This window comes from Acidihalobacter prosperus (assembly GCF_000754095.2).
GTDB classification, from domain to species: Bacteria; Pseudomonadota; Gammaproteobacteria; order DSM-5130; family Acidihalobacteraceae; genus Acidihalobacter; species Acidihalobacter prosperus.
Genome location: NZ_JQSG02000001.1, coordinates 457,493 through 513,975, shown reverse-complemented (window position 1 = coordinate 513,975; position 56,483 = coordinate 457,493). Strand labels below are relative to the sequence as shown.

Annotated in this window: 55 protein-coding genes and 1 pseudogene (2 of these 56 running past the window's edge); 24 read left to right on the top strand and 32 right to left on the bottom strand. The window is 64.6% G+C overall.

The window, feature by feature from the left end:
* On the top strand, positions 1-778 hold the 3' portion of the coding sequence (locus THPRO_RS02495; protein ID WP_161489919.1) for a class I SAM-dependent methyltransferase. 8 nt of this gene lie to the left of the window's left edge; only the last 778 of its 786 coding nucleotides appear in the window; its start codon lies off the left edge, out of view; it ends in the stop codon at positions 776-778.
* 76 nt (positions 779-854) lie between these two features.
* Here THPRO_RS02495 and THPRO_RS02490 read toward each other — a convergent pair whose 3' ends face one another.
* A complete protein-coding gene (locus THPRO_RS02490) occupies positions 855-1,415 on the bottom strand; it encodes a Rieske (2Fe-2S) protein (protein ID WP_052063966.1) in 561 nt (186 codons plus the stop codon).
* Between the two features lie 17 nt (positions 1,416-1,432).
* Between THPRO_RS02490 and THPRO_RS02485 the strand changes: the two genes are divergently transcribed.
* Positions 1,433-1,756, top strand: a complete 324-nt coding sequence (locus THPRO_RS02485) for a hypothetical protein (protein WP_038086419.1) — start codon at positions 1,433-1,435, stop codon at positions 1,754-1,756.
* A 5-nt stretch (positions 1,757-1,761) separates the two neighbouring features.
* Here THPRO_RS02485 and THPRO_RS02480 read toward each other — a convergent pair whose 3' ends face one another.
* A complete protein-coding gene (locus tag THPRO_RS02480; protein ID WP_038086415.1) occupies positions 1,762-2,247 on the bottom strand; it encodes a YajQ family cyclic di-GMP-binding protein in 486 nt (161 codons plus the stop codon).
* 59 nt (positions 2,248-2,306) lie between these two features.
* Here THPRO_RS02480 and THPRO_RS02475 point away from each other — a divergent pair, with 59 nt between their 5' ends.
* From THPRO_RS02475 to THPRO_RS02465, 3 genes are all read left to right on the top strand, one after another.
* On the top strand, positions 2,307-2,690 hold the full coding sequence (locus THPRO_RS02475) for a DUF423 domain-containing protein (protein ID WP_065089159.1): 384 nt from the start codon (positions 2,307-2,309) through the stop codon (positions 2,688-2,690).
* Between the two features lie 32 nt (positions 2,691-2,722).
* The gene (gene cyaY / locus THPRO_RS02470) at positions 2,723-3,058 is read left to right on the top strand and encodes an iron donor protein CyaY (RefSeq protein WP_038086411.1); all 336 of its coding nucleotides are present in this window, start codon (positions 2,723-2,725) and stop codon (positions 3,056-3,058) included.
* 271 nt (positions 3,059-3,329) lie between these two features.
* Complete coding sequence (locus tag THPRO_RS02465) at positions 3,330-4,082, top strand: metallophosphoesterase (protein WP_052063964.1); 753 nt, start codon at positions 3,330-3,332, stop codon at positions 4,080-4,082.
* On the opposite strand, the gene dusA is transcribed toward THPRO_RS02465, so the two are convergent.
* Positions 4,046-5,074, bottom strand: a complete 1,029-nt coding sequence (gene dusA / locus THPRO_RS02460; RefSeq protein WP_065089158.1) for a tRNA dihydrouridine(20/20a) synthase DusA — start codon at positions 5,072-5,074, stop codon at positions 4,046-4,048. The two genes, THPRO_RS02465 and dusA, sit on opposite strands and share 37 nt — an antisense overlap.
* Positions 5,067-6,464, bottom strand: a complete 1,398-nt coding sequence (locus THPRO_RS02455) for a leucyl aminopeptidase family protein (RefSeq protein ID WP_236717232.1) — start codon at positions 6,462-6,464, stop codon at positions 5,067-5,069. Before THPRO_RS02455 ends, dusA begins: the two co-directional genes overlap by 8 nt.
* Before the next feature lie 88 nt (positions 6,465-6,552).
* Here THPRO_RS02455 and THPRO_RS02450 point away from each other — a divergent pair, with 88 nt between their 5' ends.
* Together THPRO_RS02450 and THPRO_RS02445 are read left to right on the top strand one after the other, a co-directional pair.
* Positions 6,553-7,497: an ABC transporter ATP-binding protein gene (locus THPRO_RS02450; protein WP_038086407.1), complete on the top strand. Its 945-nt coding sequence runs from the start codon at positions 6,553-6,555 to the stop codon at positions 7,495-7,497.
* Positions 7,498-7,508: 11 nt separating this feature from the next.
* Positions 7,509-8,282, top strand: coding sequence for an ABC transporter permease (locus THPRO_RS02445; RefSeq protein WP_038086821.1), 774 nt, complete (start codon positions 7,509-7,511; stop codon positions 8,280-8,282).
* 33 nt (positions 8,283-8,315) lie between these two features.
* Here the strand turns inward: THPRO_RS02445 and THPRO_RS02440 are convergent, their stop codons facing one another.
* The 10 genes from THPRO_RS02440 to fabD all read right to left on the bottom strand — a co-directional run bounded on the left by THPRO_RS02440 (position 8,316) and on the right by fabD (position 16,858).
* Positions 8,316-8,657, bottom strand: coding sequence for a PilZ domain-containing protein (locus THPRO_RS02440; RefSeq protein WP_038086404.1), 342 nt, complete (start codon positions 8,655-8,657; stop codon positions 8,316-8,318).
* Positions 8,658-8,686: 29 nt separating this feature from the next.
* On the bottom strand, positions 8,687-9,664 hold the full coding sequence (gene holB / locus THPRO_RS02435) for a DNA polymerase III subunit delta' (protein ID WP_038086401.1): 978 nt from the start codon (positions 9,662-9,664) through the stop codon (positions 8,687-8,689).
* The gene (gene tmk, locus THPRO_RS02430; protein WP_052064040.1) at positions 9,661-10,323 is read right to left on the bottom strand and encodes a dTMP kinase; all 663 of its coding nucleotides are present in this window, start codon (positions 10,321-10,323) and stop codon (positions 9,661-9,663) included. Before tmk ends, holB begins: the two co-directional genes overlap by 4 nt.
* Positions 10,324-10,325: 2 nt before the next feature.
* On the bottom strand, positions 10,326-11,369 hold the full coding sequence (gene mltG / locus THPRO_RS02425; protein ID WP_065089157.1) for an endolytic transglycosylase MltG: 1,044 nt from the start codon (positions 11,367-11,369) through the stop codon (positions 10,326-10,328).
* On the bottom strand, positions 11,369-12,178 hold the full coding sequence (gene pabC, locus THPRO_RS02420) for an aminodeoxychorismate lyase (RefSeq protein WP_038086818.1): 810 nt from the start codon (positions 12,176-12,178) through the stop codon (positions 11,369-11,371). Before pabC ends, mltG begins: the two co-directional genes overlap by 1 nt.
* 8 nt (positions 12,179-12,186) lie before the next feature.
* A complete protein-coding gene (locus THPRO_RS02415) occupies positions 12,187-13,506 on the bottom strand; it encodes an aminodeoxychorismate synthase component I (RefSeq protein WP_065089156.1) in 1,320 nt (439 codons plus the stop codon).
* Positions 13,507-13,508: 2 nt separating this feature from the next.
* Entirely contained in the window at positions 13,509-14,747 is a 1,239-nt protein-coding gene (gene fabF, locus THPRO_RS02410) for a beta-ketoacyl-ACP synthase II (protein WP_038086398.1), read from the bottom strand.
* 91 nt (positions 14,748-14,838) lie between these two features.
* Complete coding sequence (gene acpP / locus THPRO_RS02405; protein WP_038086394.1) at positions 14,839-15,075, bottom strand: acyl carrier protein; 237 nt, start codon at positions 15,073-15,075, stop codon at positions 14,839-14,841.
* Between the two features lie 98 nt (positions 15,076-15,173).
* Positions 15,174-15,917, bottom strand: a complete 744-nt coding sequence (gene fabG / locus THPRO_RS02400; protein WP_038086391.1) for a 3-oxoacyl-ACP reductase FabG — start codon at positions 15,915-15,917, stop codon at positions 15,174-15,176.
* On the bottom strand, positions 15,914-16,858 hold the full coding sequence (gene fabD, locus THPRO_RS02395; protein ID WP_038086388.1) for an ACP S-malonyltransferase: 945 nt from the start codon (positions 16,856-16,858) through the stop codon (positions 15,914-15,916). The genes fabG and fabD overlap by 4 nt, the downstream gene beginning before the upstream one ends.
* A 246-nt stretch (positions 16,859-17,104) precedes the next feature.
* Between fabD and infA the strand changes: the two genes are divergently transcribed.
* Positions 17,105-17,323 carry a translation initiation factor IF-1 gene (gene infA / locus THPRO_RS02390; protein ID WP_038086386.1) on the top strand — a complete coding sequence of 73 codons (219 nt, stop codon included), beginning with the start codon at positions 17,105-17,107 and terminating at the stop codon, positions 17,321-17,323.
* A gap of 21 nt (positions 17,324-17,344) precedes the next feature.
* Here the strand turns inward: infA and clpA are convergent, their stop codons facing one another.
* The 3 genes from clpA to icd all read right to left on the bottom strand — a co-directional run bounded on the left by clpA (position 17,345) and on the right by icd (position 21,326).
* Positions 17,345-19,606, bottom strand: coding sequence for an ATP-dependent Clp protease ATP-binding subunit ClpA (gene clpA / locus THPRO_RS02385; protein ID WP_038086384.1), 2,262 nt, complete (start codon positions 19,604-19,606; stop codon positions 17,345-17,347).
* A gap of 60 nt (positions 19,607-19,666) precedes the next feature.
* Complete coding sequence (clpS, locus tag THPRO_RS02380; RefSeq protein WP_038086380.1) at positions 19,667-19,984, bottom strand: ATP-dependent Clp protease adapter ClpS; 318 nt, start codon at positions 19,982-19,984, stop codon at positions 19,667-19,669.
* Positions 19,985-20,069: 85 nt separating this feature from the next.
* Positions 20,070-21,326 (bottom strand): NADP-dependent isocitrate dehydrogenase, encoded by a 1,257-nt coding sequence (icd, locus tag THPRO_RS02375; RefSeq protein WP_065089155.1) that lies wholly within the window; start codon positions 21,324-21,326, stop codon positions 20,070-20,072.
* Between the two features lie 84 nt (positions 21,327-21,410).
* Between icd and THPRO_RS02370 the strand changes: the two genes are divergently transcribed.
* The 8 genes from THPRO_RS02370 (at position 21,411) to THPRO_RS02335 (ending at position 32,762) form a co-directional block, all read left to right on the top strand.
* Positions 21,411-21,854 (top strand): NUDIX hydrolase, encoded by a 444-nt coding sequence (locus THPRO_RS02370; protein ID WP_038086375.1) that lies wholly within the window; start codon positions 21,411-21,413, stop codon positions 21,852-21,854.
* Between the two features lie 5 nt (positions 21,855-21,859).
* Entirely contained in the window at positions 21,860-22,993 is a 1,134-nt protein-coding gene (gene mnmA, locus THPRO_RS02365; protein WP_038086812.1) for a tRNA 2-thiouridine(34) synthase MnmA, read from the top strand.
* 11 nt (positions 22,994-23,004) lie between these two features.
* Complete coding sequence (gene hflD / locus THPRO_RS02360) at positions 23,005-23,622, top strand: high frequency lysogenization protein HflD (protein WP_038086372.1); 618 nt, start codon at positions 23,005-23,007, stop codon at positions 23,620-23,622.
* A gap of 150 nt (positions 23,623-23,772) precedes the next feature.
* On the top strand, positions 23,773-26,505 hold the full coding sequence (gene acnA / locus THPRO_RS02355) for an aconitate hydratase AcnA (protein WP_038086370.1): 2,733 nt from the start codon (positions 23,773-23,775) through the stop codon (positions 26,503-26,505).
* 40 nt (positions 26,506-26,545) lie between these two features.
* A complete protein-coding gene (locus THPRO_RS02350; protein ID WP_038086366.1) occupies positions 26,546-27,295 on the top strand; it encodes a VIT1/CCC1 transporter family protein in 750 nt (249 codons plus the stop codon).
* Between the two features lie 70 nt (positions 27,296-27,365).
* Positions 27,366-28,322, top strand: a complete 957-nt coding sequence (locus THPRO_RS02345; protein WP_038086363.1) for a D-2-hydroxyacid dehydrogenase — start codon at positions 27,366-27,368, stop codon at positions 28,320-28,322.
* Between the two features lie 103 nt (positions 28,323-28,425).
* Complete coding sequence (gene putA / locus THPRO_RS02340; protein ID WP_038086359.1) at positions 28,426-31,581, top strand: bifunctional proline dehydrogenase/L-glutamate gamma-semialdehyde dehydrogenase PutA; 3,156 nt, start codon at positions 28,426-28,428, stop codon at positions 31,579-31,581.
* 182 nt (positions 31,582-31,763) lie between these two features.
* Positions 31,764-32,762 carry an aldo/keto reductase gene (locus tag THPRO_RS02335; protein ID WP_038086356.1) on the top strand — a complete coding sequence of 333 codons (999 nt, stop codon included), beginning with the start codon at positions 31,764-31,766 and terminating at the stop codon, positions 32,760-32,762.
* A gap of 25 nt (positions 32,763-32,787) precedes the next feature.
* Here THPRO_RS02335 and corA read toward each other — a convergent pair whose 3' ends face one another.
* From corA to THPRO_RS02320, 3 genes are read right to left on the bottom strand one after another with little or no spacing between them, the layout of a single operon-like run.
* Complete coding sequence (gene corA, locus THPRO_RS02330; protein WP_038086351.1) at positions 32,788-33,882, bottom strand: magnesium/cobalt transporter CorA; 1,095 nt, start codon at positions 33,880-33,882, stop codon at positions 32,788-32,790.
* A gap of 30 nt (positions 33,883-33,912) precedes the next feature.
* Entirely contained in the window at positions 33,913-35,145 is a 1,233-nt protein-coding gene (gene kch / locus THPRO_RS02325) for a voltage-gated potassium channel protein (protein ID WP_082954377.1), read from the bottom strand.
* 57 nt (positions 35,146-35,202) lie between these two features.
* Entirely contained in the window at positions 35,203-36,585 is a 1,383-nt protein-coding gene (locus tag THPRO_RS02320) for a class II fumarate hydratase (RefSeq protein ID WP_038086344.1), read from the bottom strand.
* Between the two features lie 81 nt (positions 36,586-36,666).
* On the opposite strand from THPRO_RS02320, the gene purB reads away from it, so the two are divergent.
* The 6 genes from purB to THPRO_RS02290 all read left to right on the top strand — a co-directional run bounded on the left by purB (position 36,667) and on the right by THPRO_RS02290 (position 43,884).
* On the top strand, positions 36,667-38,037 hold the full coding sequence (purB, locus tag THPRO_RS02315; protein ID WP_065089154.1) for an adenylosuccinate lyase: 1,371 nt from the start codon (positions 36,667-36,669) through the stop codon (positions 38,035-38,037).
* Entirely contained in the window at positions 38,034-39,200 is a 1,167-nt protein-coding gene (locus tag THPRO_RS02310) for a cupin domain-containing protein (RefSeq protein ID WP_065089153.1), read from the top strand. The genes purB and THPRO_RS02310 overlap by 4 nt, the downstream gene beginning before the upstream one ends.
* Before the next feature lie 43 nt (positions 39,201-39,243).
* A complete protein-coding gene (locus THPRO_RS02305) occupies positions 39,244-39,795 on the top strand; it encodes a hypothetical protein (RefSeq protein WP_038086333.1) in 552 nt (183 codons plus the stop codon).
* A 101-nt stretch (positions 39,796-39,896) separates the two neighbouring features.
* Positions 39,897-40,829, top strand: a complete 933-nt coding sequence (locus THPRO_RS02300; protein WP_065089152.1) for an AAA family ATPase — start codon at positions 39,897-39,899, stop codon at positions 40,827-40,829.
* The gene (locus THPRO_RS02295; protein WP_082954376.1) at positions 40,799-41,806 is read left to right on the top strand and encodes a DUF58 domain-containing protein; all 1,008 of its coding nucleotides are present in this window, start codon (positions 40,799-40,801) and stop codon (positions 41,804-41,806) included. The genes THPRO_RS02300 and THPRO_RS02295 overlap by 31 nt, the downstream gene beginning before the upstream one ends.
* A complete protein-coding gene (locus THPRO_RS02290; RefSeq protein ID WP_065089151.1) occupies positions 41,803-43,884 on the top strand; it encodes a DUF3488 and transglutaminase-like domain-containing protein in 2,082 nt (693 codons plus the stop codon). The genes THPRO_RS02295 and THPRO_RS02290 overlap by 4 nt, the downstream gene beginning before the upstream one ends.
* Here THPRO_RS02290 and iscU read toward each other — a convergent pair whose 3' ends face one another.
* From iscU to THPRO_RS02270, 4 genes are all read right to left on the bottom strand, one after another.
* Positions 43,885-44,292, bottom strand: a complete 408-nt coding sequence (gene iscU / locus THPRO_RS02285; RefSeq protein WP_038094189.1) for a Fe-S cluster assembly scaffold IscU — start codon at positions 44,290-44,292, stop codon at positions 43,885-43,887. It abuts the gene before it with no gap.
* 34 nt (positions 44,293-44,326) lie between these two features.
* Positions 44,327-45,550, bottom strand: a complete 1,224-nt coding sequence (locus tag THPRO_RS02280) for an IscS subfamily cysteine desulfurase (protein ID WP_065089121.1) — start codon at positions 45,548-45,550, stop codon at positions 44,327-44,329.
* Between the two features lie 14 nt (positions 45,551-45,564).
* A complete protein-coding gene (locus THPRO_RS02275; RefSeq protein ID WP_038092081.1) occupies positions 45,565-46,044 on the bottom strand; it encodes a Fe-S cluster assembly transcription factor in 480 nt (159 codons plus the stop codon).
* Between the two features lie 121 nt (positions 46,045-46,165).
* Positions 46,166-46,666 carry a DUF1249 domain-containing protein gene (locus THPRO_RS02270; RefSeq protein ID WP_038092079.1) on the bottom strand — a complete coding sequence of 167 codons (501 nt, stop codon included), beginning with the start codon at positions 46,664-46,666 and terminating at the stop codon, positions 46,166-46,168.
* An 82-nt stretch (positions 46,667-46,748) separates the two neighbouring features.
* Here THPRO_RS02270 and THPRO_RS02265 point away from each other — a divergent pair, with 82 nt between their 5' ends.
* The gene (locus tag THPRO_RS02265) at positions 46,749-48,377 is read left to right on the top strand and encodes an alpha-D-glucose phosphate-specific phosphoglucomutase (protein WP_065089150.1); all 1,629 of its coding nucleotides are present in this window, start codon (positions 46,749-46,751) and stop codon (positions 48,375-48,377) included.
* Positions 48,378-48,406: 29 nt separating this feature from the next.
* Here the strand turns inward: THPRO_RS02265 and THPRO_RS17420 are convergent.
* The 6 genes and pseudogenes from THPRO_RS17420 to sdhC form a co-directional block, all read right to left on the bottom strand.
* Positions 48,407-49,298, bottom strand: a pseudogene (locus tag THPRO_RS17420) (protein YgfX).
* Positions 49,255-49,461, bottom strand: coding sequence for an FAD assembly factor SdhE (locus THPRO_RS02255; RefSeq protein WP_407922435.1), 207 nt, complete (start codon positions 49,459-49,461; stop codon positions 49,255-49,257). The pseudogene THPRO_RS17420 and the gene THPRO_RS02255 overlap by 44 nt, the downstream one beginning before the upstream one ends.
* 43 nt (positions 49,462-49,504) lie before the next feature.
* A complete protein-coding gene (locus THPRO_RS02250) occupies positions 49,505-50,206 on the bottom strand; it encodes a succinate dehydrogenase iron-sulfur subunit (protein ID WP_038092076.1) in 702 nt (233 codons plus the stop codon).
* The gene (gene sdhA / locus THPRO_RS02245) at positions 50,206-51,969 is read right to left on the bottom strand and encodes a succinate dehydrogenase flavoprotein subunit (protein ID WP_065089149.1); all 1,764 of its coding nucleotides are present in this window, start codon (positions 51,967-51,969) and stop codon (positions 50,206-50,208) included. Before sdhA ends, THPRO_RS02250 begins: the two co-directional genes overlap by 1 nt.
* Positions 51,966-52,307 carry a succinate dehydrogenase, hydrophobic membrane anchor protein gene (gene sdhD / locus THPRO_RS02240; protein WP_052064561.1) on the bottom strand — a complete coding sequence of 114 codons (342 nt, stop codon included), beginning with the start codon at positions 52,305-52,307 and terminating at the stop codon, positions 51,966-51,968. The genes sdhA and sdhD overlap by 4 nt, the downstream gene beginning before the upstream one ends.
* Positions 52,304-52,678, bottom strand: coding sequence for a succinate dehydrogenase, cytochrome b556 subunit (gene sdhC / locus THPRO_RS02235; protein ID WP_038092071.1), 375 nt, complete (start codon positions 52,676-52,678; stop codon positions 52,304-52,306). The genes sdhD and sdhC overlap by 4 nt, the downstream gene beginning before the upstream one ends.
* A 168-nt stretch (positions 52,679-52,846) precedes the next feature.
* Here sdhC and ygfZ point away from each other — a divergent pair, with 168 nt between their 5' ends.
* Positions 52,847-53,905: a CAF17-like 4Fe-4S cluster assembly/insertion protein YgfZ gene (gene ygfZ / locus THPRO_RS02230; RefSeq protein WP_038092069.1), complete on the top strand. Its 1,059-nt coding sequence runs from the start codon at positions 52,847-52,849 to the stop codon at positions 53,903-53,905.
* Positions 53,906-53,926: 21 nt separating this feature from the next.
* Here ygfZ and lysS read toward each other — a convergent pair whose 3' ends face one another.
* Both lysS and prfB read right to left on the bottom strand, forming a co-directional pair.
* Entirely contained in the window at positions 53,927-55,417 is a 1,491-nt protein-coding gene (gene lysS / locus THPRO_RS02225; RefSeq protein ID WP_065089148.1) for a lysine--tRNA ligase, read from the bottom strand.
* 28 nt (positions 55,418-55,445) lie between these two features.
* A protein-coding gene (gene prfB, locus THPRO_RS02220) for a peptide chain release factor 2 (RefSeq protein WP_145930664.1) occupies positions 55,446-56,483 on the bottom strand; the annotation gives its coding sequence in 2 pieces (ribosomal slippage) (positions 55,446-56,468 and positions 56,470-56,483; 1,095 coding nt in all); it runs 58 nt beyond the window's last position.

Here is a 56,483-nt window from a genome sequence, read left to right as displayed (position 1 = left end):
GCCCTCGCTCCTGGTGCCTCCCGATGCTGCTGCTTCCCTGCCGAGTGGTTTCTGGGTGGGTGGCGCCGAGGACGCCGAGTCCACCGAACTGCGGCGTGTCGCCGTGCGGTTCGGTGTCGATCCCGTGCCCGCGCCGCGGCCGGACGGCTACGGACTCTGGCTGGATGCGCATGGCTGGTCGCTGCACGCGCCGGCAACCCAGCGCTTTGCGCCGTTGCGGCTGGATTTTTCGGCCGGCGCGACCGGCCTGCGTCTGCGCCAGGCCGGCCGCCGCCAGCCACTGGCGCGGGCGGTCGGCCTCAAACCCGGCATCGCGTTACGCGTGATCGACGCAACCGCCGGTCTTGGGCGCGACGGCGCGGTGCTCGCGCAGCTCGGATGCGAGGTTACGATGATCGAGCGTTCGCCGTTGATGGCCTTGCTGCTCGAGGATGGCTGGCTGCGCACGGCCCCGCCGGCGGCACGCGCGCGCGTGCGTCTGCATTGCGCCGATGCGCGCGAGGCGCTGGTGCGGCTCGCCGCGCCGGATGTGGTCTATCTCGACCCGATGTATCCCCATCGCGGGAAATCGGCGCTGGTCAAGAAGGAGATGCGCGTGATCCGCGAGTTGGTCGGCGACGATCCCGATGCCGGCGAGCTGCTGCGCGTCGCCCTGTCCAGCGGCGCGCGCAGGGTGGTGGTCAAGCGTCCGCGCGGCGCACTGCCGCTGGACGGCTCCCCACCGCTGCGGCAGGTGGAGGGTCCGAACACACGATACGACCTCTACGGCACACCCTGACGGTAGTGCGACGGACCCTGTGCGCGGACCCGACCGAGGGCATGGGGCATGCCCGTGTCGCATGGCGACGCTGGCTTTACTCTCCGATCACCAGGGTGTCCGGACCCTCGAAACGGTACGGCGGTATGGACAGATTGCGCTGCGCATCCTGCCCCGCGTACACGCGGCCGGCGGTATCGTAGCGCGTGCCGCCGCAGCGGTCGCGCAGACCGCCGGCCGCGGTCGCCGGATCGAGCGTCAGCGCGCAGCCGTAGGTGGTGCCGTAGTCGTAGGCCACGAACCACGCGGGACGCCGGCTACGCAGCGGGTTGCGCAGCGCAGCCGGCAATCCGTCCCGAGCCGAATCCGCATCGTAAAGCCGCGCGCGCGGCACAGCACGCAGCGTCGCGATCATCGTCCGGGTGCGGTGCAGCACCAGAATGCGCCGATGATCCCACTCGACGACGCGCAGGGTGCCCGGCGCAATGCCGGTCAGATCGACGCGGGTAGCGGGCATGGCGGCATGGTGCGCCACGAACAGCGAAGCGCTCATCACGTAGAGGCCGGCGGCGAGCAGGAGGGCGAACAGCAGCTTGACGGTCAGGCGCAGATACAAGCGTCGCCGCGGATTGGTGTAGGATCGCTCCCATTCATTCATCAGGCAGGATCTCAAGCATGTCAGGACGCCCGCAGAAACGCACCTACGTCGGCATCGACCAGGACGAATACGGCGGCATGACGCCGACCGGCGCCATCGTCAAGGACGCCTGGATCTTCGGCCTGCTGCCGGAAACCGAAACCTGCGCAGGCTGGGATGCCGGACGGATGCAGATGCTGTACGACAAGACCAGCGAGCTGTGGGCGCAGTACCATTACCGCGCCGACGCGCTGCCAGAGGATATTCGCGCGCGCCACGAACGCATCCATCGGGAGGCGATGGCGCGCGCCCGCGAGCTGGGCTGGTCGCCCGATGCCATGGTCGGGGAGGACGAGTCCTAGACGCTTCAGTCGCGCAGATTCTCGAACTGCAGCGGACGTCCCCAGTCACCGCCGCGCAGCAAGGCCATGACCTGCTGCAGATCGTCCCGACTCTTGCCGGTAACGCGCAGCTTTTCGCCCTGGATCGAGGCCTGCACCTTGAGCTTGCTGTCCTTGACGGTCTTGACCATGCGCTTGGCGCTGTCGCTGTCGATACCCTGCTTGACCTCGACGTCGAGCGTGGCGCGCCGGCCGCTTTCGGCCAGCTTGCCGCGCTCAAGGCAGCGCACGTCGATACCGCGCTTGGCGATTTTCTTGAGCAGGATATCCATCATCTGCTCGATCTGGAATTCGCTTTGCGCCTCGAGTTGCAGGCCGCTCTCGCCGGACTGCCCGATGCGCGCATCGGCGCCCTTGAAGTCGTAGCGGGTGTCGATTTCGCGATTGGCCTGGTCGAGCGCATTGGCAAGCTCGTGCTGATCGACTTCGGAGACCACATCAAAGCTGGGCATGTCGTTTCACCTGGATGGACCAAATCCGTACTATACGAAAATCGTCAGGAGTCCTCACAATGAACCGAAGCTTCGTCGCACTGGGCGCGATCCTGGGCATGTTGTACGTCATCATGGGCGCGGTCAGCGATCACGTCGTCCACGCCGAGGTCGATGCCCATTTGTTTCGCATTTTCAACATTGCCCTGCGCTTCCAGATCGACCATGCGCTCGGCTTGATCGCGATCGGTTTGAGCGCTGCGCATATCGGCCGCAGCCGCTGGCTGAGTGCCGCCGGCTGGCTGATGTTCGCAGGTACCGCGATGTTCAGCGGCAGCCTGTACCTGATCGTGCTGACCGGATTCAACGGATTGGCGGTGATCACGCCCTTCGGTGGCAGTGCCCTGATCCTGTCCTGGTTGCTGTTCGTGATCGCGATCGTCAAGGGTCCCGCGAAGGCCTGATATTTCACTACCCAGCGAGCGAAGACGACAACATGACCGAACTCTCTTTTGCGCTACGCGCCGAGCAGGCGATGGAAACGCTTTTGCAATACGTCAGCGATCACGACGCGCTCGCCGATCTCGACGCGGATTTGATCGACGGCGTGCTGCGCATCGATTTCGACAGCGGCGCTGTGCTGATTCTCAATCGTCAGGAGCCGGTGCGGCAATTATGGCTGGCCTCCCCCGAGGGCCCCGCGCATTTCGGCCTGGACGAAGCCAGCGGAGAATGGCGCAACGACCGCACCGGCGAATCGCTGACCGCTGCCCTCGGCCGGGTCTTCAGCCAGCAGGTCGGCGAGCCGGTGACGATCGACACGGCACTCTAGCCCTCGGCTCAGCCGGCCGCGCGCAGGCGCCGCGCGGCCCGGCGATATGCCCATGGATCCGCCAACCGTAATGTCAGATAACCGCTTGTCGCCACGAGCAGCGCGGGCAGGCGCGCATCGGGGTACCATAGCCACAGCGCCAGTCCATAAGCACAAAACGCCAGGGTGGCAAGCGTAGTCGTGCACGACGCACCCGCAGTCGGTCGGCATGACATTGCAGCTCGCTGTCGTTCACACGCGCATCATAACAAGGGCCACAAGGAGTCGAACGATGGCGATGACCCAGACAGCGCAATGGTTTCAACGCCTGCCCCGCAACGATCTCGGACGCGATTATTGCGTGGGCGACCTGCATGGCATGTTCCCGCTGCTGGAGCATGCCCTCGCGCAGCTCGCGTTCGATCCTGCCTGCGACCGCCTGATCTCCGTCGGCGACCTGATCGACCGCGGGCCCGAATCCGCGAAGGTCGGAGACTTCCTCGCCCTGCCCTGGGTGCATGCCGTGCGCGGCAATCACGAACAGATGCTGCTCGACAGCGAAACCGATGCCGCACTGGAGGCGGATTGGGTCATGGGTTGCGGCGGCGAATGGTGGCCGATGCTGCCGGCTGCGCGCCGGGAGCGCTGCCGGCGCGCGATAGCGGCACTCCCCTACGCCCTCGAGATCGAAACACGGCGGGGGCGGGTGGGCGTCGTGCATGCGGACGTCCCGCACGACCTGAGTTGGTCGCAGTTCCTGACGTGTCTGGCGCGCGACGAGGACGTGCGCGATCACGCGCTATGGTCGCGCACGCGCATCGGTCGCGTGCGGCGCGGCGAGCAGGTGCCCGCCGTGCCCGGCATCGACCTGCTCGTCTGCGGGCACACGCCGCTGAGCGAGCCGCGCCAGGCCGCCAATGTGCATTTCATCGACACCGGCGCGGTCTACGCCATGCGTTTCAAGCAGGCGAGCTTGACCTTACTGGAACTGCAGCCAGACTGGCGCGTTCACAGCTTTCCCGCTGCTCCGGCCGGCATGGATTGACTGCCGAGCGGCCCGACGGCCGCCCAGGCTTCGTCGATGAGCGCCGCCGTTGCCCGGGGGCGGCGCACGCCTTCGCTGAGCGTGCGCCGGAACCGCCGCGCACCCGGCAGCCCCTGCGCCAAGCCCATCAGATGCCGCGTCATGTGTGCGAGCGGCACGCCGCCGGCCTGTTGACGCGCGCAATATTCTGCATAGGCGGCCAGCGTTTCGCTTCGCGTCGGCGCGACCGCGTGGGGGCGAGCGAAAACGCGTGCATCGGCTTCGGCCAGCAGCCAGGGGTTGTGATAGGCGGCGCGCCCGATCATCACGCCATCGACGTGGCGAAGCTGTTCGCAGGCCTGCCCGAGGTCCGTCACTCCGCCGTTGAGCACGATCTGGAGTTGCGGATAGTCGCGCTTGAGGCGATGGGCGCGAGCGTAGTCCAGCGGCGGTACTTCGCGATTTTCCCGCGGGCTCAGACCCTTGAGCCAGGCCTTGCGAGCGTGGATCGTGAAGCTGTTGCAGCCTGCCGCAGATACCTGCTCGACAAAATCGCACAAGCTCTCGTAGCTGTCGTGCTCATCGACCCCGATGCGGGTTTTTACCGTCACTGGCAACGGTGCGGCGGCGCGCATGGCATCCACGCACTCGGCCACGGTCTCGGGCTCGCGCATCAGGCAGGCGCCGAAGCGTCCGGCCTGGACGCGGTCGCTGGGGCAACCGACGTTGATATTGATCTCGTCATAGCCGTAGGCCGCCGCCAGGCGTGCCGCCACGGCCATTTCGGCCGGATCGCTGCCGCCGACCTGCAACGCCAGCGGGTGCTCTTCACGATTGTATTCAAGCAGGCGTGAGACCTCGCCGTGCAGCAACGCCGCGCTGGTGACCATTTCCGTATACAGCAGCGTGTGCCGGGAAATCAGCCGCAGCAGATAGCGCGCATGGCGGTCCGTATAGTCCATCATCGGCGCCACGCTGAGTCGACGGTTCGGCCCGCCGATGGATTCAGCCATCATCGTTGCCATAGCGAGACTTGAGATAGGCGAAAACGGCGCGCAAGCCCATGGCCTCGCCGCCACGCGGACGTCCCGGACGGGCGCGCTGGTTCCAGGCCATCAGGTCGATGTGAACCCAATCGATCGTTCTCGGCACGAAGGCATCGAGAAACAGAGCCGCGGTGATGGCGCCGCCGAAGGGCGAGGTGCTGCAATTGAGCAGATCGGCGATGCCGCTGTCGAGCTGGGCGCGGTAGTCCTCGAACAACGGCAGGCGCCAGAGCGGATCCTGAACCCGCTTGCCGGCATCCGCCAACGCGCTTGCGAGCGCGTCGTGATGGGTGAAGAAGGCCGGCAACTCGGTGCCCAGAGCCACGCGCGCGGCGCCGGTCAGGGTTGCGAAATCCACGATCAGGGCGGGCGTACCCTCTGACGCGTCGGCCAGCGCGTCGCACAATACCAGCCGCCCCTCGGCATCGGTATTGTCGACCTCGACGCTCAAGCCCTTGCGCGTACGCAAGACGTCGCCGGGTCGGAAGGCGTCGCCGGAAACGGCGTTTTCGACTGCCGGGATGAGCACCCGCAGCCTGACCGGTAGGCCTTCCTCCATGATCATGCGCGCCAGCCCGAGAACGTGGGCAGCGCCGCCCATGTCCTTTTTCATCTGGCGCATGCCGCTGGCATTTTTCAGGTCGAGTCCGCCCGTATCGAAGCAGACGCCCTTGCCCACGAGCACGATCTCGGGGTTGCCGGTTTCGCCCCAGCGCAGATCGATGAGGCGCGGCGGGTGTACGCTCGCGCGTCCCACCGCATGGATGGCGGGATAACCCTGGCTGAGCAGCGTATCGCCGACGACGACCCTGCACTCGGCGGCATGTGCCTCGGCCAGCGCGCGTGCGGTTGCCGCGAGTTGCGCCGGTCCCATGTTTTCGGCCGGCGTGTTCACCAGATCCCGGACCAGCGTGCAGGCGGCCACGGTGCGCATGACGCGCGCGAAGATGGACGTATCCTCGACGCACAGCCGTGCGGGTGCCCGCTGGGCGGATTTGTAGCGCTGGAAACGGTAGGCGCCGAGTCCCCATCCCGTGGCCAGACGCATCAGCGTATCGCCGGCCACGCCTTCGAGCCGGTAATCGCCTTCGGGCAGGCGGTAGGGCAAATCGCCCAATCCCCAGTAATCGTCCATGTCGTCGAGCGTCACCAGCACGGCGATGCTGCCGTCGCGCCCAGGCAGCAGGCTGAAGGCGCGGTGTTTCGCTTTGAAGCCGCTTGCGGCCAACCAGCCTGCCGTTTCGGCGGTCTGTGAAGTCAGCCAACCTTCGTAGGCTTCCGTGCCAACCGCATGAATCGCTGCGCTCGGGCCGCTCTCGGGCGTCGGCCGGACCAGCCCGGGCAGGGTCATTTCCATACGCGCTCCTTGGGAATCTGTGGTCGAAAAGCGTCTATGTTAGACTGCCCGCCCTTCGGTTTCACCTGCCCCGAGAATTGCCGCTTCCATGACAAAGGCACTATCAATCCGCAATTTACGCAAGGTATACGGCCAGGATATCGTTGCGCTCAAAGGTATCGACCTCGACGTGGACGAAGGCGATTTCTTCGCCCTGCTCGGTCCCAACGGGGCCGGCAAGTCGACCACGATCGGCATCATCAGTTCGCTGGTCAACAAAACCTCCGGCGAGGTGAGCATTTTCGGCTGCGACCTCGATACGCAGAAATCCGAGGCCAAGACCCACATTGGCCTCGTGCCTCAGGAATTCAATTTCAACCAGTTCGAGCCGGTCGAAGAGGTGCTGATCAACCAGGCCGGGTATTACGGTATCGACCGCCGCAACGCCCGCACGCGCGCGGAACGCTATCTCAAGCAGCTCGGCCTGTGGGAAAAGCGTCGCCAGATGGCGCGCAGCCTCTCCGGCGGCCAGAAACGGCGGCTGATGATCGCGCGTGCGCTGGTTCACGAGCCCCGGCTGCTGATTCTCGACGAACCGACCGCCGGCGTCGATATCGAGATCCGCCGCTCGATGTGGTCTTTCCTGCGCGAGATTAACGCGCAGGGCACGACCATCATCCTGACCACGCATTATCTGGAAGAGGCCGAAAACCTGTGCCGCAACATCGCCATCATCGATCACGGCGAGATCGTCGAAAACACCAGCATGAAGCGGCTTCTCGCCAAGATGGTCCATGAAACCGTGATTCTCGATGTGGCCGCTCCGCTGCACACGACACCGCAGGTGACCGGCTACCGCCTGCGCATGCTCGACAGCCAGACCCTGGAGGCCGAGATCACGCGCGAGCATGGTCTGACCGAGCTGTTCGCCAATCTCGGTGAACAGGGCGTGCGCGTGACCAGCATGCGCAACAAGAGCAATCGTCTGGAGGAGCTGTTTCTCGCACTGGTTGGCGAAGGCGCAGCCTCCGAACATCCGCGCAAGGCCGGTTGAGGAAGATCAACGTGCAATTCAGCAGTCAGTACATCGCGCTCAAGACCATCGTGGTCAAGGAAGTGCTGCGCTTCAGCCGCATCTGGGTGCAGACCATTGTCCCGCCGGTGGTCACAACGACCTTGTATTTCATCATTTTCGGACAGCTCATCGGTCACCGCATCGGTGAAATGGACGGTTACAGCTATATCCAGTACATCGTCCCGGGCCTGGTGATGATGGCCATCATCACCAACTCCTATTCGAACGTGGTGTCGTCATTCTTCGGAGCCAAGTTTGGACATTACGTGGAGGAAATGCTGGTATCGCCCATCCCGAACTATCTGATCCTGCTCGGCTACGTGCTCGGCGGCGTGGCGCGCGGGCTCATCGTGGGCCTCTCGGTGACGCTGGTATCGCTGGCCTTCACGCATCTGCACGTGGAAAATCTGCTGGTGACCGTCAGCGTGGCGTTGCTGACCTCGACGCTGTTCGCGCTGGCCGGATTCATCAATGCGGTTTTCGCCAAGAGTTTCGACGATATATCGATCGTCCCGACCTTCGTGCTCACGCCGCTGACCTATCTCGGCGGCGTGTTCTATTCGATCGACCTGCTCCCCAGTTTCTGGCACCACGCTTCGATGGCCAATCCGGTGCTGTACATGGTCAACGCCTTCCGTGACGGCATCCTCGGCACCTCGGACATTCCCTTGTGGGTGTCCTATCTGGTGATCGTGGGTTTCATCGCACTGCTGGCCACGGTGGCCATGACGCTGCTCAACCGGGGTGTCGGCATCCGCCACTGAACCCGTCGCCGGCGGCAGGCGCAGACAGACCGCTCAGAGTGTGTGCGTCGGCCGGTCTGATTTGAGCATGCCGGCCAGGGCATTTTCGATCCGGTTGCGGACCTTGCCGTTGTCCTGGTCGCTGAACTGCACGCCGATACCGGAAAGCCGCCCGCCCTGCGATCCCTTGGGCGTGATCCAGATGATGCGCCCGGCCACCGGCAGTTTCTCGCCATCGTCAAGCAGGGTGATGAGCATGAACACCTCGTCGCCGAGCTGATATTGGCGCTGGGTGGGAATGAACAGACCGCCATTTTTCACGAATGGCATATAGGCCTGGTATAGCGCGCTCTTCTCGCGGATGGAGAGCGTCAGAATGCCTTGTCCGACGGACATTGTGTGGGTTCTCCTTGGGCTCCGATCTGCTACTTGAGGGCCGCGCGGTAGCGGATGAGAAGCGCCTCGAACTGCAACGCGGCATTCAACCCGTTGCCGAGCGACTCGCGCAGACGCATTGCTTGATCGAGGCATTCGAACAGCCTTGCTAAGTCTAACCCTTCCCGGCGAGCAAGCAACTCCCGTTGGTAATCGGGGTACTCCCGCGCCGAGGCGCCGGTGCCGACGCGAATCAGGTCCCGCAGCCAGGCGACGAACATATCCAGGAGCGGGCCTCCGAGTCCGTCGGCCAGTTCATCCGCCAGACTGCCGGCGTCGGTCTGTCCGCTGGCGAGCCGGCTCAAGGCGCCGATCAGCCGAGTGCGGCCGGCCAGAGCCGTCTCGTCCGCAAGCTCGAGCGCGCGCAGCGGAGCCCCACCTGCCCGCGCCAGCGCTATCGTGGCGCGGGCGTCGTCGCCCAGCCGGCCGTGCAGCCAGGCATGCGCCTCGGCGGTATCCGGCGCGCCGAAGCGCAGCAACTGGCAGCGGCTGCGCACGGTGGCCGGCAGGCTGGCGGGACGGTCGCTCACGAGTATCAGCAAAGCCGAAGGCGCCGGTTCCTCGAGGGTTTTGAGCAGGCTGTTGGCGGCGAACACATTGAGTGCATCGGCCGGCTGGACGACCACCACTCGACGTCCGTGCAGACTGGGACTCAGGGTCAGGAAGTCGATCAGTTCGCGGACGGCATCGATGCGGATGGGTTTCTCGGGCGACTCTGGCTGTACCAGCATGCGGTCGGGGTGCGTGCCGGCGACGTATAGCGCGCAACTCCTGCAGCCGCCGCAGGCATACCCCTCTGCCGTCGGTCGCTCGCACAGCACCGCCTTCGCGAGCGCCAGCGCGAATGCCGCCTTGCCAAGACCGGGTACGCCGCATATCAGCAATGCGTGCGGCAGGCGCCCCTGCCCGATCTGGGATTTGAGCTGCGCCCATTGCCGGGTCTGCCAAGGATAGGGGGCTTCGGTCATGCGTCCGCGTCCTCGGCGTCGGAGCGACTCGATGCAGCGGGCAGCAATCCGAGCAGGGCATCGCGCACATCACGGCTGACATCGGCCTGAGGGCGGGCCGCATCGATCACCCGGAAGCGTTCGGGAAATTCGCCGGCTCGCTCGCGGTAGGCTGCCCGCACCCGTTCGAAGAAATTCCGTGCCTCGCGTTCGAAGCGGTCGAAGGCTTCCCCGCGTTTGGCCACGCGCGCGAAGCCGAGTTCGACCGGCGCATCAAGTAGCAGGGTCATGTCCGGCCGCAAATCGCCCTGCACCCAGTGCTCGAGCGCCTCGATACGGTTCGCGGGCAGGCCTCGCCCCAGGCCCTGGTAGGCGTAGGTCGCATCCGTGAAACGGTCGCACAGCACCCAGTCGCCGCGCTGCAGGGCGGGCCGGATGACCTTTGCGAGGTGTTCGTTGCGTGCCGCGAACACCAGTAGCAGCTCGGTATCCGCGTCCATGCCCTCGCCCGTTTCGCCCTTGAGCAGGGCGCGAATGGCTTCGGCAAGTGGCGTGCCGCCCGGCTCGCGCGTGGCCACGACCCGTTGCCCCAATGCTTCCAGTAACGAGCGCGCATAGGCTATCTGAGTGGACTTGCCGACACCCTCGCCACCCTCCAGCGTGATGAATCGCCCGCGCAAACTCAACCGCCCCCGGAGGTCTTGGGCGCATCCGCACGATAACGCGCCGCGTTGCCGCCCAATTGGTATTTGATCACGGCCTTTTGTTGTTCGGCGTAGGTTTTGGAAAACACATGGGTACCCTTGCCTGTCGCCACAAAGTACAGGTATTGGGTGTTGGCCGGATGCATCACCGCATCGATCGCGGCACCGCTGGGTAGAGCGATCGGGGTCGGCGGCAACCCCTTGTGAACATAGGTATTGTAAGGCGTGTCGCTGCGTAGGCCCTTGAAGGTGAGGTCGCCATGGTAGCGCTTGCCGAGCCCGTAGATTACCGTCGGGTCGCTCTGCAGGCGCATGCCGAGCCGCAGGCGGTTGACGAATACGCTGGCCACCAACGGCCGCTCCTTTGGCGAGCCGGTTTCCTTCTCCACGATCGAAGCCAGGATCAGGGCGTCATAGGGAGTCTTGATCGGCAAATCCGGTGCGCGATCTGCCCAGGCGCGGGCGAGATGGCGTCGCATGGCCCGATAGGCTCGCTGCAGGATCGAGACGTCCGTTGCGCCGTTGCTGAAAAAATAGGTATTCGGGTAGAACCAGCCTTCTGGCGACATACCCTTGGGCCCGCCCAGGCGATGGATCAGATCCTTGTAATCGTCGGGCTTGAGGGTGTGTTTGATATGCGGGTCGGCATCGATCACCTTCATTACTTGGGCGAAGCTCCAGCCGTCGATCAGGGTGACGCCATACTGCACGGTGCGGCCGGCGACCAGATCGTCGAGCAGCTGCAGTGGCGTCATGCCTGTGCGCAGCATGTAGTCGCCGCTCTGAATGTGTGCCGCCTGCCGGCTCAGCCGTGCGTACAGCAGCCACCATGTGGGATGCCGCAGAATCTGCCGGGCGTGGAGTCGCTCCGCTACCTGCCGGGCGGTGCTGCCGGCGGGCACGTCGAACTCGGCCTGGCCGGTGGGCAGCGACATCGGCGTATGCAGATGTCGCCAGGCCATCGTGGCCGGCAGTGCCAGTATCAGGGCAAGCCATAACAACGCCCAAATCGATTTGCGCATCAGCAGGCTCGCTCACGCACGGCCTGCAACAGCTCGCGCATCAGTGACGGTATCCGCATTTCATGGTTGTCCAGGCGGCGTACAGGCCAGAGGCCGATCACGCTGTTGCATATGAAAAGACCATCCGCCTGGCGCAGACGGTCTGGCGCCAGCGGCTCGATCAGGGTTTCGATGCCCGTGGCCGACGCCCAATCGAGGATACGCTCGCGCATGATGCCCGCCACGCCGCAACGGCCGAGATCGGGCGTGAGCAGTGTACCATCTTCGATCCAGAACACATTGCTCATGGTGCCCTCGATCACCTGGCCATCGGCGTCGGACATCAAGCCTTCGGCGATGCCCTCGTCCTGCCATTCGGCACGCGCGAGCACCTGGTGCAGCCGGTTGAGATGCTTGAGTCCGGCGAGCAGCGGATCGACGGGCAATCGCGTGCGGCAATGCCGCACGATCACCCCGTGTTCCGTATGGCTCTCGGGGTAGATCGGCCAGGGATGCCGGGAAACGACTCGCACCGGTTCGATAACGGGGGGCGGTCGGTAGCCTCGCCCACCCGTGCCTGCGGTCAGGATCAGCTTGAGGACATGTCGGCCCGACGCCGGGCCTTCGGCGAGCAGCGCTCCTCCCAGCGCGTCCCTATCGGGCACCGGCAAGCCAAGACGGCGGCAGCCCTCGGCAAGGCGGCGCCAGTGCCGCGGCCAATGCGGCAGCTGTCCCTCGCGCAGTTCCAGCGTTTCGAATAAACCATGGCCGTAGGCAAGACCGCGATCATTTGCAGACAGTCGCGGCAAGGTGTCCGTTTCGTCGTGCATCGCCATGGCTAGCCGAGCGCCCTGATCAGGCCTTCCGCCTTGTGGCGGGTTTCCGCCAGCTCGGCCTCGGGCCGGGAGTCGGCCACGATGCCGCCACCGGTACGGAAGCGAAGCGCACCGTCATCCCATTCCAGCGTGCGAATCAGAATATTGAGGTCCATGCGGCCATGCTCGCTCAGGTAACCCACTGCGCCGGTGTAAGCTCCGCGCGCCTCGCGTTCCAGTTCGCGCAGTATCTGCATGCAGCGGATCTTGGGGCAGCCGGTGATGGTGCCGCCCGGAAATACCGCGCGGACCAGCTCGCCGGCACGCAAGCCGGGACGCGGTCGCGCGCGCACATTGGAAACGATATGGTGGACGTGCGCGTAGCTTTCGATCGCCATCAGTTCATCGACCTCGACCGTGCCCGTTTGCGCGACTCTGCCGAGGTCATTGCGCTCCAGATCGATCAGCATCACGTGTTCGGCGCGTTCCTTTGGGTGTGCGGCGAGCGCCTCCAGCAATGCGCGATCCGCGCTTGCGCTGCGCCCGCGCGGGCGCGTCCCTGCGATCGGGCGCGTCGAAAGCCAGCCGTTGTCATGGGCGACCAGACGCTCAGGCGAGGAGCTGATGATCGCTCGGGAGCCGAAGGTGGCCAATGCGGCGAAGGGGGCCGGGTTGGCAAGGCGCAAGCGGGCATAGACCGACGCGGCATCGTGCCCAGCCACGCTGTGCGCATGCCATGCGCGCGACAGATTGACCTGGAACACGTCGCCTTCGCGGATATAGTCGAGGATACGCTCGACACCCGCCAGATATCCGTCTACCGGCGCCTCTTCCAGCACCGCGTGCAGGGGTTGCGAGACCATGGCCGGCAGGCGGTCGGCACGCGCGGCATCAGTCTCGATGTCGCCCAGCAGCGATTCCCGCCCATCCGCGGCGACCGCATAGGTGCGCCCGTGTAAATGATCGCGGATAACGGCCGCCGGACAATATTGGGCAGCGGCAGCAGGCCATCCCCACGGATGTGGCGGTGAGCGCCCCAGCACGGACTCCAGGCCGTAGGCGAGCTCATAACCGAGGTAGAGGAACCAGCCACCGGCGAAAGGTATTTCGTGCGTTGCTTGCCGTTGCGAGAAAGGCGTGCCCGCGACCGAATCGAGCCAGTCCGCGAAGCCGGTGCCGTCGGCGTCAACGAAGCTGCGCTCGGGAAAAGCGAACAAAATGTCGTAGCGACCGCGGGTGCCGCCGGGCGTGACGCTTTGCAGGAGATGCGGGTAGCGCTGCGCATCGAGCCGGTGCAAGGCCAGCAGGTCGTCTGGCCCGCGCAGCGGGCGCTGCGCCGGCATGCTCAGATTTTCCGGAACAACAGAGATCCGTTGGTGCCGCCGAAGCCGAAGGAGTTCGAAAGCGCGCAGTTCAGCTTGGCCTCGCGTGCGATATTGGGCACGTAATCGAGATCGCAGCCTTCATCCGGATTCTCGAGATTGATTGTCGGCGGCAACACCTGGTCGCGCAGCGCGAGAATCGAGAATACCGCTTCGACGCCGCCGGCTGCGCCCAGCAGATGACCGGTCATCGACTTGGTGGAGCTGACCGCGAGGCGCTGCGCATGCTCGCCGAAGGCGCGCTTGATGGCATCGCTCTCGGCACGATCGCCCACAGGGGTGGAGGTGCCGTGTGCGTTGATGTAATCGACTTCGTCGACATTGGCGCCGGCATCCCGCAGGGCCAGCTTCATGCAGCGCGTAGCCCCCTCGCCGGAGGGCTGGGTCATATGGTAGGCGTCGGCGTTGAGCGCGTAGCCGGCGAGCTCGCAGTAAATGCGGGCGCCGCGGGCCTTGGCATGTTCGTAGGATTCGAGCACCAGGACGCCTGCGCCGTCGCCAATCACGAAACCGTCGCGGTCGCGGTCCCAGGGACGGCTGGCCGCGGCGGGATCGTCGTTGCGCGTGGATAGCGCGCGCGCCGCCGCGAAGCCGGATATGCATAGCGGGGTCGAGGCCATTTCGGCGCCACCGGCGATCATCACGTCGGCATCGCCATAGGCGATCATGCGCGCCGCATCGCCGATGTTGTGCGTGCCCGTGGTGCAGGCCGTGACGATCGCAATGTTTGGACCCTTGAAGCCGTACATGATCGACAGGTTGCCGGATACCATGTTGACCAGGCTGCTCGGGATGAAGAAGGGCGAGACCTTGCGCGGCCCGCCGTTCATTAGGGCAACATGCCCCTTCTCGATGCCTGGCAACCCGCCGATGCCCGAACCGATGGCCACGCCGACACGTTCCGGATCGAGCTTTGCCTCCTCGGCATCGATGCCCGCATCTCGAATCGCCTGAATGGCCGCCCCGAGACCGTAATGAACGAAAATGTCCATTTTTTTCTGGTCTTTCGGGGTGATGTATTCGTCGACATCGAAGTCGCGCACCGCTCCCGAAATCTTGACGGGCGTTTCGGCGGGATCGAAATGATCGATATGCGTGATCCCGCTACGGCCCGCCAGGATATTGTCCCAGGCGGTTTGAAGCTTGGAGCCCACGGGTGAAACTATCCCGAGGCCGGTGACGACGACACGGCGCTTCGACAAGGCAGTACCCTCTTTCGTGACCTGCAACCCCCCGCGGCCGGCACCCGGCGACCGCGGTCGGGGGATACCGGCTCGAGCGGGCGGGCCGCGTTTATTTCAGATGCGCGTTGATGTAGTCGATCGCCTGCTGCACGGTCGTGATCTTCTCGGCCTCTTCGTCGGGAATCTCGCACTCGAATTCTTCTTCGAGGGCCATCACCAGCTCGACCGTGTCCAATGAGTCGGCGCCGAGATCGTCGACAAAGGACGAATCGTTCTTGACGTCCTCCTCCTTGACGCCAAGCTGCTCGACCACGATCTTTTTGACGCGCTCTTCAACGTTGCTCATGCTCGTTATTCCCCTGTGTAAAAAAAATGCAGCCTTCGGCTGCGGGCGGTATTTTAGAGAAACCGCAGCCACACCGCCACCTGTGTACGGCAACTGGCCTAAGCCATGTACATGCCGCCGTTGACGTGCAAGGTCTCGCCGGTGATGTAGCCGGCACCGGGCGAGGCCAGAAACGCGACGGCCTGGGCGATATCATCGACGCCACCCAGCCGCCGCAGTGGAATTTGTCCGAGCAGCCCCTCGCGCTGCTCCTCCTTGAGCACGCGGGTCATGTCGGTATCGATGAATCCCGGCGCCACCACGTTGACGGTGATGCCGCGCGATCCCACCTCGCGGGCCAGCGACTTGCTGAAGCCGATCATGCCCGCCTTGGCGGCCGAATAGTTGCACTGTCCGGGGTTGCCGGAGGCGGCGACCACTGAAGCGATGTTGATGATACGGCCGCGCCGCGACTTGATCATGCCGCGAATGCAGGCACGCGAAAGCCTGAAGACCGAGCCGAGATCGGTATCGATGACCGTCTCCCAATCCTCGTCCTTCATGGCCATCAGCAGTGTGTCGCGCGTGATGCCGGCATTGTTGACCAGAATCGATGTCGGGCCATGTTCGGCCGCGATGCGGGCCGTAACTTCATCCACCGAAGCCTGTTCCTCCACCCTGAGGACCATGCCTGCTCCTTTGGCGCCGGCAGTCGCGAGATAGGCGCCGATGGCCTGTGCGCCGGCTTCCGAGGTGGCCGTGCCGATCACGGTGGCCCCGCGGTTCGCCAGTTCCAACGCAATGGCCTGCCCGATGCCGCGGCTTGCGCCCGTGACCAGCGCGACTTCGCCCACAAGACTCATGATCCATATTCCTCGCAAAGCTCAAGTGCGGCATCCAGGGTCTTCACGTCATCGACGCAGAGCACCTTGAGGCTGCGATCAATCCGTTTGTTAAGGCCGCTGAGCACCTTGCCCGGGCCGAATTCGAAGACGACGCGAATGCCTTCGTCCGCGAAACCCTCGATGGTTTCGACCCAGCGTACGGGATTGTAAAGCTGGCGCACCAAGGCATCGGCGATTTCCGCCGGATCGCGCTTGGCAGTCACGTCGACGTTATGAATGACCGGTGCGCGCGCGACACCGAACGTCACGTCGCGTAGCACGTCGGCAAAGGCGTCGGCGGCTGGTTTCATCAGCGTGCAATGCGACGGCACGCTGACGTTGAGCGAGATGACGCGCTTGGCGCCGGCCTCGCTGGCGAGGCTCATCAGCCGAGCCACCGCATCGGACTGTCCCGCGACCACCACCTGCCCGGGTGCATTGAAATTGACCGCCTCGACGACCTCGCCTGCCGCCGCCTTCGCGCACAGTGCGGCCACCTGGTCGTCGGCGAGTCCCAGTATGGCGGCCATCGCACCGCTGCCGGCGGGGACGGCGGATTGCATCAGCCGCCCGCGTTCGGCGACGAGGCGTACCGCATCGCCGAAGGCCAGTGCGCCGGCGCAGACCAGGGCGGTGTACTCGCCGAGGCTATGTCCGGCCATCACCTCGGGCCGGCAGCCGCCCTCCTCTTCCCAGGCACGCCAGACGGCGACGCCCGCCGCCAGCATGGCCGGTTGTGTCACGGTCGTCCGGCCCAGCTCTTCCTCCGGGCCGTTCTGCACCAGCGACCAGAGGTCGTAACCCAGGCAATCGGATGCTTCCTGAAAGGTTTCACGTACCTGCGGGTACTTGTCGGAAAGCGCGGCCAGCATCCCGATCGATTGGGATCCCTGGCCGGGGAACACGGCAGCGATGCTCATGGAGTCTGTAAATGCCTCGGGCTCAAAAAGGCGAGTAGTTTAGGCAAAGGCCTGTCGGTGGGCAAATACTTGCGTGGCGTCCGGCCGCGCGCGTGGCGCGCCGAGGCCGCTGGTGTAACATGTTGCACCGCCACGGCGCTTGCCGCTACCCCCGTGCCTCCGGCACAAACGGCACCAGGTGCCTTGTTTTATGGCGCCAGTTATTGATAATGGGCGCCTCGTCGCCCCGAGGGATATCCCGTACGAATGGCTAAAGAAGACGCAATAGAGATGGAAGGCAAGGTGATCGACACCCTGCCGAACACGATGTTCAGGGTCCAGCTGGACAACGGTCACGTCGTGACCGCCCACATTTCCGGCCGCATGCGCAAGCATTACATCCGCATTCTGACCGGCGACCAGGTTACCGTCGAACTCACGCCCTACGACCTGAGCAAGGGCCGCATCGTCTACCGCAAGAAGTGACCCCGACCGGGGACGGCGGCCCTAGTGGACCGCCTCCCGATCGCTGCTGAAGGCCAGTCTCAGCTCATCACCTTCGACGTCGAGATGAACCTCCCCGCCTTCGCGGAGCCGTCCGAACAGGATTTCCTCTGCGAGCGGCTTCTTGACGTGTTCCTGAATCACTCGCGACATCGGTCGCGCACCCATCAACGGATCGTAGCCCCGCTCGGCCAGCCAGGCGCGTGCGGTGTCGTCCACGATCAGGCGCACCTTTTTCTCCTCCAGCTGTGATTCGAGCTCGATCAGGAACTTGTCGACCACGTTGGCTACGATTCTCGGCTCCAGCGCCTTGAACTGGATGATGGCATCCAGCCGGTTGCGAAATTCGGGCGAGAACGAGCGGCGGATGGCCTCCATGCCGTCGGTGGAATGGTCCTGTTCGGTAAAGCCCAGAGTGCGACGGCTGACGGACTGCGCGCCGGCGTTGCTGGTCATGATCAGGATCACGTTGCGGAAGTCCACCTGGCGGCCATTCGCGTCGGTGAGCGTGCCGTGATCCATGACCTGTAACAGCAGGTTATAGACGTCCGGATGGGCCTTTTCGATTTCGTCGAGCAGCAACACGGCGTGCGGGTGCTTGAGAATGGCGTCCGTCAGCAGGCCGCCCTGGTCGAACCCGACATAACCGGGCGGCGCGCCGATCAGTCGCGAAACCGTGTGCCGCTCCATGTATTCCGACATATCGAAACGCACCAGCTCGATGCCGAGAATCTGTGCGAGTTGACGAGTCACTTCGGTTTTGCCCACGCCGGTCGGCCCCGCGAACAGGAACGACCCGATCGGTTTATCGGGATTGCCGAGTCCCGAGCGGGACATCTTGATCGCCGCGGATAGCGCGCCAATGGCGTCGTCCTGCCCGAACACGACCAGCTTGAGGTTGCTTTCGAGATTCTTCAGCACTTCCATATCCGAACTCGACACCTGCTTCGGCGGGATGCGCGCGATCTTGGCCACGATATCCTCGACATCGTGCACCGAGATGGTCTTGCGCCGCTGGCTCGCCGGCTGCAGGCGCCGACGTGCCCCGGCCTCGTCGATCACGTCGATGGCCTTGTCGGGCAGATGGCGGTCGGTGATGTAACGTTCGGAAAGTTCGGCCGCCGCGCGCAACGAAGGATTGGTGTAGCGTACGTCGTGATGTTCCTCGAAACGCCCCTTGAGGCCCTTCAGGATCTGGTAGGTTTCGTCCACGCTGGGTTCGCGCACATCGATCTTCTGGAATCGCCTGGCCAGCGCGCGATCCTTCTCGAAAATTCCGCGATACTCCTGATAGGTAGTCGAGCCGATGCATTTGAGCTGACCGTTCGCCAGCATGGGCTTGATCAGGTTCGAGGCGTCCATCACGCCGCCTGACGCGGCGCCCGCGCCGATGATCGTGTGGATCTCGTCGATGAACAGGATCGCGCCCGGCTGGCGCTTGAGCTGCGCGAGCACGCCCTTGAGGCGCTTCTCGAAGTCGCCTCGGTATTTCGTGCCGGCCACGAGAGCGCCAAGATCGAGCGAATACACCACACCATCGTTGAGGATTTCCGGCACCTCGCCGTCGACGATGCGCTTGGCGAGTCCTTCGGCGAGCGCGGTCTTGCCGACTCCGGCTTCGCCCACATAGAGCGGGTTGTTCTTGCGGCGACGGCAGAGGATCTGCACCGTGCGCTCGATCTCGTGATCGCGTCCGATCAACGGGTCGATCTTGCCCTGGCGGGCCAGCTCGTTGAGATTGGTGGCGAACTGATCCAGTGGATTGCTGCGCGCAGTCTCCTCGCCGCCGGCCTCGGACGGGCTTTCCGCGTCCATTTCGGGCTGGTCGTCGGAAACCTTGGATATGCCATGGGAGATGTAGTTCAGCACGTCGAGCCGGCTGATGCCCTGCTTGGAGAGCAGGTAGACCGCGTGTGATTCCTGCTCGCCAAACAGCGCGACCAGGACGTTTGCGCCGGTCACTTCCTTGCGCCCGGAGGATTGAACGTGGAAGACCGCCCGTTGCAGTACGCGCTGGAAACCCACCGTGGGCTGGGTCTCACGCTGGTCGCCCTCGTTCAGGCGTGGCGTATTGTCGTCGATGAACAGATCCAGTTCGCGTTTGAGGCGCAATAGGTCCGCGCCGCAGGCGCGCAGCACGCCGACTGCGGTCGGATTGTCCGTCAAGGCCAGCAGCAGGTGTTCCACGGTGATGAATTCGTGGCGCTTCTCGCGGGCTTGCTTGAAAGCCATGTTGAGAGAGAATTCAAGCTCTTTGTTCAGCATTGCCGATTTGCCTCAGGTTGGCGGCCATCCTCGGCCCATGGAGTCCGTATCGATCAGGCCTCAGGCCTCTTCCAGGGTGCACAACAGGGGGTGCTGGTGATCACGCGCATAGTCGTTGACCTGCGCCACCTTGGTTTCCGCGATATCGCGGGTAAACACTCCGCAGACACCCCGGCCGCGGGTGTGTACGTGCAGCATGACGCGGGTCGCCTTCTCCCGATCCATGCCGAAAAACACCTCCAGCACCTCGACCACGAACTCCATCGGAGTGTAGTCGTCGTTGAGAATCACGACCTTGTACAGGGGCGGCTGCTTGATTTCCGGGCGGCTTTCCTCGACCACGAAGTCCGCCTGGCCATCATGCTTTTCCTCGCTCATGTTTACTATGTCGGGCTTCACAGCTTCAATCTCAAGGTCATCCCATGCGGCCTGGCGCGCCGGAACCGCATTCGCCGTACCGGCGCTACATGTGTGCAACGATGCAACGCCCGAACTCGGAACTGGTAACGGTCTGCGCGCCGTCCATCAGGCGCGCCAGATCGCCAGTGACCCGCCGTGCGCGAATCGCGCCGGACAGGCCCGCCACGATCGCATCTGCGGCTTCGGTCCAGCCGAGATGGCGCAACATCATTTCCGCGGACAACACCAGCGAACCGGGATTGGCCCGATCCTGCCCGGCGATGTCGGGCGCCGTGCCATGGGTCGCCTCGAAGATGGCGACGCGGTCGGACATATTCGCGCCCGGTGCGATGCCGATGCCGCCTACCTGGGCCGCGAGGGCGTCTGAGATATAGTCGCCGTTCAGGTTCAGCGTCGCAATCACATCGTACGCCTCCGGCTTGAGCAGTATTTCCTGCAGGAAAGCGTCGGCGATGACGTCCTTGAGCACGATGTCCGATCCCGTCCTTGGGTTTTTCATGCGCATCCACGGGCCGCCGTCGAACGGTTCGGCACCGAATTCGCGACCGGCCAGGGCATATCCCCAGTTCTTGAAGGCACCCTCGGTGAATTTCATGATGTTGCCTTTGTGCACCAGGGTCACGGACGGCCGCTCGTTGTCGATGGCATATTGGATCGCCTTGCGCACCAGGCGTTCCGTGCCCTCGCGGGAAACGGGTTTGATGCCGATGCCGGAGGTTTCCGGAAAGCGGATCTTGCTCACCCCCATCTGCTCGCGCAAAAACGTGATCACCGCCTGCGCCTCGGGCGTGCCGGCGGCCCATTCGATGCCCGCGTAAATGTCTTCCGAGTTCTCGCGGAAGATCACCATGTCGGTCTTTTCCGGCTGTTTGAGAGGGCTCGGGGTTCCGTCGTAATAACGTACGGGACGTAGGCAGACGTACAGGTCGAGCTGCTGCCTGAGGGCGACATTGAGCGAGCGGATGCCGCCGCCGACCGGCGTCGTCAGCGGTCCCTTGATCGAGACGGGATATTCCTTCAGAGCCTCCAGGGTTTCGTCGGGCAGCCAGACGTCGGCGCCGTAGACCCGGGTCGCCTTTTCACCGGCATAGACCTCCATCCAGACGACCCGGCGCTCATCGCCATAGACCTTGCTCACCGCCGCATCGACAACCTCGCGCATCACCGGCGTCACGTCTGCGCCGATGCCATCGCCCTCAATGAAGGGGATGATCGGGCGCGCCGGAACACGGAGGCCGTCATCGGAGCGAGCGTCGATCTTTTCGCCGTCGCTGGGTATCTGGATGTGCACGTAAGGCATGGGTCGGGGGTCTCCGCGAGAAAGATGGGATGGGTCGCATTATACATTCACTCCGCGACCACAGAGCTGTGATAAAGTCGTTCGATGCGGTTCCACCCCCACGTCACCGTTGCGGCGGTCGCCGAGCGCGCGGGCCGGTTTTTGATGGTCCGCGAACGCATCGATGGCCAAACGCGCTACAACCAGCCGGCCGGTCATCTTGAGGCCGGAGAGTCCCTGCTTGAAGCCGTGGTGCGCGAAACCCTGGAGGAAACCGCCTGGGCTTTCCAGCCCGAAGCGCTGATCGCGCTCTACCGCTGGGTCAGCCCGGCCGGCACCACCTTTCTGAGGGCGACCTTCGCCGGGTCCGTCGGCGAGGAGAATGCCGGGTGCGCTCTCGACACCGGCATCGAGGCCGCCGAGTGGCTCACGCCCGAGGCGATCCGCGCGCTAGGGCCGCGGCTGCGCAGCCCCCTCGTCCTGCAAGCCATCGACGACTATCTGCTGGGGCGCCGCTACCCGCTGGATCTGCTGCGCGAGCTCGCGTGACCGGCATGCGGCGCCAGCGCATCATCGTCGGACTCTCCGGCGGCGTCGACTCCGCCGTGGCCGCCCTGCGCCTGCTCGAACAGGGCCATCGCGTCGAGGGCCTGTTCATGAAGAACTGGGAAGACGACGACGAGGAAGGTTATTGCGCCGCCGAGGAAGATCTCGCGGAGGCGCGTCGCGTTGCCGGAACGCTCGAAATACCACTGCACAAGGTCAATTTCGCACGCGAATACTGGGATCGTGTGTTCGCCTATTTCCTGGCCGAATACAAGGCCGGGCGCACGCCCAATCCGGACGTGCTCTGCAATCGCGAAATCAAATTCAAGGCCTTTCTCGGCCATGCCCGCAAGCTTGGCGCGGATGCCATCGCCACGGGCCATTACGCACGCATCGACGCGCAGTCGAATCTGCTGCGGGGGCTGGACCCGAACAAGGATCAGAGCTACTTCCTGCACGCATTGACGCGAGAGCAGCTTGCCGCCAGCCGTTTCCCGCTTGGCGCCCTGCTCAAATCCGATGTTCGCGCGCTGGCACGCGAGGCGGGCCTGCCGAATCATCAGCGCAAGGACAGTACCGGAATCTGCTTCATCGGCGAACGCCGCTTTCGCGACTTCCTCGCCCGCTACCTGCCGGCTATGCCAGGCGCCATCGTCGATCCGCATGGCCGCCAGCTGGGTGCTCACCAGGGTTTGATGTACTACACCCTGGGCCAACGCCAGGGTCTCGGGATCGGGGGCACGGCGGACGGCGGCGAGGCGCCCTGGTATGTCGCCGAAAAAAGATTGGATCGCAACGAACTGATGGTTGTCCAGGGTCACGACCACCCGCTGTTGCAGTCGGCCGCGCTGCAGGTGCGGCCCCTGCATTGGATTGCCGGGCACGCCCCCGCGGAACGCTTCACCTGTACCGCCAAGACCCGATACCGGCAGGCCGATCAGGCCTGCACCGTCACGCTGGAAGCCGGCGGCGCACGGGTTGCGTTCGAACGTCCGCAGCGTGCGGCCACGCCCGGGCAATACGCGGTGTTCTACCAGGGCGATATCTGTCTTGGCGGCGGAGTTATCGAATCGATCGATCGTCCGTCGGATATCCGCGACGCAACCGGCATACACGCGGACCGGGCGGCACAGGGCATCTGAGGGGGAATGAAATGGAAAAAAATCTGCGCAATCGAACGCTGGCACTGGCAGCCGTCTTCCAATGCGCCGCCGATGCGGACAGGCTTGCGCGCACGGGCACCCTGGAGGCGGACGCGCTCAAACCGATGATCCACAGCTTGCTGACACGCGATGCCGAGAGCCTGGAGGCCGTTTACGAAGGCATCGTCCATCTGCGCCCCGGCCTGCAGATTCTCAAGGCACAGCTCGACCCGCAGGCGCGCATGCACGCGCTCGAAGTCATGCGTTACGCGGTGGCGCTGCTGCATCTGGAGCGGCGGCTGTCGAAACGCCCCGAGATGCTCGAACGCCTGTCGCGGGGCATCGACGGTGCCCTGCGACAGGCGGAGTATTTCAATTCCACCCATGAGAACGTGATCGCCAGTCTGGCTGCGCTCTATCGCGAGACCATCAGTGAACTCGGGCCAAGAATCATCGTGCGCGGTGAGCAAAGCCATCTGTCCAACGAAAACGTGGCCAGCCGTATCCGCGTGTTGCTGCTCGCCGGCATCCGCGCCGCCGTATTGTGGCGTCAGGCCGGCGGCACCCGCCTGCGCTTGCTGTTCGCGCGCAAGCCCCTGCTGCGCGAGGCCGAGCGCCTGCTCGCCTGATCGTTCGCCGCGCACGTTGCACGGGGCGTAAGGCACGGCAAGTGGTTTACAATGGGCTTCGTCTCCGGGCAGCCCCCTCGGATCTGTCCCGGTTCGGCATGCGCAACAGGCCCAGCGCCCCCAACACCCACCCGGACACAAGGACGACTCATGCACAACAGCCTCGATACTCGGACCGAACTGCGCGTTCAGGGCCAGTCCTACGCCATCCACAAACTGTCTGCGCTGGACGGCGCCAACCGACTGCCCTACTCGCTCAAGATTCTGCTCGAGAATCTATTGCGGTTCGAGGACGGCGTGAGCGTCACCCTGGCCGACATCGAAGCCGTGCTGGCATGGGATCCGCGCGCAGAACCGAGCCAGGAAATCGCCTTCCGCCCCGCGCGCGTGCTGATGCAGGACTTCACCGGCGTGCCCGCGGTAGTCGACCTCGCCGCCATGCGCGACGCGATGCGACGGCTGGGTGGCGACCCCGACAGGATCAACCCCCTGCAGCCGGCGGAACTGGTCATCGACCACTCGGTGCAGGTCGACCGCTTCGGCTCCGATGATGCCTTCAATCTCAACGCCGAGCTCGAATACAGCCGCAACCGCGAGCGCTACGCCTTTCTCAAGTGGGGGCAGAAAGCCTTCTCGAACTTCAAGGTGGTGCCGCCCGATACCGGCATCGTGCATCAGGTCAATCTCGAATATCTGGCTCGTGTGGTGTTCACGCGCCGACTCGAAGACGGCAACCTCGAGGCCTATCCGGACACCGTGGTCGGGACCGACTCCCACACTACCATGATCAACGGCCTCGGCGTGCTCGGCTGGGGCGTGGGCGGCATCGAGGCCGAGGCCGCCATGCTGGGCCAGCCGATCTCGATGCTGTTGCCGCAGGTGATCGGTTTCCGCCTGACCGGCGCCCTGCCGGAGGGTGCGACCGCCACCGACCTTGTTCTGACCGTGGTTGAAATGCTGCGCCGCAAGGGCGTGGTCGGCAAATTCGTCGAATTTTTCGGCGACGGGCTGGCGCAGCTGCCACTCGCCGATCGCGCCACGATCAGCAACATGGCCCCCGAGTACGGCGCCACCTGCGGCATCTTTCCGATCGATGTCGAAACCCTGCGGTATCTCGAACTGAGCGGGCGCCCCGCCGACCAGGTGGCATTGACCGAAGCCTACGCGCGCGCCCAGGGCATGTTCTACGAGCCGGGCATGCCGACGCCCGACTATAGCGATATCCTGACGCTGGATCTGGCCACGGTCGAACCTTCGCTGGCAGGACCCAAGCGCCCACAGGACCGCATCACCCTGCGCGAGGCCAAGCAGACCATCGGCTCGGCGCTCGACGATGTCATGCGTGCGCGCATGGCCGCCTTCGCCAGCCGGCGCGATGCCGAGGGCTTCGAAGCCGAGGGGGGGCATGCCGCAGTCGGCGTCGAGCACCAGGCCGACGATCCCGCACGGCGCAGCGCGTTGCGCATGCACCTCAAGGACGGCATGGTTGTGATCGCCGCGATCACCTCCTGCACCAACACCTCCAATCCCTCGGTGATGATCGCGGCCGGTCTGCTGGCGCAGAAAGCGCGTGCGCGCGGACTTTGCGTCCAGCCCTGGGTCAAGACCTCGCTCGCGCCCGGATCCCGCGTGGTGACGGCCTATCTCGACAAGGCCGGTCTCAGCGAAGACCTCGCCGCACTGGGTTTCGACCTGGTGGGCTACGGCTGCACCACCTGCATCGGCAACTCAGGCCCGCTGCCGGAACCCGTCAGCGAAGCGATCCGTCGCGATGACCTGACCGTCTGCTCCGTGCTATCCGGCAACCGCAACTTCGAGGGCCGCGTGCACTCCGAGGTGCGCATGAACTTCCTGGCCTCGCCACCGTTGGTGGTCGCCTATGCACTGGCCGGGCGCATGGATATCGATCTCTATCACGAACCGCTGGGCGAGGATAAGACCGGCCATCCGGTCTATCTGCGCGACATTTGGCCGAGCCAGCATGAAATCCAGGAAAAGATTCTGTCCAGCGTCACCGCCGAGCAGTTCGCCGCGAGCTACGACGACGTGTATGCCGGCGAGGCGCGTTGGCAGCGCCTGGAGGCTCCCGACAGTCCGTTGTTCGCCTGGCAGACCGATTCCACTTACGTGCAGAATCCGCCCTATTTCGACGATATCGACCAGCCGCTGGCGCCGGTGAGCGACATCACCGGCGCACGGGTGCTCGCGCATCTCGGCGATTCGGTCACCACCGATCATATCTCGCCGGCCGGCTCGATCAAGGCCGATAGCCCCGCCGGCCACTATCTCGTTGAACGCGGTGTGGCACCCGGCGATTTCAATTCCTACGGCTCGCGCCGCGGCAACCATGAAGTGATGATGCGCGGCACCTTCGCCAACATCCGTTTGCGCAACCGCCTTGCGCCGGGCACCGAGGGCGGCTTCACCCGGCACCTGCCCTCCGGCGAGGAATGCACCATTTACGACGCGGCCATGCGCTACAAGGCCGAAGGCGTACCGAGCCTCATCATCGCAGGCGCCGAGTACGGCTCCGGCTCGAGCCGCGACTGGGCCGCCAAGGGTCCACGATTGCTCGGCGTGCGCGCGGTGCTGGTGGAAAGCTTCGAGCGCATCCATCGCTCCAATCTGGTCGGCATGGGCATTCTGCCGCTGCAGTTCCTCGCCGGTGAGAATGCCGAGATCCTGGGGCTGAGCGGTGAAGAGGTCTACGACATCACGGGACTCGGCGACGGTTCCGCCAAGGAAGTCACGGTGACCGCCACTGCCGCCGACGGCACGCGCAAATCCTTCCGCGCCAAGGTCCGCATCGATACCCCGCAGGAAGTCGAGTATTACCGTCACGGCGGTATTCTGCCGTACGTGCTGCGCCAGCTGGCCGCCTGAAGACCGTGCGGCGCCGGGACGATCCAACGCCGGCGCCGCCATGAAACCCGGTATCGAGGAAGAACACGAACCTGACGCCATCCGCCGCCGGCTGGCCATCCAGCGGCGTGGGCAGGGACATCTCGGCGACGCCGTGCTCGGTGCGATCGACGGATGCGTCACCACCTTCGCGGTGGTTGCCGGCGCCGTCGGCGCGCAGTTCCCGGCCCAGGTCGCCATCGTGCTCGGTCTGGCCAATCTCCTGGCGGACGGTTTCAGCATGGCGGTCAGCAACTACCAGGCCGCGCGCAGTCAGCAGGAGCAGATCGAGCAGGCGCGCCGCAACGAAAGTCGACATATCAGGGAGATACCGGCGGGCGAGCGCGAGGAAATTCGCCAGATCTATGCCGCCAAGGGTTTCGAGGGCGAGACGCTGGAGGCCGTCGTGCGCGTCATCACCTCCGATCGCGAGTTGTGGCTGAATACCATGTTGACCGAGGAGCTCGGCTTCCCTCCGCAAGCGCCAGAGCCACTCAAGGCCGCGTTGACGACGCTCGCGTCGTTCCTGGCTATCGGTCTCATTCCCTTGTTTCCTTTCATTTTCGCAAGCGAGTATCCGCAGCGGGCGTTCGTCTTAAGCGTGATGCTTACCAGTCTGAGTTTTTTTACGATCGGCGCCGTGCGTGGGCATCTGCTCAATCGTTCGCGCCTTCACTCCGGCATTGGCACCCTTGTGACCGGCGGTGCCGCGGCCGCGCTGGCCTATTTCACCGGACACCTGCTGCACGGTTTGTACGGCACGCTGCAGTAGTGCGGCAGGCAAACTTTCGTGCATACGGACAGACTGCTAATCTGCCCCTCTTTTGCCGAAGGAGGCTCGGATGCGCGGCGTATTTCTCGACATGGACACTCTCGACAACGGTGACCTCGACCGCACGCCCCTGAACGAGACCGTCACCGATTGGATCTTTCACGCGCAGACCGCAGCCGACGAGGTGACGGCGCATATCGGCGATGCCGAAGTCCTGATCACCAACAAGGTCATGGTCGACGGCGCGGCGTTGCGACAGGCCGCGCATCTCAAATTGATCTGCGTGGCCGCCACGGGCACCAACAACGTCGATCTGGATGCGGCATCAAGCCAGGGTATCGTGGTGTGCAACGTACGCGACTACGGCACGGCCTCCGTCGCCGAACACACCATCGCCCTCATGCTTGCGCTGATCAGGCACCTGCCCGAATATGCGCGCGCGGTCGAACGGGGCGCCTGGACCTCGGCACGCAGTTTTTCGCTTTACGACTACTTCCCGGTCGGAGAACTCAACGGGCGTACGCTGGGCATCGTCGGCCATGGCGTGCTCGGCGGTGCGGTCGCGCGTATGGCCGATTGCATGGGCATGCGCGTTCTGCTCTCCGAACGCTCAGGCGCGACGCCGCGTCCCGGCCGCGTCGCCTTCGAAACGGTCCTCGATGAAGCCGACGTGCTGAGCCTGCACTGCCCGTTGACGCCCGAAACAGCCGGCCTGATCGGCGCCGCCGAGCTCGATCGCCTGGGGCCGACCGCGATGCTGATCAACACAGCCCGCGGCGGTCTGATCGACAGTCAAGCCCTCGCGGCCGCCCTGCGCGAGGGCCGTCTCGGCGCCGCCGGTCTCGACGTGCTCGACCGGGAGCCGCCGCCCGCCGACCATCCGCTGCTCGCCGACGACATCCCCAACCTGATCATCACGCCACATGTGGCCTGGGCCAGCCGCACTGCCCGCCAGCGCCTGGTCGACGAGATGGCCTTGAACATCCGTGCCTTCCTCGCCGGCACACCGCGCAACCGGGTTGCCTGAAGGCGAACGGGCGGGCGCCGCGCGCCGGACTGAACCATAATGGGCGGAAACGGGAGGTGAGCCTTCGCCCACCGTTGTCGCAAGCATCCCGGAGCGCTCGATCATGCTGTTCGATGCAACGCCTGCCGAAAGCCCGGACCTGCGCGCTGCGATCCGGCGCGCGCATCTCCGCGACGAGAACGATTGCCTGCGCGCGCTGCTAAGCGATGCGAGCTTCGACGAACCCGCCCGAGAGCGTATTCGCCTGCATGCCGAGGCGTTGATCGATGACATGCTGCAACACCCCATGCAGGAGGATGATGCGGGCCTCCTGATGGCCGAATACGGTCTCGACAGCGCAGAGGGTCAGGCGTTGATGGGATTGGCAGAAGCCCTGCTGCGTATCCCGGACGGTTCGACCGCCGGCGCGCTGATCCGCGATCGGCTCGGCGCGGTCGACTGGCGTCGACGCAGTGCCACCGCCGAGACGCTGCAGGCCGGCGCACGCGACCACGCGCTCGCCTGGGCGAGTCGCCTGCTCGTTTCCGGGGATGGGCGCGGCACTGGCCGCCTGCGCCGTTTCGCAGCGCGCGCAGGCGAACCGCTCGCGCGCGCTGTGGCGATACGTGCCATGCGCCGTCTGGGACGCAGCTTCGTGTTTGCGGATGACATCGAACGGGCCCTGCACAGGGCCGCATCCACCGAAGCTCGCGGAGGGCGCCATGCCTATGACATGCTGGGCGAGGCGGCGATGACCGAAGCCGACGCCTTGCGCTATCTGGCCGCCTATCGCCATGCGATCGACGCAATCGGCCGCCATGCGGCATCCGAGTCTGATCCGCTGCGGCGCGCATCCCTGTCGGTCAAGCTTTCCGCATTGCATCCGCGCTACGAATACGCCCAACGAGAGCGCGTGTGCGCCGAGCTCCTGCCGCGCCTGCGGCAACTGTGCCTCGATGCCGCCGCGCGCGGCATCGCGCTTTGTATCGATGCCGAGGAGACGAGCCGCCTCGAACCCTCGCTGGACCTGATCGAGCGCCTGATGGCCGACTCGGAGCTGCATGCCTGGACGGGCTTCGGGGTGGCTGTCCAGGCCTATCAGAAACGCGCGCCGGCGGTACTGGAATGGCTGCTCGACCAAGCCGAAAGAAATGACCGCAAGGTCATGATAAGACTGGTAAAGGGCGCATACTGGGATACTGAAATCAAACTCGCGCAGCAGGCCGGACTCGACGACTATCCCGTCTACACCCGCCGCGTCGGCACCGACGTCGCCTATCTGGCCTGCGCCCGACGCCTGCTGGCGCGCCGCGACCGCTGCTATCCGCTGTTCGCCACCCACAACGCCCATACCGTGGCTGCCGTGCTGGAGATGGCGGGTGACGGTGGCGGTTTCGAGTATCAACGGCTTTACGGCATGGGGGCCGCGCTTTATGCGCGTTTGGCGGTTCGGCAGGCGCGTCAGGGCCGCCCCGCGCCGCCCTGCCGCGTCTATGCGCCGATCGGTTCACGGGATCACCTGTTGGCCTATCTCATCCGGCGGCTGCTGGAAAACGGGGCCAATGGCTCGTTCGTGCATCGCGTACGGGCAGCGGCAAGAGACAAAGACCCAATGCTGTGTGCGGACCCGGCCGAACATCTGCGCAGCCTGGGGACCGCTGTGCGTCATCCCCTCCTCCCCCTGCCCTCGTCGCTGTATGGCGACATGCGCACCAACGCCGCCGGATTGGATTTGACTGACGAGGGCACTCTGCGGAAGCTCGATCACGACATGCAGGCCACTCTCGCGCCGCCACGTCTTGTCGCCCCACTGATTGACGGACATTCCTCGGTCGGTGACTCGCGCCCGGTCTACGACCCCGCCGATCTGCGGCGACAGGTTGGCAGCGTGGTCGAAGCCACCCGGGCCGACGTCGAAAAGGCGTTGGCGACGACGTATTCCGCAGCCGCCTCATGGGCCGCCACGCCGGTTGCCGAACGCGCGGCGTGCCTCGATCGGCTGGCCGATCTCTACCAAGGGCACCGGGCCGCGCTGATGGCGTTATGCGTGCGCGAGGCCGGGCGCACCGTGGCCGACGCCCTGGCTGAAGTGCGCGAAGCCGTCGATTTTTGCCGCTACTACGCCGCGCAGGCACGCAATCTGTTCTCTGCGCCACACCGGTTGCCCGGACCGACGGGCGAGGACAATCGTCTCAGTCTGCACGGACGCGGCGTTTTCGTCTGCATCAGTCCCTGGAATTTCCCGCTGGCGATCTTCACTGGTCAGATCGCGGCCGCGCTGGCGGCCGGCAATGCCGTGATCGCGAAGCCGGCCGAGCAGACGCCTTTGATTGCGGGACTTGCGGTCGAGCTCATGCTGCGTGCCGGTATTCCGCCGTCGGTGCTGGCCCTGTTGCCCGGCGACGGCAGTCGCATCGGCCCCTGGCTGACGGGTGACCCGCGCATTGCCGGTGTCGCCTTTACCGGCTCCACGCTGACCGCACAGCATATCCAGCGCGGCCTGGCGGAACGGCAAGGGCCGATGGTGCCACTGATTGCGGAAACCGGAGGCCTCAATGCGATGATCGCCGACAGCACCGCCTTGCCGGAACAGCTGGTACGGGATGTGGTGCAATCGGCTTTTTCGAGCGCAGGTCAGCGCTGCTCCGCGCTCCGGGTGCTGTACCTCCAGGACGAGATCGCGGAAACCGTGCTAACCATGCTGAGCGGCGCGCTCGATTTGTTGGCGACGGGCGATCCGGCCCGTCTGTCCACCGACGTCGGACCCGTGATCGACGCCGACGCGCGGGCGGACCTGGAAGCGCATGCGGCTGGCCTGACCGAAGCGGGCCGCCTGCTGGCACGGGCCGAACTATCCGCCGCATGCGCTCATGGCCACTTCGTCGCGCCGGCGGTCTTCCGGCTTGAAGGCATCGATGAACTTGAAGGCGAGGTTTTCGGGCCTTTTCTGCACGTGGTGCGCTGGCGCGCGGGCACGCTCGATCAGATTGTCGACGCCATCAACGCAACCGGCTATGGGTTGACGCTCGGCGTGCACAGCCGGATCGAATCACGGATACGCCAGATCGCCGATCGCGCCCGGGTCGGCAATCTATACGCAAACCGCAACATGATCGGTGCCGTGGTCGGCGTGCAGCCCTTCGGCGGCGAAGGGCTATCGGGCACAGGCTTCAAGGCGGGCGGTCCGCATTATCTGCTGCGTTTCTCCACCGAACGGGTGCTGACGATCAATACCGCCGCGGTCGGCGGCGATGCGGGACTGCTCGCACGGGACGCATGACGGGATTCCCGCCCCGGCACCCAGACACCGTCGGCCGTCAACGATCGAGCGTGGATATGCGCCGCTGAACTCGCGACCGTTAGACGGGTCAGAATACAGACCGAGCGGTTTGACACCTGCGTGCGCCGTCCCGACCGCACGGTGTCGGACCGACCGAGATCATCGCGACACAAGGAGTCTGTATGGAACACACCCGCCTGGCACACGCGGATATCGAAGTGCCGAAGATCGGTCTGGGCACCTGGGCCATCGGCGGCTGGATGTGGGGCGGCACGGACGAACGCGCGGCCATCGATACCGTACACGCCGCGCTCGACCGCGGCATTACGCTGATCGACACCGCGCCCGTCTATGGCTTCGGCCGCTCGGAGGAGATCGTGGGCAAGGCCTTGGCCCAGTACGGCCGGCGCGACCGCATCGTACTGGCCACCAAGGTGGGCCTGGCCTGGCAGGACGGGCGCGTCAGCCGCGACAGTTCGCCGGCACGCATCCGCCAAGAAATCGAGGATTCGCTGCGTCGTCTGGGCACGGACTACGTCGACATCTATCAGGTGCACTGGCCCGACGGTGCGGTGCCCTTCGAGGAGACCGCGGCCGCCCTTGAAGCGCTGTGCGCCGAGGGCAAGATCCGCGCGATCGGGGTGAGCAACTATTCGCCGGAGCAGATGGCCGCCTTCGCCAAGGCGGCGCCGCTGGCCACGAATCAGCCGCCCTACAACCTTTTCGAGCGCGAGATCGAGGGCGGCGTCGCCGATTACTGCGTGCAGCAGGGTATCGGCATGATCGCCTACGGCGCGCTCTGCCGCGGGCTGCTCTCCGGACGCATGCAGGCCGACACGCGCTTTACCGGCGACGATCTGCGCCTGTCCGATCCGAAGTTCCAGATGCCGCGTTTCGGACACTACCTCGAGGCGGTGCGCCGGCTGGACGCGTACGCGCAGGAGCAATACGACCGTCGCGTCATCCATCTGGCGCTGCGTTGGCTGATCGACCAGCCGGGTGTGGCGACCGCGCTGTGGGGCGCCCGACGCCCGGACCAGCTCGATCCCGTCGATGCGGTGATGGGCTGGTCCATCGATGTTGCGGACCGCGTTGCGATCGATGCCATCCTGCGGGAATGCATTCCCGATTCCGTGGGACCGGAATTCATGGCGCCGCCGGAAAACGTCGCGACCGCCTGATGGCGTTCGGCGGTGGCCGACCGGCTTACCGGCTGCCGCCCAGCCAGCCCTTGCGCCGGAAAAAGATCGTCATCGCCGCCGCGATCAGCAGCATCACCCCCCACACCAGCGGGTAGCCGTAATACCAGTTCAGCTCGGGCATCGCCCACGGGCTCTTGGTGTTGTTGCCGAAGTTCATTCCATAGACGCCGACGATGAAGGTCAGTGGGATGAAGATGGTCGAGATCATGGTCAGCACGCGCATGATGTCGTTGAGCCGGTTGCTGACGCTCGACAGATACACGTCGAGCATGCTGGCGACCACGTCGCGGTAGGTTTCCAGCAAATCCATGATGTGCACGGTGTGATCGTAGAGATCCTGCAGAAAGGGCTGTAGGTCGGGGGCGAAATACTCCTCGTCGTTGGCGCCGCGCATCAGCTGGCTGACCACCTCGCGCGTCGGCCAGAGCTGGCGGCGCAAGATCATCAGGTTGCGTTTGTGCTGGTAGATGGCCGACAGCAGGTCGCGGCTGGGGCGCTCCAACAGCACCTCCTCCAATGCCTCGACCTCCTCGCCGAAGGTCTCCAGCACGGGGAAGGCCTGATCGACCACCAGATCCATCAGGGCATAGAACAGATAGTCCGCGCCGTGGGTGCGCAGACGCGTCCTGACCTTGGCCATGCGCCGGCGCACGGCCTGCACCACTTCTTCCTCGCCGGCGTGGATGCTGAGCACGTAGCCTTCGCCCATGAACAGATTGAACTGCTCGAGTTCGACGCCTTCGCCGTTCCAGCGCGGCAGGTTCAGGATGGCGAACAATTGTTCCTGGTAGACGTCCAGCTTGGGCCGCTGCACCAGCGACTGGACGTCCTCAAGAGCCAGCGAGTGCAGGTCGAAGACCTCGCCGAGCCGGTCGAGCAGGCGCCGGTCGGGCTGACCCTGTATATGTATCCAGGTGACGCTGTCGGCGGATACGAGCGCGCGAGCATCGTCCAAATCGATGTCAAGGTGTTCGTGCATCTCCTCGCCGCGATAGTGCACCGCCCAGAGCCGGGATGGGGAAGTGACCGGAAGATCGATCAACGTTCCCGGAGCACTGCCGATCTTGCGGGTGTGGGTACGGTGCGAATCGAAGCCCATGAAGGTTCTCCCTGTCGTAATGCCGGTGTTTCAGCGCACGTGCAGTAATTGATCGAACAGCGTTTCGGAATTGATCTCCTCGCCGCTGAGCGCCATCGCGAGCAGTTCGCCGCCGAGCACCTGGGGCGCCAGCAGCAGATCGGGCTGTACACGCTTGATGCGCGACAGGTTACGCGCGTCACTGACCGCGGCCACCGTGCGAATGCCTTCGCCGATCTCCTTGACGGCGAGAATCACGAACGCATTTTCCGAATCGTCGTCGCCCAGCGCCAGCACGGCCTTGGCGCGTTCGGCGCCTGCCTTGCGCAGGATTTCGATGTCGCTGCCGTCGCCGACGATGATGTCGGCGTTCTGATAGGGACCCTCGTCCATCTGGCGCGGCAGAATCAGCGTCAGTTTCTGCCCGCGGTTCTGCAATTCCTTGAAGCTGTTGCGCGCAAGAGCGGTGTCGCCGACGACGATGTAATGATTGGCGCGCTCCATTCGGGATCTCCTTGGCTGGATCAGGGCAATCAGGCGATTGTTCATCAAGGGGCCGAGGATCGCACTCAGCGAAGTGGCGAAAATGACCAGTCCGAGCACGATCAGAGATACCACGAACAGGCGCGCCTCGGGGGTGACCGGCACGATGTCGCCATAGCCTACCGTGGACATGGTGACGACAGCGAAATACAGCGCGTCGTCTGCGCCGGTGATGGCTGGATGAAACTGGCTGCCAAGCAGATAGGCGCCGAAGACGCCGTAACCGAGCGTCAGCAGCACGCTGGTCAGCGCAAACAGGGTGCCCGTGGCGAGACTGCTGCGATCGAAATAGCGGCGTCCTGCCAACAGGGCCAGCAGCAGCATGACGTTGTAGCCGGTTTCCAGCGGATAGTGTCCGCCGGAGGCGATCAACTGGACCGCCACCGCCGCCAGCGTGACCAGCATGGTGGTCACCCAGGCGAGTCGGGAGTGCCAAAGCAGGCCCAGCGACATGACCAGCAGCAGCATGCCGACGGCGAACTGCGGGATGCCGTGGATGGCGAGGGTCGAAAAGCCTTCGTTCAGGTGGCCGAGATCCGGTACCGAGAGCGTCAGACCGAGCAGCTTGCGCAGATCGGGCACCAGTTGCAGCAAGCCGGCAAGCCCCACGCCCAGCGACAGCGGTACATGAGGGAACCAGCGGTCCGCGCGCAGTAGTTGGTACAACCGGCTCCATGAGCGCCGCAGGCCCGGCCAGACGCCGAGTGCCAGGCGTTCGCTGAGACGCTCGGGATCAGACACAGTCACATCGCCCTGCGGACTGCCATGGCCGGCACATCCGACTGCGCGGGGCGCGAATCATGCGCCGCCGGTCAACGCGGCCGGGTCGAGCAGTCGACGCAGCGAGGTTTCGTCAAGGTCGGTCATCTCCAGGGCGACCTCGATCACCGGCCGGCCCTGGGCATAGGCCTGCTTGGCGATGGCCGCGCCCCGTTCGTAGCCGATGACGTCGTTGAGTGCGGTGACGAGAATCGGATTGCGCGCCAGCGCAGTGGCCGTTCGCTCGCGGTCGACCTCAAAGCCGCGGATCGCCCTGTCGGCCAGAAGGATCGAGACATTTGCTGTCAATTCAATTGCTTGAAGTATATTGTTGGCAAGAAGAGGCAGCATTACGTTGAGTTGGAAATTGCCCGATTGTCCAGCGAGGGTCATCGCCGTATCCAGCCCGATCACCTGTGCGGCCACCATACAAACCGATTCCGGCACCACCGGGTTCACCTTGCCCGGCATGATGCTGCTGCCCGGTTGCAGCGCCGGCAAGCGGATCTCCCCCAGCCCGGCCAGCGGACCGGAGTTCATCCAGCGCAGATCATTGGCAATCTTCATCAATGCCGTTGCGACACTCTTGATCTGACCGGACAGCGCCACGATGTCGTCCTGGGCGCTCAGTCCCTCGAACAGGTTGGCGCGTACGTGGAAGTCGATGCCGGTGCGCTCGGATAGCAGCGCGGCGATGCGCGCACCCAGCTCTGGGTGCGCATTGACGCCGGTACCGACCGCGGTGCCGCCCTGTGCGAGTCCGCGCACCTGTGGCAACAGCGTCTCGATGCGCGAGGCGCCCATGCGAACCTGCGCTGCCCAGCCGCCGAGCGTCTGAGACAGGCGCACCGGCATCGCATCCATGAGGTGCGTGCGCCCGGTGGTGATCACGCCGTCCAGTTCTCCGGCACGCGTTTCGATGACGCAGGCCAGGTGATCCAGTGCCGGCAGCAGCTGTTGTTGGCAGGCCAGCGCGGCGCTCAGGTGGAGCGCGCTCGGAATGACGTCATTGGAGCTTTGGCCGCGATTGACGTCGTCGTTGGGATGTACCGCGCGGCCCAGTCGTTCGCCGGCCAGGCGCGCGACGACCTCGTTCACGTTCATGTTGGTGCTGGTGCCGGAACCCGTCTGGTATACATCGACCGGGAAGGCATCCGCGTGCTGCCCCTCGGCCACTGCGTCGGCGGCCGCGGCAATGGCGGCGGCGACCTCGGTCGACATGAGCCCGAGACCGGCATGCGCGCGCGCGGCGGCCGACTTGATCATCGCCACGGCCTGGATGAAACGCGCGGGCATGCGCTGGCCGCTGACCGGAAAGTTGTCGATCGCACGTTGCGTCTGGGCGCCCCACAGCGCCTCGGCAGGCACGTGCAGCTCGCCCATGCTGTCGTGTTCGATACGGTATTGCTCGACTGATGCCATGCATTGCTCCCTGCTAGCTGGGGTCGGTCTGGCGGGCTTGGGGTATTATAATGCAGCTTTTTTGCGACCGAGATTCGACGGATGGAAATCACCCCCCTCACCGCCCTGTCCCCGGTGGACGGACGTTATGCCGTGCAGACGCAGCCGCTGCGTGCCCGCTTCAGCGAATTCGGTCTGATCGCCGCTCGCGTCACCGTCGAGGTGCGCTGGCTGCAGGCTTTGGCCGCCGAGCCGGGCATTCCCGAGGTCGACACGTTGCCCGCTGCCTCGCAGGCCGTGCTCGAACGCCTGATCGACGATTTCTCCCCGGCCGACGCGGTCGAGGTCAAGACCATCGAGCGCACCACCAATCACGACGTCAAGGCGGTGGAATACTTCATCAAACAACGCTTCGCCGCTGCCGATCCGGCGCTCGATAGCGTCAAGGAATTCGTGCACTTCGCCTGCACTTCCGAGGACATCAACAACCTGGCCTATGGCCTGATGCTCAAGCGCGGGCGCGATGAGGTCCTGCTGCCGGCGATGGACGAGATCGTCGCGCTGCTGCGCGCGTTGGCGCACCGATTGGCCGATTCGCCGATGCTGTCGCGCACGCACGGGCAGCCTGCCAGCCCGACCACGCTGGGCAAGGAATTCGCCAATGTGGTCGCGCGTCTGGAGCGTCAGCGGGCGCAGATCGCGGAAGTATCGATTCTCGGCAAGATCAACGGCGCCGTGGGTAATTACAACGCCCATGCCATCACCTATCCGGACCTGGACTGGGCGGCTTTCGCCGAACGCTTCGTGACCGGTCTGGGACTTGCCTGGAACCCCTACACCACACAGATCGAGCCGCACGACTATATCGCCGAGCTGTTCGATGCCGTCGCGCGCTTCAACACCATTCTGCTCGATCTCGCACGCGACACATGGGGCTATATCTCGCTGGGCTATTTCCGCCAGCGCGTGGTGGCGGGCGAGGTCGGTTCCTCGACCATGCCGCACAAGGTCAACCCCATCGATTTCGAAAACGCCGAAGGCAATCTCGGCTTGGCCAATGCGATACTCGAACACCTCGCCCGCAAGCTGCCGGTATCGCGCTGGCAGCGCGACCTGACCGACTCCACGGTGCTGCGCAATCTCGGCGTCGGCCTGGCGCACAGCCTGATCGCGTATCGCGCACTGCTCAAGGGACTCGGCAAGCTTGAGGTCGACCACGATCGTCTGGCCGCCGATCTCGAAGCCAACTGGGAAGTGCTCGCGGAACCCATCCAGACGGTCATGCGCCGCTACGGGCTGCCCAATCCCTACGAACAGCTCAAGGCGCTCACACGCGGCCAGCGTATCGATGCGGCACGGCTGCGCAGCTTCATCGAGGCGCTCGATCTGCCCGAGGCGGCGCGTGCCGCGCTGCTCGAACTGACGCCGGCAGGCTACACCGGCACGGCTGCCGAGCAGGCCAAACGCGTGTGAGCGAGGGACCTTTGGGCGATTTGGCGCCACGGACCTTCCTGCGCGATTACTGGCAGCGAAAACCACTGCTGGTACGTCAGGCCTTCGCCGGCATCCGTGCACCGCTCGACGCCGAGGAGCTGGCCGGTCTGGCACTGGAGTCCGACGTACCCTCGCGTCTGGTCCAGCAGCATGATGCCGCGCGCTGGAGCGTGCGCTACGGTCCGTTCGAGGACAGCGACTTCGCGGCACTGCCGGATACGCATTGGACCCTTCTGGTCACCGACCTCGAAAAATTCGTGCCCGCACTGCACGATCTCGTGAAACCCTTTCGCTTCCTGCCGGACTGGCGCATCGACGACCTGATGATCAGTTATGCCGCCCCGCAAGGCTCGGTCGGGCCGCACACCGACGCCTACGACGTTTTTCTGCTGCAGCTCGAAGGCCGGCGCCGCTGGCAGATCGATACGCGTCCGGTCGATCCAGGCAACCGCCTGCCTGGCGCGGAACTGAGTATCCTTGCTCATTTCGAGCCCGAGTCGGAGTGGGTGCTCGAACCCGGTGACATGTTGTACTTGCCGCCCGGTGTCGCGCATTACGGCTTGGCGCTCGACCCCTGCATGACCGCCTCGATCGGATTTCGTGCTCCCAGTCAGCAGGATCTCGTCAGCGCTTGGCTGGACGACGTCGCCGCCGCGCTCGACCCCGAGCGGCGTTTCGGCGACGCCGGCCGCGCCGTGGCCGACAATCCCGGTGAAATCGACCTGGCTTCCCGCGACGCCATCATCGCGCTGATGCGCGAGGCGCTGGCGCGCGACGACGTGGCGCTCGAACGCTGGTTCGGACGTTACATCACCGAGCCGCGCGCCGACCTGATCGGACTGTATCTCGCACCCGATAACTGGGACGAGGCGGCATTGGGCGCGCAATTGGCCTCTGGGCGGGGACTCAAGCGCAACACTGCCGCACGGCTCGCCTACTTTATCCGCGACGACAGGCTGTTTCTGTACGCCGATGGCCAGGAATACCCGCTCGACATGAACTTTCTCGAGCCGGTCGCCGTCCTATGTCAGCGTTTCGACTACCCCGCCGCTCTCTGCCGCCGGCTGCTGGACGACGCGCCGGGCAGCGCCGGACTGATGGTCAACCTGCTCGAACGAGGCATACTCGAAGCGGTGGAATAGCGTGCAGCGCATGCCGAAATCACAGAATCAGGGAATCCAGACAATGAGCTCGATATCGATCCGCCGCTACATCATGCCGATCATGGTGGTCGCCGCCCTGGCGGCACTCGCACTGGTCACCCTGTTTCCGAGCAAGACCGACACGATGCAGCAGAGTCGTACCGCGCTTGCCGTATTCGAAAAACATGTCAACGAAACCGCGCAGCCCGCCGAGCAGGCCTGGAGCGAGTTCAAGCGCCAGACCGTCGTGCTCAGCCAGAAGAAGGATTTTGGCGCGCTGTCGCAGGCAGCCAACCAGACCTACGACACCATCAACCAGGTCGGCGCAACCCTGGCGGCGATCCCGATCCCCAAGCTACACAACACGCACGCCCGCCAGGCTGCCTGGAAGGCACTGGAGGATACGCGCGCCCGCTACACGATGCTGGCAGCCGCCGCACAGGTGTGGATCAAGATGGCGGGGAGCGGGCGAGTCACCCACGACGAACTGATCGCGATCGAGGGCGTGGAAAAACAGGCGGCAAAATACCAGCGCATGATCCCGGGCGATTTCGCACTAGCCCGCAGTGCGTTGGCACCGTCGGCAAAACCCTGAATCCCATCGATCCAGGCGCAGATTGCGGCCCGGACCAAGGCGCTCGCGTTGACAATGCGAATCGCCTATCCTGTTGGCATGGTTCCCCGAGAACAGGCTAAATGGCATCAATTATAAATATAAACAATAAGCTGTCGGATACAATTAACCTTGTTTCAGAGGTTATTCTCGGCAAGTCTTCGATTATCGAACTCGCGCTTACGTGCCTGCTCGCACGCGGGCACCTGTTGATCGAAGACCTGCCCGGCATGGGCAAAACCACCCTGGCTCACGCGCTCGCCGTCACGCTCGGTCTGCGCTTCCAGCGCGTGCAGTTCACCAGCGATCTGTTGCCGGCGGACATCCTGGGTCTCTCGATTTACGACCGCGAACAAGGCGAATTCCGCTTTCATCCTGGTCCCGTATTCACGCAGTTGCTGCTTGCCGACGAAATCAACCGCGCCACACCCAAGGCGCAAAGTGCCCTGCTCGAGGCGATGGAGGAACGCCAAGTCACGCTCGATGGCGAAGCCAGACCCCTCCCCCAACCGTTTTTCGTCGTCGCCACGCAGAATCCCTTGCAGCAACTGGGTACCTTCGCCCTGCCCGAATCGCAGCTCGATCGCTTCCTTATGCGCTTGAGCCTCGGTTATCCCGACGCCGACGCCGAACGCACGCTGCTCTCCGGGGAGGACCGCAGGCACACGCTCGAAACGCTGCAACCCCTGCTCACGCCGCCCGAACTGACCGCCCTGCAAGCGCAGGTAGAAAGCGTGCATCTTTCCGCTCCACTGCTCGATTACATTCAGGCGCTGCTGCATGTCTCGCGGCATTCCGAACAGGTTCAGCCGGGCCTATCGCCGCGCGCGGGCTTGGCCCTGGTACGCGCGAGTCGCGCCTTCGCCGCGATCAGAGGGCGCGATTACGTCGTTCCGGAAGATGTTCAGGCGGTCTTCGGCGCCGTGGCGGGACACCGCCTCGGGACCCCGGGCGGCGACCTGCAAAGTGCGGAATCCTTGTCGGGATGGCTGCTGGATCAGGTTTCCTTACCCTGAGCAGGGTCGCCCGTCCCGCATCGCATGTCGGCATCGTGGCGCGGTGGGCGCAGCGCCGGCTGCGGATTACCGGCCAAGCCGTCACGCTGGAGCGCCGCCGTCTATTCATACTGCCGACGGGCGCGGGTCTTGGCTATGGCGCCATGCTGGCCGTGATGTTGCTGTTCGCGCTCAACTACAACAACAGCATGATCTTCGCCGCCACTTTCCTGCTCGCGGGTATCGCAATCAATGCGATCTGGCAAACCCACCGCAACCTCCTCGGGCTCCGCATCGAGGCCGAACCGCCTGCGACGCCGCTGGGCGGCCTGCCATCGCAGCTCGTGTTGCGCCTGGGTATCCCAGACGCACGACCTCGCCCGGCCATCGTTTGTCAGCTCGCTGAAGATAAGCACACGCCGCATGACTGTGACATCCTTGCCACGACGGCGCTGCGGATCGACTTGCCACCGATGCGACGTGGACGCAGGCAGATCCCTGAAATCCGCATCAGCACGCGCTATCCGCTCGGACTCTTTCGTGCCTGGAGCCTGCTGCGATTCCCCCAGCCGCTGCTGGTCGCGCCGGCTCCAGCGCCCCGCGATCTATATCGCCCGATCGGCACCGGCGCGTCAGCCCAGGGTGCTCGCGCCAGATTCGGCGAGGATGACGATGTGTTTGCCGGTCTGCGCCCGTATCGACACGGCGACCCGCCGCACAGCATTGCCTGGCGCGCCACGGCACGTAGCGAATCCCTGCTCAGCAAGCAGTTCGAAAGTGAAACCGGCATGCACGTCCGCTGGTTACGCTGGGAAGACACGCCGCTGCTCGACACGGAAACGCGCTTGTCGGTCCTGTGCCGCTGGGTGCTCGATGCCGACGCAAACGGCGCGCCATACGGTCTCGCCCTGCCCGGCAGCGAAATACCGCCGAACACCGGTACCCATCATCGTCGCCAGTGTCTGGAAATGCTGGCCCTATACGAGACCGGCACGTGAAGCACCGTCACGTCAACCGGGGGCGCCGGCAGAACGATCTGCCCGCAACGATGCATAGCGCGCTGTACGCGCTGTTGGCGAGTCTCGCCGCCATCGCGGCCATGCTCTTCGGCGCATTGCCGGCCTGGGCATCTGCGGTTGCCATCGCAGCATTCGGTTTTGGCGCCCTCAGCCTGTATCGTGGCTGGCCTCGTCTCCCGGGTTTTTTGCTCGCAATGCTAGGACTGGCCGCCATGCTCGGCGTCTGGCTGTGGTTTCATACACTCAACGGCGCGGCAGCCGGTGTTTCGCTGCTTTTGCTCATCGTCGCGGTCAAATGTTTCGAAACCCGCAATACCCGCGACCTGATGGTCGTCGCCCTGAGTGCCTATCTGCTCACCGCGAGCCTGTTTCTGTTCGGTCAGGGAATCCTCCGTACCCTGTTCGGACTGGCCAATCTGGTATGGCTCACGGCAGTGCTGCAGCAAATCCAGAGCCGGCGCAGCATGCTATCGACGCATCGGTTGCTGGCCGTCTCCGGTGGTCGCATCGCGGCCGCCATCCCCCTGATGCTGATGTTGTTCGTGCTCTTTCCGCGCATCGATGGCCCGCTTTGGGGGCGGCTGCCGGACCGTGGCAAGGCCGTCACTGGCCTCAGCGACCACATGTCGCCGGGGGCGATTTCTCAACTCGTGCGCTCGCAGGCGATCGCGTTCCGCGCGCATTTTCCAGAGTCTCCGCCACCACCGCAGGCCCGTTACTGGCGCGCCTACGTCCTCGACCGCTTCAACGGACGCAGCTGGCACCCCGGCCCGCCAGCCCCGCCGGCCGGGCGCCTGCGGGCTTCCGGCCGGCCGATCACCTATACGCTGCTGCTACAGGCCTCCGATCACCGCGCCGTCCCCGTGCTCGGCTGGCCGGTCGCCGCCCCACCCGGGACACGACTGATCGCGGGGCATACGTTGCGGGCAAACCGCATAGAGAACAACGTGCGCAGTTTCCGCCTGCACGCAGCGCCTACCGCCGCGCGCCTGGGCGCGCGACTCCCACCCGCAGCGCTGGCCGCCTATCTCCGTCTGCCGACAAACGCCGCGCCGCGCGCTTATGCGCTGGCGAGGCGCTGGAAGGCGGCGGATCCGGCGCCACGAGCCGTTATTGCCCGCGCATTGCGCTATTTTCATGACCAACCCTTTTACTACACGCTCAATCCGCCACGACTGAACGGCGACATCACCGATCGCTTCCTGTTCGATACGCGTCAGGGATTTTGCGAGGACTACGCCAGCGCGTTTGCCGTACTCATGCGCGCCGCCAATATCCCGGCGAGAGTGGTCGTCGGTTATATGGGTGGCCGCTGGAATGCCGCGCTGCACTACTTCACCGTGCGCGATGCGGATGCGCATGCCTGGGTCGAGGTTTGGCTGCATGGCCGTGGCTGGACACGCGTCGATCCGACGGCTGCCGTGGCCGCCTCCCGCGTCGAAGCGGGCACCGGCGCCACGGCAGAGGGCGGACTGGGCCTGCGCAGCGAACAGCGCGGCTGGCTTGCGCACTGGGGCGACTCCCTGCGCTCGGGCTGGGATACCGCCGGATATCTGTGGGACACCTGGGTCATCGCCTTCGGCCCGGCCGAACAGCGTGCGCTGCTCCATCGCCTCGGGCTACGCTCGGACTGGGGCGCGCTTGCCGGCTATCTCGCCGCCGGATTCGCCTTGCTCGCCGCGATCGGCTTTGCCTGGACCTACTGGCGCCACCGGCCGCCGCCGCCCACTCCCGAGCAGCGACTCTATCAACGCTATCTGCGCCGCCTCCGCCGTCACGGTCTGAGTCCGGCCAGGCAGGAGGGTGTGCAGGCCTTTGCCCTGAGGCTCGCTCGCGATTGGCCGGCCCTGGCGGCCAGCGCCGGCCAGGTTGCGACGTCCTACCTGGAAGCGCGTTTTGCCGCGGCGGGTCCCGGCGAGCAGTCACGTTCCCGGCGCTTGGCGCGTTTGCGGCAGGCGGTCGCCGGAGCGCTGGCGGACCTGGATACGAAAAGGCCCGCGAAGGCGGGCCAAAGGACCGGCGAACCGGTCAGAGTGCGCATGGAAAAGAAAGGTTGATCAAGCGGACTGAGCGTTCTGGTTATTGTCGTTTTGTTTGCCCTGGTAGTCGGCGATGGCGGCCTTGATGGCGTCCTCCGCCAGCACCGAGCAATGGATCTTCACCGGTGGCAGCGCCAGTTCCTCGGCTATCTGCGTGTTCTTGATCTCGCCCGCCTCCGCCAGCGTCTTGCCCTTGACCCATTCGGTCAGAAGGCTCGAGCTGGCGATCGCCGAACCGCAGCCGTAGGTCTTGAACTTGGCGTCTTCGATCACGCCCGCGGCGTTGACCTTGATCTGCAGCTTCATCACGTCGCCGCACGCCGGCGCGCCTACCATGCCCGTGCCCACGCTCGCGTCGCCCTTGTCCAGGGTGCCCACGTTGCGCGGGTTCTCGTAGTGATCGATTACCTTGTCGCTGTATGCCATCTTTGCGTCCTCCGTGTCCCGTGTCCGTCCGCCCTCAGTGGGCGGCCCATTGAATGCTCTTGAGATCCACGCCGTCCTGGTACATCTCCCACAACGGCGAAAGCTCGCGCAGCTTGCCCACCGCCTGGCGCACTTCGGCAATCGCGTGGTCGATCTCCGCAGCCGTGGTGTAACGCCCGATCGAGAAACGGATGGAACTGTGCGCCAGTTCGTCGTCCCGGCCCAGCGCGCGCAGCACGTAGCTCGGCTCAAGACTCGCCGAGGTGCACGCCGAGCCGGAGGAGACCGCCAGGTCCTTGAGCGCCATCAGCAGGCTCTCGCCTTCGACGTAGGCAAAACTGACGTTGAGAATGCCGGGGTAGCCGTGCGCCAGGTCGCCGTTGAGGTAAACGGCCTCGAGGTCGTTGACCCCGGCCCACAGCCGGTCGCGCAGGCCGCGGATGCGCTCGAGGTCGGCACCCATCTCCTCGCGCGCCAGCCGCGCCGCCTCGCCCATGCCGACGATCTGGTGCGTCGCCAGGGTGCCCGAGCGCATGCCGCGCTCGTGCCCGCCGCCATGCATCTGCGCCTCCAGGCGCACCCGCGGCTTGCGCCGCACGTACAGCGCACCAATGCCCTTGGGGCCGTACATCTTGTGCCCCGAGAGACTGGCCAGGTCGATGTCCAGGGCCTGCACGTCCAGCGGCACCTTGCCGGCGGACTGCGCGGCATCCACATGCAGCAGGATGCCCCGCGCACGGGTCAGCGCGCTCACGGCTTCAAGGTCCTGAATCACGCCGATCTCGTTGTTGACGTGCATCAGCGACACCAGCACGGTGTCCTCGCGCAGCGCCGCCTCAAGCTTGCCCAGATCGATCAGGCCGTTCGGCTCCGGATCGAGATAGGTCACCTCGCAGCCCTCGCGCTCAAGCTGCCGGCAGGTGTCCAGCACCGCCTTGTGCTCGGTCTTGCTGGTCACCATGTGCCGGCCCTTGCGCGCGTAGAAATGCATCACGCCCTTGATCGCAAGATTGTCCGACTCGGTCGCGCCGCTGGTCCACACGATCTCCTTGGGATCGGCATTGATCAGCCCCGCCACCTCGGCGCGCGCGCGCTCCACCGCTTCCTCCGCCGACCAGCCAAAACAGTGGCTGCGCGACGCCGGATTACCGTACACGCCCTCTCGCGTCAGATAACCGCACATCACGTCCGCCACTCGACCGTCCACCGGCGTCGTCGCCGCATAGTCCAAATATATCGGCGTCTTCACTTCGTCCATCGCGATGCTCCGCATCAGGCGGCGGCAGTACGGCGATACGTCATGAACTGGCGACGGCCGGCCTTGTCCTGACGTTCAGCGATGGCCTGCACGTCGGGACGGTTGGCGAACTGGGCCAGGGTGATGCCGTCCAGGAAGCTGTAAAGGCGTTGGCTCAGATCGTCCCACAGCTGATGGGTCAGGCAGCGCTCGCCGTCCTGGCAATCGCTCTGCCCGTTACAGCGGGTAACATCGACGGATTCGTCCACCGCCGAAATGATCTGCGCGACCGTAATCTGATCGGCCGGTCGCGCCAGCCGATAGCCGCCGCCCGGACCGCGCACACCCTCGACCAGATGCTCCTTGCGCAGTTTGGCGAACAGCTGTTCGAGGTAGGAAAGGGAAATGCCCTGGCATACGGAAATATCCGCCAGAGTGACGGGGCCAACCTTGTCATGGATGGCGAGATCCATCATCGCGGTGACCGCGTAGCGGCCTTTCGTTGACAGTTTCATGGTCGATCGCCTTTGTCTGATTGTGACTGGACGCCCGGGATAAATCCCGAGTGTGCTGGTTGGTTACTCTAGGTTAACCGACCACATCAGTCAACAATTGACAGGGTGATCCGCCCATGCGCTACTCGGCTGTGGGCACCAGGGAGCCGGCACGGGCTGCGCGCCCGCCAGAGAAGGTATGGCCCTGCCCCAGACAGTAGTGCAGCCAGCGGTTGAGGAATCGATTCGCCGACCAGCGGGCGCGCAGCTCTCCGGTTCCATCCGGTGAACCGAAGGCCGGGTGGCGGCTGCCGGCAGGGTTCGCGCCATGCCGCATCAATACTTCGGCCTGGCGGGCGTCATGATAGATCCGTACGGATAGCGAAGGCGCCAGTATGTCGTCCGGCGGTGCGTCGAAGCGGTGCGTGAGTTCGAGGCTGCTGGTGTAACGGGTGTGCTCGATCAGGCTTAGATACAGCCGGGGCGCCCCTTGCGGAGCAGACACCCAGTGTTCGCCTTGAGCCGGCAGACGCGGACACAGCCGTCTGAGCGCAATGTAATTCTGCTCGTAGAGCTCCATCAGCGACGCGAAGCTGCGCGGCGCGCTGAACAGATGTCCTGGATATCGGTGCTGAATGAACATGGGGCGAGAATAGCACAGGGACAATCGCGCACGGATTTGCTAACGTCGGGTCTGCGCACAACCAGGAACCGGCCGACACGCTATGACTGAGACCTGCCGCACCCAACCCTTCGACGGCCAGCGCCCCGGCACCTCGGGTCTTCGCAAGCCGGTCAAAACCTTCATGCAGCCGCGCTACCTCGAAAACTTCGTGCAGTCGGTATTCGACTGCGTGGAAGGGCTGAGGGGCGCCACCCTTGCGTTGGGCGGCGATGGGCGATACTACAACCGCGAAGCGATCCAGACCATTCTAAGACTGGCGGCCGGCAATGGCGTTGCACGCGTGATCGTCGGCCGAGGTGGCCTGTTTTCGACGCCCGCAGTATCGGCACTGATACGCCAACGCCAGGCGATCGGCGGACTGATCCTTTCCGCCAGCCACAACCCCGGCGGTCCAGCCGGCGACTTCGGCATCAAATTCAACTCGGCCAATGGCGGACCGGCCACCGAAGCCCTGACCGAGGCCATTTACGCGCGCAGCCGGACCATCGATCGCTACTGCATCGCGCCCGCATGCCATATCGATATCGACACGCTCGGCGAACAGACCCTTGCCGGTATGACGGTCGAAGTGATCGATCCGGTGGAAGACTACGCCCGGCTGATGGAATCGCTATTCGATTTCGAACGTATCCGGGGGCTTTTCCGCGGCGGCTTCCGCATGCGTTTCGACGCCATGCACGCCATCACCGGCCCCTACGCGCATACGATATTCGAGCGCATGCTCGGCGCGCCGGCGGGCACGGTGATCCATGGCACGCCGCTGGCCGATTTCGGCGGCGGCCACCCCGACCCCAATCTCACGCATGCCGCCGAACTGGTACGCCAGCTCGGGCGTCCGGAAGGCCCGGATTTCGGCGCCGCATCGGATGGCGACGGCGACCGCAACATGATCATGGGACACGGCTGCTTCGTGACACCCAGCGACAGTCTCGCCATTCTTGCGGCAAACGCCACGCGCGTGCCCGCATACCGGGATGGGCTGCGCGGCGTCGCCCGCTCCATGCCGACCAGCCGTGCCGTCGACCGTGTCGCGCACAAACTCGATATCCCGTGTTACGAAACGCCCACAGGCTGGAAGTTCTTCGGCAACCTGCTGGACGCGGGGCGCATCACCCTGTGCGGCGAGGAGAGCTTTGGCACCGGTTCGGATCATGTCCGCGAGAAGGACGGTCTTTGGGCCGTGCTGTTCTGGCTCAACCTGCTGGCCGTGCGCGGCCAGTCGGTGGCCGAAATCGTGAACGAGCACTGGCTGCGTTTCGGGCGTGACGTCTACACCCGCCACGACTACGAGGGCATCGACAGCGACGCGGCCGGCACGCTGATGGCGCGTCTGCGCGACCGTCTGAGTACCCTCATAGGGCAGACCATAGGCAGACACGCCGTCTCGGGCGCCGACGATTTCGCCTACACCGACCCGGTCGACGGCAGCCATGCCGCCGCCCAGGGCGTGCGTCTGCTCCTCGGCGACGAGGCCCGCATCGTGTACCGGTTGTCCGGCACCGGCACACAGGGCGCCACCCTGCGGCTATACATCGAGCGCCTGGAAACACGCCGCGAGTACCTGCAGGCCGACGCGCAGAAACAGCTGGCCGACCTCATCGCGCTGGCGGGAGAAATCGCGGATATCCGAGGTCTCACGGGCCGCGATGCGCCCGACGTCATCACCTGAGCAAGCATTGCCCGCGAATGCCGGGGGCGTCAGAACTGATTGGCGACCTTGGCCACGCCAGGCACGCGGCTGCGCACCAGCCGCTCGACCACGTTGCGCAGATCGAGTGTCGCGCGCGGGCAGCCCACGCAGGCACCCTTGAGCCGCACCCGCACCGTGCGCTCCTCCAGCGCCACGAATTCGATATCGCCGCCATCCTGAAGGAGAATGGCGCGTGCCTCCTCGATGGCCGCGCGTACCGCATCCAGATCGATCGGCCCGGTTGCGGGACGGCCTTCGGCCAGCGCACGCGCAGCCTGGGTCTGCACCCTGTCGATACGCAACGCGAGTTCAGGATCGATCGCCTCGATGGCGTCGAGCTCATCCTCGCTGTAATGGTGTTCGGGGTCGTCGCTAAGCAGGGCGTCGAGTGTTCCCTGCGTTTCGGCCAAATCCATGCGTTTGAGAGAAAATTCAGTTGTCATGCTCGTCATTTCGCCCGAAATGCTCGGCGCGCAGGCGCGCGCGCAGGCGCCTCAGGGCATCGGTTTCGAGTGAATCCTGCAACAGCACCACTGCCCGACGGCCGTCGCCGTCCATCATGCGCAGGCTGAGCACGATGATGCGTGCATGCACATAGCAATCCGGTGCGAGCTGTGCCCGGTGTTCCTGCCCCAGCCCATCCCACACGCGCCAGCTGCCCGAGACCTCCCAGACCAGCCGCAGCACGCTGCGGCTGCTGTTGAGCAGCACATAGAGACGCAGATTGCGGTAAAGACTCCAGGCCAGCAGCAAACCAAGAAACACGAGGCTCCAGGCCGGCAAGCTCAGATACGGCAATACCGCGGCCGCAGTGACGTGCAGCAATACGAAAAAACCCGCCAGCTGCCGGGACGGCTTAGGCTGGAGATACAGTGGCTCCACGGATCTGGGTGACGACATGGGCAATTCCCGGGTCTGCGGGGGCCATCCGGCCCATCAGGATGTCCAACAGTACCTGATCAGGATACTCCAGTAAGCGCTCGAACGCTAAACGGCCGGCATCGTCGAGTACGTTATAACCGTGATTCGCGAACGCGCCGAGGAGCAGGTCGAGTTCAAGCATGCCGCGCCGACAGTGCCAACGCAAACGCCCGTCCGCCTCCACTTCAGATCGAGCGCTTGAGCATGGCGTGCTTGATCTGGCCGATCGCACGCGTGGGATTCAATCCCTTGGGACAAACCTGGACGCAGTTCATGATGCTGTGGCAGCGGTAGAGCTTGTAGGCGTCGTCGAGCTGGGTCAGCCGTTCATCCGTAGCCTGATCGCGGCTGTCGAGCACGAAGCGTGCCGACTGTAGCAGTGCGGCCGGGCCGAGGAAACGGTCCGGATTCCACCAATAGGACGGGCAGGCCGCGGAACAGCAGCCGCAGAGCACGCATTCATACAGCCCATCAAGCCTGGTGCGTTGTTCCGGGGATTGTCGGAACTCGGTCTCCGGTTCGGGATCGGTGAGCTTGAGATAGGGTTCCGCCGCACGATACTGGCCGTAGAAGTTGTCCATGTCGACGATCAGGTCGCGCACCACCGGCATGCCCGGCAGCGGCCGGATCTCGATCGGCTGTTTCAGACCGGAGACCGGCGTGATGCAGGCCAGGCCGTTGGTGCCATTGATGTTCATGCCGTCCGAACCGCACACGCCTTCCTGGCACGAACGGCGGAAACTCAAGGTCTCGTCCTGCTCCTTGAGCTTGAGCAGCGCACCCAGCAGCATCATGCCCGGTTCGATCTCGCCGTCGGCGAGCTCGAACGGCTGCATATGCGGTGCCGCCGCGCCCTCGGGATCGTAGCGGTAGATAGAAAATTTCATCAGTAGACCCTCTCCACCGGAGGAAACGAATCGACGGTCAGCGGCCGCGTACGTACCGGCTTGTAATCGAGATTGTCGCTGGCGAGGAAATAAAGGCTGTGGCGCATCCAGCGACCGTCGTCGCGCTTGGGATGATCGACCCGGCTGTGTGCGCCGCGGCTTTCCGTGCGCGCCAGGGCCGATTGCGCCACGGCCTGCGCGCAGGCCACGAGATTCTCCGTTTCCAGGGCTTCGACGCGGGCGGTATTGAAGACCCGCGAATGGTCCCGCAGGACGGCCGACTGCAGGCGCTCGGCCACCGCTCGAACCTGCTCCACGCCCGCTTCCAGCAGGCTCTGTTCGCGGAACACGCCGACGTGATCCTCCATGGCCTGCTTGAGGGCGTGCCGCACCTGCTCCGGCGATTCGCCGTCGCCGCGACGATCCCAGCGCGTGAGCCGGGCCATGGCGGCCTCGACACTATCCTCATCCATCGGTCGGTGGTAGCGGTTATCCGCCAGGTATTCGATGATGTGATTGGCCGCCGCGCGCCCGAATACCAGGATGTCGAGCAGCGAGTTGCCGCCGAGGCGATTGGCGCCATGCACGGACACGCAGGCGCATTCGCCGGCTGCATACAGACCCGGCACGGGCGCCTCCGGCGTGTCGCGTACCGGTACCACCACCTGCCCGAAGCGATTGGTCGGGATGCCGCCCATGGTGTAGTGCGCCGTCGGATAGACCGGGATCGCCTGTTCGGCGGGATCGAGATGCAGGAAGGTCAGACACATGTCGCGAATGCCGGGCAGGCGGCTCTTGACCACGTCCGCGCCGAGATGATCGACCTTGAGGAGGCAATAGTCCTTGCGCGGGCCGCAGCCGCGGCCTTCCTTGACCTCGGTATAGATCGCACGGCTCACCACGTCGCGCGAAGCCAGGTCCTTCGCGTGCGGCGCGTAGCGTTCCATGAATCGCTCGCCTTCGCTGTTGACGAGATAGCCGCCCTCGCCCCTTGCACCCTCGGTAATCAGCATGCCGCGGCCGGCGATACCGGTCGGGTGGAACTGGATGAACTCCATGTCCTGGAGCGGGATGCCGGCGCGTAGCGCCATGGCCATGCCGTCGCCGGTATTGATCAGTGCATTGGTATTGGTGCGGTAGAGCTGCGCCACCCCGCCGGTCGCCAGCAGGGTCGTTTTCGCCTCGATCAGGATCGGCTCGCCGGTTTCGATGGAAAAGGCCAGCACTCCCAGCACATGGCCGTCCGCGTCCTTGATCAGATCGACGGTGAAGTATTCGTCGAAGAAATGGGTCTTGGCGCGGATGTTCTGCTGATACAGGCTATGCAGGATTGCATGCCCGGTGCGGTCGGCCGCTGCACAGGTGCGTACCGCCTGTTCCTTGCCGAAGTGGCGGCTCTGCCCGCCGAAGGCGCGCTGATAGATGGTGCCGTCCTCCAGCCGGGAAAACGGCACGCCGTAGTGATCCAGTTCGTAGACCACCTTCGGCGCCGCACGGCACATGAATTCAATGGCGTCCTGATCGCCCAGGTAGTCGCTGCCCTTGACGGTATCGAACATGTGCCAGTGCCAGTCGTCGGATACGACATTGGCAAGCGCCGCGTTCACGCCGCCCTGGGCGGCCACGGTATGCGAACGCGTGGGAAACACCTTCGACACCACGGCCACGTTCGCATCCGCGCGCGCCAGCTGCAATGCCGCGCGCAGGCCTGCGCCGCCGGCGCCCACGATCAGGGCGTCAAATCGTCTTCTCGTCAGCTTCATGATCCACTCGCCAGTAACAAGATGCGTGCGGCCCAAAGTCCGCAGCCCAGCAGAAATAAGGCCACGACGGCCAGCAGCCCCAGGCGCAGGCCGATGGGTCGGACATAGTCCACGATCACGTCGCGCGCACCCACCCAGGCATGGGCCAGCAGCATGATCATGAAGAGCGCCAGCGCCAGCTGTAGCAGCGGCTGTGACAGCCAGGTCTGCCAGCGGGCCGCGTCGAGGTGAGGATGGATTGCCAGTGCGACGAGGGCGAAAATGAAAAAGCCGCCCAGATAGACGGCGCTCACGCGTTGAATCAGCCAGGCTCGCAGCCCGCTCAACCCCGTTTTCACAGATAGAACTCCAGCAGCAACACACACGCGAGCACAAGCGCCGATCCGCCCACCCAGGCGGCGCTCAGGCGGCTGCCGCGCCGGTCCACGGCTATTTCGATATCCATGAGCAGAAAGCGGATGCCGGCCAACAGGTGGTGGCAGAGACTCCACACCAGCAGCAGCAGGACGGGCGCCAGCCAGGGTGAGGCCAGCAGCGCATGGGCACGGGAAAATCCTGCGCGGCCATTCAGTGACAGCTCGAGCAGGTAGAGCGCGAAGGGAATGCCGATAAACAGCAACACGCCAGAAATCCGGTGGGCGAAGGAAATCACTCCGGGCAGCGGCAGGCGAATTCTGAGCAGATCGAGATAGACGGGACGTGCATTCATCGGCGACGGTCCTTGTGATCCTGTGGGCGACTTCTATCGGCTGGCCGGAGGGAGTTTGAGTCTAGCAGAACAAGGCTGCGGATAAGCAAGCCCACGCACGTGGCTGACAGCGCTTCCACGCTTGTTCTACCATAGCCGGATACTGAGTCACCCGAGACGGAGAATCGCATGAAACCCGAGTGGAAGGCCTACCTGCAGGACGACGGGGCCGAATTCGCCGAGGACGGCAGTGTGGTGAGCTTCGGCAATCCCGAGCGCGAGCGCCGGGTGACCACTGCGGGCAACGTGATCTGCGACCTCTCGCACTACGGCCTGATCGCGGCCTACGGCGAGGATGCCGCCGATTTCTTGCAGGGCCAGTTCAGCAACGACATCCAAGCGGTCGATGCCGGGCACAGCCAACTGAGCAGCTACTGCACGCCCAAGGGGCGCATGCTGGCGAATTTCCGCGTCATCCGACGCGACGGCACCTATTATCTGCGGTTGCCGCAAGCCCTGCTGGAGCCGATGCTCAAACGACTGCGCATGTACGTGCTGCGCAGCCGCGTGACCCTTGAAGATGCCAGCGCGAGCCTGATCAGGATGGGGCTGTCCGGTCCGGATGCCGCCACGCTGCTTGGCGAAGCCCTGGGGTGTACCCCGCCGCAAGCGGTCGACGACACTCTCACGCGCGACGGCATCACCGTGGCGCGTATCATCGGCCACCATCCTCGCTACGAGATTTACGGCTCACTGGAGCCCTTGCACAAGCTTTGGACCCGGCTGAACGTGCATGGCGCGCCGGTGGGCGCGCCATGCTGGGGGCTGCTGAACGTGCTGGCGGGGATTCCCGTGGTCCAGCCCGCGACCAGCGAGGCCTTCGTGCCGCAGATGGCAAATATGGAGCTGATCGGCGGTGTCAGCTTTCAGAAAGGCTGTTACCCAGGGCAGGAGATCGTCGCGCGCATGCAATACCTCGGAAACCTGAAGCGCCGCATGTACCGCGTGCATATCGACGCGGACGCGGCTGATCCTGGCACCGAGATCGTCGATGCCGATGCCGAGGGCAATCCTGCCGGCCGACTGGTCGAAGCCTACCGCCATCCGGACGGCGGTCTGGAAGGGCTGGCGGTGCTGCAGATCGGCAGTGCCGATCAGGGAGCGAAGCTGCGACTCGGCCAGCGCAAGGGCGCTCACGTCACGCTGCGCGAACTGCCCTATTCGCTCGAAGTCGCCGCAACGGGGTGAATGCCCGCGCACATGCGGCCATTATTCCGGTCGCATGTGCGGAAACAGCAGAACATCGCGAATCGACGGCGCGTCCGCGAACAGCATGACCAGCCGGTCGATGCCGATGCCCTCGCCTGCGGTAGGTGGCATGCCGTGCTCCAGGGCGCGGATATAATCGGCGTCGAAGTGCATGGCCTCCTCGTCGCCCGCCTCCTTCTCGGCCACCTGCCGCCGGAAACGCTCGGCCTGATCCTCGTAATCGTTGAGCTCGGAAAAGCCATTGGCCAGCTCGCGGCCGCCCACGAAGAACTCGAAGCGGTCGGTCACTTCCGGGTTGCGGGTGTTGCGACGGGCCAGCGGCGAAACCTCGGTCGGATATTCGGTAATGAAGGTTGGCTCGGACAGCCGGTGCTCGACCGTCTTTTCGAAAATCTCGGTCAGGATCTTGCCCGGACCGTAACCCGGCTTGACGGGTATGCCCAGCGCATCGGCCAGCGCACGCAGCCGTGTCGGATCATCAAGCTGCCCGGCCTCGACGCGCGGATTATAGTGCAGCACGGATTCGCGCATGGTGAAACGCGCGAACGGCTTGCTGAAATCGTATTCCTCGCCTTGATAGGCCAGCTTTTCCGTGCCGAGCAATGTCGCCGCCATCTCGCGCAGCATGGTCTCGGTCAGATCGATCAGATCCTCGTAGGTCGCGTAGGCCTGGTAGAACTCCAGCATCGTGAACTCGGGATTATGCCGGGTAGACACACCTTCGTTGCGGAAATTGCGGTTGATCTCGAATACCCGTTCGAAACCGCCGACCACCAGGCGCTTGAGGTACAGCTCGGGGGCCACGCGGAGGAACAGCGGCATGTCCAGCGCATTGTGATGGGTCACGAAAGGCCGCGCCGTGGCGCCGCCGGGAATGGCCTGCATCATCGGCGTCTCGACCTCCAGAAAATCGCGCGCGCTCATGAAATTGCGGATGAACTGCACGATCTTCGAGCGCAGGCGGAAGGTCGCGCGCGAAGGTTCGTTCATGATCAGATCGAGATAGCGCTGACGGTAGCGCACCTCCTGGTCCGTCAGGCCGTGGAATTTTTCCGGCAGCGGCCGCACAGCCTTGGTCAGCAGGCGGATGGTATCGACGCGCACGCTGAGCTCGCCCGTCTTGGTCTTGATGAGCTGACCCTCGGCACCGACGATGTCGCCGATATCCCAGCCCTTGAAGGCCTGGTAGCCATCGCCCAGCTGATCACGCTGCAGGTAGAGCTGGATACGTCCGGACATGTCCAGCAATTGCGCGAAGCTTGCCTTGCCCATCACACGCTTGAGCATCATGCGCCCGGCCACGCGCACACGCAGCTGGCGGGCTTCCAGCGTTTCTGCGTCGATCTCGTCGTATTCCGCGTGCAGTTCGCCCGCCACGGCATCGCGACGGAAGTCGTTGGGGAAAGCCTCACCGATCTCCCGTAAGCGCTCAAGCTTTTCGCGGCGCTGAGCAATCAGTTTGTTTTCATCGTCTTGCTGGATGTTACTCATGTTGTTTATTACGTTCCGCCGAAGTTCTTTAAAGTCCGCTCTTGAGCGCGGCCTCAATGAAAATGTCGATCCCGCCGTCGAGTACCGCCTGCGTATTGCCGGTCTCGACGCTGGTGCGCAAATCCTTGATCCGCGACTGGTCCAGCACGTAGGAACGAATCTGATTGCCCCAGCCGATATCCGACTTGCTGTCCTCGACCGCCTGCTGTTCGGACTGCCTTTTCTGCAGCTCGAGTTCGTAGAGCTTGGCCTTGAGTTGCTTCATGGCGGTGGCGCGGTTCTTGTGCTGCGAACGATCGTTCTGACACTGCACCACGATCCCCGATGGCATGTGCGTGATGCGGATCGCGGATTCGGTACGGTTGACGTGCTGACCGCCCGCGCCGCTCGCGCGATAGGTGTCGACCTTCAGATCGGCCGGATTGATCTCGATATCGAAATCGTCATCGACCTCGGGCGATACGAAAACCGCAGCGAACGACGTATGACGGCGATTGCCGGAGTCGAAGGGCGATTTGCGCACCAGACGATGGACACCGGTTTCGGTGCGCAGCCAGCCATAGGCGTATTCGCCCTCGAAACGTACCGTGGCGCTCTTGATGCCGGCCACCTCGCCCGGAGATTCCTCGATCAGTTCGGTCTTGAAGCCCCGTCGTTCACCCCAGCGCAGATACATGCGCAGCAGCATCTCGGCCCAGTCCTGGGCTTCCGTACCACCGGAGCCCGCTTGAATATCCAGGAAGGCGCTGGCGCCATCCATTTCGCCGGAGAACATGCGACGGAACTCCAGCTGGCCCACACGCGCTTCGTAATCGTCGAGATCGCGCTCGACGGAGTCGACGGTATCGTCGTCGCTCTCGGCCTCTGCCAGCTCCAGAAGCTCCTCGCCGTCCACGAGGCCGGCGGCGAGCGTGTCGATGGTCTCGACCACGGCCTCCAGCTGCGCCCGCTCCTTGCCCAGGCTCTGCGCCCGCTCGGGATTGTTCCACACCGCGGCATCCTCCAGCTCGCGGCGGACCTCTTCCAGACGCTCGCGCTTGACCTCTACGTCAAAGATACCCCCTGA

Coding starts and splice junctions, on each gene's coding strand:
- THPRO_RS02415 (WP_065089156.1), bottom strand. CDS start 13,506: ATGCCGGCGCAGCGCCCGCTGCGCGGGCCAGACGACCTGCTGGCCTTG.
- THPRO_RS02300 (WP_065089152.1), top strand. CDS start 39,897: ATGGCATCAATTATAAATATAAACAATAAGCTGTCGGATACAATTAAC.
- icd (WP_065089155.1), bottom strand. CDS start 21,326: ATGCCTTACGTGCACATCCAGATACCCAGCGACGGCGAAAAGATCGAC.
- THPRO_RS02455 (WP_236717232.1), bottom strand. CDS start 6,464: ATGGAAATGACCCTGCCCGGGCTGGTCCGGCCGACGCCCGAGAGCGGC.
- THPRO_RS02265 (WP_065089150.1), top strand. CDS start 46,749: ATGACTGAGACCTGCCGCACCCAACCCTTCGACGGCCAGCGCCCCGGC.
- lysS (WP_065089148.1), bottom strand. CDS start 55,417: ATGAGTAACATCCAGCAAGACGATGAAAACAAACTGATTGCTCAGCGC.
- mnmA (WP_038086812.1), top strand. CDS start 21,860: ATGCGGCGCCAGCGCATCATCGTCGGACTCTCCGGCGGCGTCGACTCC.
- holB (WP_038086401.1), bottom strand. CDS start 9,664: ATGACCGAAGCCCCCTATCCTTGGCAGACCCGGCAATGGGCGCAGCTC.
- THPRO_RS02350 (WP_038086366.1), top strand. CDS start 26,546: ATGAAACCCGGTATCGAGGAAGAACACGAACCTGACGCCATCCGCCGC.
- THPRO_RS02465 (WP_052063964.1), top strand. CDS start 3,330: ATGGCGATGACCCAGACAGCGCAATGGTTTCAACGCCTGCCCCGCAAC.
- THPRO_RS02450 (WP_038086407.1), top strand. CDS start 6,553: ATGACAAAGGCACTATCAATCCGCAATTTACGCAAGGTATACGGCCAG.
- THPRO_RS02485 (WP_038086419.1), top strand. CDS start 1,433: ATGTCAGGACGCCCGCAGAAACGCACCTACGTCGGCATCGACCAGGAC.
- THPRO_RS02295 (WP_082954376.1), top strand. CDS start 40,799: ATGGCTGCTGGATCAGGTTTCCTTACCCTGAGCAGGGTCGCCCGTCCC.
- THPRO_RS02335 (WP_038086356.1), top strand. CDS start 31,764: ATGGAACACACCCGCCTGGCACACGCGGATATCGAAGTGCCGAAGATC.
- THPRO_RS02305 (WP_038086333.1), top strand. CDS start 39,244: ATGAGCTCGATATCGATCCGCCGCTACATCATGCCGATCATGGTGGTC.
- THPRO_RS02490 (WP_052063966.1), bottom strand. CDS start 1,415: ATGAATGAATGGGAGCGATCCTACACCAATCCGCGGCGACGCTTGTAT.
- clpS (WP_038086380.1), bottom strand. CDS start 19,984: ATGAGCGAGGAAAAGCATGATGGCCAGGCGGACTTCGTGGTCGAGGAA.
- THPRO_RS02280 (WP_065089121.1), bottom strand. CDS start 45,550: ATGGACGAAGTGAAGACGCCGATATATTTGGACTATGCGGCGACGACG.
- acnA (WP_038086370.1), top strand. CDS start 23,773: ATGCACAACAGCCTCGATACTCGGACCGAACTGCGCGTTCAGGGCCAG.
- THPRO_RS02320 (WP_038086344.1), bottom strand. CDS start 36,585: ATGGCATCAGTCGAGCAATACCGTATCGAACACGACAGCATGGGCGAG.
- fabG (WP_038086391.1), bottom strand. CDS start 15,917: ATGAGTCTTGTGGGCGAAGTCGCGCTGGTCACGGGCGCAAGCCGCGGC.
- iscU (WP_038094189.1), bottom strand. CDS start 44,292: ATGGCATACAGCGACAAGGTAATCGATCACTACGAGAACCCGCGCAAC.
- THPRO_RS02275 (WP_038092081.1), bottom strand. CDS start 46,044: ATGAAACTGTCAACGAAAGGCCGCTACGCGGTCACCGCGATGATGGAT.
- corA (WP_038086351.1), bottom strand. CDS start 33,882: ATGGGCTTCGATTCGCACCGTACCCACACCCGCAAGATCGGCAGTGCT.
- acpP (WP_038086394.1), bottom strand. CDS start 15,075: ATGAGCAACGTTGAAGAGCGCGTCAAAAAGATCGTGGTCGAGCAGCTT.
- THPRO_RS02440 (WP_038086404.1), bottom strand. CDS start 8,657: ATGTCCGTCGGACAAGGCATTCTGACGCTCTCCATCCGCGAGAAGAGC.
- ygfZ (WP_038092069.1), top strand. CDS start 52,847: ATGAAACCCGAGTGGAAGGCCTACCTGCAGGACGACGGGGCCGAATTC.
- dusA (WP_065089158.1), bottom strand. CDS start 5,074: ATGGCTGAATCCATCGGCGGGCCGAACCGTCGACTCAGCGTGGCGCCG.
- THPRO_RS02370 (WP_038086375.1), top strand. CDS start 21,411: ATGCGGTTCCACCCCCACGTCACCGTTGCGGCGGTCGCCGAGCGCGCG.
- THPRO_RS02255 (WP_407922435.1), bottom strand. CDS start 49,461: ATGCTTGAACTCGACCTGCTCCTCGGCGCGTTCGCGAATCACGGTTAT.
- THPRO_RS02345 (WP_038086363.1), top strand. CDS start 27,366: ATGCGCGGCGTATTTCTCGACATGGACACTCTCGACAACGGTGACCTC.
- THPRO_RS02270 (WP_038092079.1), bottom strand. CDS start 46,666: ATGTTCATTCAGCACCGATATCCAGGACATCTGTTCAGCGCGCCGCGC.
- THPRO_RS02480 (WP_038086415.1), bottom strand. CDS start 2,247: ATGCCCAGCTTTGATGTGGTCTCCGAAGTCGATCAGCACGAGCTTGCC.
- pabC (WP_038086818.1), bottom strand. CDS start 12,178: ATGCACGACGAAACGGACACCTTGCCGCGACTGTCTGCAAATGATCGC.
- cyaY (WP_038086411.1), top strand. CDS start 2,723: ATGACCGAACTCTCTTTTGCGCTACGCGCCGAGCAGGCGATGGAAACG.
- THPRO_RS02250 (WP_038092076.1), bottom strand. CDS start 50,206: ATGAAATTTTCTATCTACCGCTACGATCCCGAGGGCGCGGCGGCACCG.
- fabD (WP_038086388.1), bottom strand. CDS start 16,858: ATGAGCATCGCTGCCGTGTTCCCCGGCCAGGGATCCCAATCGATCGGG.
- mltG (WP_065089157.1), bottom strand. CDS start 11,369: ATGCGCAAATCGATTTGGGCGTTGTTATGGCTTGCCCTGATACTGGCA.
- sdhA (WP_065089149.1), bottom strand. CDS start 51,969: ATGAAGCTGACGAGAAGACGATTTGACGCCCTGATCGTGGGCGCCGGC.
- clpA (WP_038086384.1), bottom strand. CDS start 19,606: ATGCTGAACAAAGAGCTTGAATTCTCTCTCAACATGGCTTTCAAGCAA.
- putA (WP_038086359.1), top strand. CDS start 28,426: ATGCTGTTCGATGCAACGCCTGCCGAAAGCCCGGACCTGCGCGCTGCG.
- THPRO_RS02475 (WP_065089159.1), top strand. CDS start 2,307: ATGAACCGAAGCTTCGTCGCACTGGGCGCGATCCTGGGCATGTTGTAC.
- hflD (WP_038086372.1), top strand. CDS start 23,005: ATGGAAAAAAATCTGCGCAATCGAACGCTGGCACTGGCAGCCGTCTTC.
- purB (WP_065089154.1), top strand. CDS start 36,667: ATGGAAATCACCCCCCTCACCGCCCTGTCCCCGGTGGACGGACGTTAT.
- infA (WP_038086386.1), top strand. CDS start 17,105: ATGGCTAAAGAAGACGCAATAGAGATGGAAGGCAAGGTGATCGACACC.
- sdhC (WP_038092071.1), bottom strand. CDS start 52,678: ATGAATGCACGTCCCGTCTATCTCGATCTGCTCAGAATTCGCCTGCCG.